The following is a 57,671-nucleotide window of genomic DNA, read 5'->3' on the forward strand; positions in this document are numbered from 1 at the left end:
ATAGCACTTCTGGAGGGGAATCGAACCATGCTCAAGCTTCCCCCTTATTAAGGGGACGGGAGGGGATCCCATTGCAGCACTAAAGTTGAACAGGTCGCCCGTACCCAGATTATTGAGAATTGGGTATCTCAGGATAAGCCAGAGCACTTGAAGACCATACGCGATCGCATTCTCAGAAATGAGCAACGGGCCAGTAGGCTGTTAGGATTGTATCAGCAGGTATTAGATCAGGGTAGTCTTGCCGCTGATGGCAGTGAAGAACAGACGGAATTAAGGCTATCGGGGTTGGTAGTGGAGCGGGATGGGTATTTAAAAGTTAACAACCGGATTTATGGCAGTGTTTTCGATAGCGATTGGGTTAAGCAGGAATTGGCTAGACTGCGTCCATACTCTGAAGCCTTTACCGCTTGGGTTGAGTCTGGGTGTAAAGATGAAGCTCGTTTGTTGCGGGGGGTGGCGTTAGAGAATGCTCAAGCTTGGGCTAGGGGTAAAAGTTTGAGCGATTTGGATTATCAGTTTTTAGCTGCTGGTCAGGAATTAGACCGCAGGGTACTGGCAGAAGAAAGTCGAATATTAGCTAAGGCCAATGATACCTTAACTGAAGCTCAACAGAAAGCCAAGAGAACTATACTCATAGGGGGTATTAGTCTAGGTTTGTTCTCAGTGGTAGCAATAATTATTGCTATGATAACTGCTGAAAAAATACAAGAAGCTAAAACAGGTGCGCGACTAGAACAACAAGGGGTTAATATTTTACGACGGTTACCAGGGGATAATGGTTACTATGGCAATCGAGAGCTTTTATACTCAGCCATGGAGACTGGGCAACAGCTCTTTAATATCGTCAAAGATGGTCGCCCTTTGGATAACTATCCTGCCATCAGTCCTATCTATGCTCTACAGCAGAGTCTTAGTAAATTCAGAGAAAAGAGAATATTTCGAGGACATCAAGACTGGGTAAGGAGTGTAAGTTTTAGTCCCGATGGTAAAACCCTCGCTACGGCATCAGCGGACAATACGGTCAGAGTTTGGGATTTACAGGGCAATCAATTAGCTCTGTTGAAAGGACATCAAGGCTCGGTAAGGAGTGTAAGTTTTAGCCCCGATGGTAAGATGCTAGCTACGGCATCAGATAGTACGATGCTGACTGAGGATAAAACAGAGGACACAACTGTTAGAGTCTGGGATTTACAGGGCAATCCATTAGCTGTGTTAAGAGGACATGAAGGCTGGGTAAGAAGTGTAAGTTTTAGCCCCGATGGTAAAACTCTGGCTACCGCATCAGACAAAACTGTCAGAGTTTGGGATTTAGAAGGAAATCAATTAGCACTGTTGAAAGGACATCGATTCTGGGTAAATAGTGTAAGTTTTAGCCGAGATGGTAAAACTCTGGCTACCGCATCATTCGACAATACTATCATACTCTGGGATTTACAGGGCAATCCATTAGTAATGTTGAGAGGACATCAAGACTCGGTAAATAGTTTAAGTTTTAACCGAAATGGTAAAAGGCTAGCTACGGCATCATCTGACAGTACTATCAGACTTTGGGATTTACAGGGCAATCCACTAGCTGTGTTGAGAGGACATCAAGGCTCGGTAAATAGTTTAAGTTTCAGCCCTGATGGTAAAACCCTGGCTACAGCATCATCTGACCGTACTGTCAGACTCTGGAATTCAAAGGGCAATCAATTAGCTCTGTTTCAAGGATATCGACGCTCGGTAAATAGTGTAAGTTTTAGTCCTGATGGTAAAGCCCTGGCTATGGCATTATCGGACGGAACTGTCAGATTCTGGGATTTACAGGGCAATCGATTAGGTCTGTCTCAAGGATATCAAGACCGGGTAAATCGACGCTCGGTAATAAGTATAAGTTTTAGCTCCGATGCTAAAATGCTGGCGACAGAATCAGATGACCATACTGTTAGACTCTGGGATTTACAGGGCAATCGATTAGTTCTTTTGAAAGGATATCGACGCTCGGTAAATAGTGTAAGTTTTAGCCGAGATGGTAAAACCCTCGCTACGGTATCATATGACAAAACGGTCAGACTCTGGGATTTACAAGGAAAGCAATTAGCACTGTTGAAAGGACATCAAGGCTCGATAGAAAGTGTAAGTTTTAGCCGAGATGGTAAAACTCTGGCTACGGCATCAGAGGACAAAACGGTCAGACTCTGGGATTTACAGGGCAATCCATTAGCTGTGTTGAGAGGACATCAAAACTCGGTAATAAGTGTAAGGTTTAGCCGAGATGGTCAGATGCTGGCTACGGCATCAGAGGACAAAACGGTCAGACTCTGGGATTTACAGGGCAATCCATTAGCTGTGTTGAGAGGACATCAACCCTCGGTAAAAAGTATAAGCTTTAGCCGAGATGGTAAAACCCTGGCTACGGCATCATACGACAAAACAGTCAGACTCTGGGATTTACAAGGAAATCAATTAGCACTGTTGAAAGGACATGAAGGATCGGTAAATAGTGTAAGTTTTAGCCGAGATGGTAAAACTCTGGCTACGGCATCAGAGGACAAAACGGTCAGACTCTGGGATTTACAGGGCAATCCATTAGCTGTGTTGAGAGGACATCAAAACTCGGTAATAAGTGTAAGGTTTAGCCGAGATGGTCAGATGCTGGCTACGGCATCAGAGGACAAAACGGTCAGACTCTGGGATTTACAGGGCAATCCATTAGCTGTGTTGAGAGGACATCAACCCTCGGTAAAGAGTGTAAGTTTTAGCCCCGATGGTAAGATGCTGGCTACGACATCAGGGCGCACTGTCAGACTCAGGCAAGTTGAAGATTTAGGTGAGATGCTGGCTCGGGGCTGTAAGTTGCTTGAAGATTACTTTGTGGAGAATTTTGAAGCTTTAGAAACTTTAACCACATGCCAAGATTTAGTTGACAAAGTAGCAGTATCTCCCGGTCTTGTCAAACAAGGTGAGACGTTAGCAAAAGAGGGGGATGTCGATGGTGCTATTGCTAAGTTTCAAAAAGCCAAAGAATGGAATCCGGAGCTAGAATTAAACCCAGAGATAAAAGCTAAACAGCTAGCAGCACCCGGTAAAGTTAAACAAGGTGATAATTTAGCCAAACAAGGAAAAATAGCCCAAGCAATATCTACTTATAAAGAAGCACAACAACTAGACCCAAACTTAGAAATTTCTTCTCAATCTTGGAATTATATCTGTTACTTTGGTAGTCTCCATGGATATGCTACTAATGTGATGGATATCTGTGAAAAAGCAGTAGCTAAAGAGCCTGAAAATGGACTATTGAAGGAGGGTCGTGGATTGGCTAGGGCTCTGACTGGAGATACAGCAGGAGCGATATCAGACTTTCAGGCATTTTTAGAGTGGATTGACCAGAGGTATTCATCGATGGGCAATCATGGACGTATACCAGGATTACAAAGTTACAAAAAACAACAGCAACAATGGATAGATGAACTCCGCGCTGGGAAGAATCCTTTTACGGAAGAGGTGTTGAAGAGTTTACGGGTCTTCGGGACTTTTGATACTAGAGCTCAAACATTTATAAGACGCTCGAGCATAAATTTTCGCGGCTCTATCGGCGTTCCTGAGCAGCGAAATGAGCGAAATGATTTAACCATAAAGGGAGATGTTTTTATATTTTAAATAATAAACAATAAATCTACTTTATAATTCTCAAATTGCTTAGGACATATTTCTTTTATCTGCTCCCGACTCCCGACTCCTGATTCCCGATTCCCGACTCCCGATTCCCGATTCCCTCAAGACTTTGTTACAAAATTTTTCAAAATATGTTATAATAAAATATTTTTGTGTTATAGTAGAAGAGTGGGCGCTGAGACGCCCAGAGTCAAGAGCTAGCCCGGGGACACTGGAACATCAACGGGCTAGCTCTGGCTCCCCTATCAAAGGAGATAGTTTAATTATGAGTTATTCTGAACGGCTTCACCCGTGGGTGGTAATTAGGCTGCTACCACAAATGCAGCGAGTTGTTGTTGCTCGCTTTCGCAATCGGTCGGATGCCGAGGGACATTTGTGGGCCCTGAAACGATTAATGCCTGATGCGGAATTTATAATTATTTTTGATGTCGGGAATAATCCGATAAATCCTAGGGAATAGGGAATAGGGAATAGGGAACAGGCTGACTGCCGGACACAAGTGCCTCAAAGCCTGATTATGCCTAGGTGATGGGATGCAGGTTTTGAGCGGACGGTCCGAGACAACTGGTAGAAAAGAGCGATTGACCTTTGGTCACCCTACGGGAAGGTTGGCTATAGAGGATCAGACATGGTGCGATCGCTATCCTAAACCTTAACCATGATATCGGTCATCAGTCATCAGTCCTTACTCATCAGTCATTTCTCACAGAAAGCTACCATTAACATAGTTATCATGAAATTACAATGTAGCTGAGGTTTATTATGTCAGAAACAATGGCACTCACTCCAGAAAATGTTGAAACAGTCCTGGATGAGATGCGTCCTTACCTGATGGCTGACGGTGGGAATGTGGAGCTAGTTGAGTTAGATGGTCCGACTGTTAAATTAAGACTTCAGGGAGCCTGCGGGTCTTGCCCTAGCTCTACCATGACCCTGAGAATGGGGATTGAGCGCCGCTTAAAGGAATTTATCCCTGAAATCCTTGAAGTGGAGCAAGTAATCTAAGCTGAATACTCAGTTAATGAGTGGGGAGTGCTGAGTGTTCAGCCGATTATAGCTGTTCTCATCTTGGATCGGAGAAAGTAGGGGCACGATCAGATCGTGTTCCTACAAAACAACTGTCTTCTAAACCATTGCTAATGGCTATAGCACTTACATTTTAGTTGTTAACATAATCCCTGAGGGAAAAGCTTCCAGGCAAAAGGCAAGAGGCCAAATAAATATAATAAAGTATATAGGGATTTTGGGTAATTTCAAAAAACTGTAACTATTTTTTACAATGAATTGTCAAATCTGATCAGATGTCTTAATAATGACTAACTAATAAAATAATTAAATAATTAAATTAATAAACCAATAAATTATCCCAGAGAAGAGAGTGAAAGCCTTTTACCAGTACTAAGCCATTCTGTGAAGGTTGGAGCCGATAATGGAGGACTGAAGCAATAACCCTGAATTTCATCACACTTATGACCACACAGGAACGCCAGTTGGCTAGCTGTCTCCACCCCTTCCGCTACCACCTTCAAGTTGAGACTGTGAGCCATTTGCAAAATCGCAGTCGTAATGGCTTCGTTTTTTACATCCTCTGTAAGTTGGCAAACGAAAGAACGGTCAATTTTTAACACATCAAAGGGAAATAGTCTCAGATAGCTCAGAGAACAGTAACCGGTTCCAAAATCATCAATCGAGATCTGAATACCAAAGGACTTTAACTCTTTTAAGGTAGCGATCGCATGGTTGGGATTGTCCATGAGGGTACTTTCGGTTAATTCCAATTGCAAATATCTCGGGTCAAGTTCGGTTTCTTCAAGAATTGCTAGGATTGAGTTACTGAGATTGGGTTGATTAAACTGATGTCCCGATAAATTTACAGCGATTTGTACTGGGGACAACCCTTGAGTTTGCCAGAGTTTGGCTTGGGTACAGGCTTTTCGCAGTACCCACTCTCCTAGAGGCACAATCAAACCAGTTTTCTCAGCTAGGGGAATGAATTTAGCTGGAGAGATTGCTCCCAATGCTCGATGATGCCAACGGATTAAGGCTTCTGCTCCCTCGATTTCTCCAGTTCTCAGATTTACTTTGGGCTGATAGTAAACTTGAAGTTCATCCTTTGGCAATGCTTGGCGCAATTGTAATTCTAGCCATAGGGCTTGTTGGGATTTGTCACCAATCGAAGCAATATAAAATTCGTAAGCCTTCTGTCCTTTTTGTCCAGCATTTTCTCTGGCTCCGTTGGCATGGGTGATCAGGGTATTTAGATCAAGAGCATCCCTACCAAAGCAGGCGATGCCGATTCTAGGGGTCAGGACAATCTCATATTCTCCTATAGTAAAGGGTAAGGATAAAGCATCGATCAGTGTTTCCGCCATTTGCCCTATCTCTGTCTGGTTAATTGTAGTAGCTAGCAAGATCACAAATTGATCTATCCCTAACTGAGCCACTGTATCCAAAGGTCCAACCCTACCAAGAAGTCGTTTGGCCACGGCCTGAAGTAACAAATCACCACTAACAGGGCCTAGGGTATTGTTGATCTGGTTGAGTTGGTCAAAGCTTAAAGACAGCACTGGCAGACGACGATAACGTCCCTGTCGTTGGAGCAGTAGTTGATTAAATCGCTCTTCTAGCAAGAGTCGGTTCGGCAAGTTAGTAACCTGGTCATAACGGAGTAGGTAGTTCAGTTGAGCTTGGACTTTTTTCAGTTCAAGATGATGGCGCTTGGTTTGATAAAGTCGTTTTTGTAGTCGAGTAGCGATCGCATCTAGCAATTCTTCGCGCTTAACAGGCTTGATCAGATAATCATCAGCCCCTAACCTCATCACCATACGCCAATCTGACCAGTCAGCTTTGGAGCTGAGGAAAATAAAGGGAATCGCAGCAGTGACGGGATCTTCCTGTAGAGTCTTTAAAACACCATAACCATCTAGCTGAGGTATGATTATATCACAAATAATTAAATCTGGCTGCTGGTTTTGAGCAAGCTTGACCCCACTGTTACCGTTGTCACTACTAATCGTCTCGAACCCTTCTGCTCTGAGCAGCGTGAGTAGCTTCTTCCGAATTATTGGCTCGTCTTCAATTACTAGAATCTTATTCATAGTTCTTTGGACTTAAATCAAGTGTAGTGGACATAGAAGGTGATCTTGAACAAGGTTTTGCGAAGGAACAGGGTAAAGATCTAACCAGGGATTTCAATACTGCAAGGGATCCCCCACAGTCGGATCACAGTAGCGAAACCCGATTTCCTTGGTGTAGCTGAATTTCGGTACGGGTGTCGGCTACTAACTCAGTAGTATTGGGAGGTATGTGACCTAGACTTGGTATCAGTATAGCGGTTTTTAATCTAGTAAGGTACAAGTTTTTGGGTTTTAGGGAGCAGGGACTTCGGAAGAGGGAGGGTGCATCTCATATTTGTAAAAAAGATCTCAAGTGTGGGGCCCGGGCGCGGGGCGGGGGCGCGGGGAGTGTGGGAATTTTCTCCCGAATTTTTGCCTAATTGCAAAACTGAGATGCACCCAAGAGGGAAGAGGGAAGAGGGAAGAGGAACCCACCCCTAACCCCTCCCAGGAGGGGAAGAGGGAAGAGGAACCCACCCCTAACCCCTCCCAGGAGGGGAAGAGGGAAGAGGGAAAAAAATATGTGTACCTCATGAGGATAAAAAGCGCTATGCTGAGGTCAGCAGATACTTCATCATTGTTTTCTGTTGGTAGTTGCTTTCAAATATTAACTGAGTATCTTGGTCTCTTAATTCCCTGTGAAATTTTATTTCTTAAAATCAAAAAAAAACCATGCTTGATTTTGATTAATTAGGGTAAATATAGCAGTCGCCAGGGCAGTTATAACATGACAAAAGTCTCAAACCTAAGTAAGCGCAATAGTTTGACTTCTGGCTTCTGACTTCTGACTTCTGACTTCTGACTTCTGACTTCTGCTATATAATTCCACATTTGTATAAGAGATTACACGTTTAATATTAGTCACCAAACCTTCACATTATTACGATTAAATTATTTGACCCTAATTTAATCGTAATAATTATCGTTACCATGGCATTTATTCCACCCTTTTTAAAAAGTAAATATTCTCAGTACCTTATGTCAATAAACATCTCTATACAATTTGTTAAAGCACTTGTAATTAGTTTAATAAAATTCGATTATTATTAATCAGCCGTCAAAATTTATGAGCTATCCATCCGGTTTTTTTTATCAAAACCTATTTTTGTAATAATTGGACTGTAATTTAGCGTAATTTTGCTGAATTGGGTATATAAATAAGATAATAGTCATTCAAATGGCACATTTAAATTGATACTTTTTGATGTAAAGGTTGATTAATAAGCTTTAACACTGAGCAGAGATCCATCATGATTGCCCCGCACCCAAGTTCGGGACGCGGTCAACCGTTAACCCTCAGTCAACCCTCAACATCACCCTGTAACTTTTCCTGTGCCAATTAATTAGATGGTTAACAACTTACTAAGCTTACAAGCGGGTTTATAAACGAGTTGTAAACACCCAGAAGCCCAAAAGTTATTGTATTGCCGGTCTCTTGTCCGCCTGCTCGTTCACCACCTATTTATTATTGCTATATAATTATTTAATTTTAAGTAATTTTTATCCCAATAACTCATAGAGTTAATCATTATAATTTTCCTCACATCTAAAACACTAGATCAGTTATTAATTAATCTATTGTCCCCGAAGCGGGGGATTAGCGCATCAACCGTATGACTAAATAAGTATGAGCATAATCACTTAATTTAGCTTAGATAGGTTATAGTTATTTTACTTATGCCCTTCGATCTAGCTAACATCACCGACATTGACCCTGAAGTCATACCTATAAGTCATACCTATCTGCTGCTGTAACCCCCTTTGCCTAGCTAGTTATAGCAATGACTCCAGTACTATAACCTGCTACTAGAAAAAAAAAGCAACTAAAGGAAATATTTAGTACTTATGGCTGATAGTTTACGACCTATTACGTATTTTTACATATGGACTTCAAAGTGACTACTATAGAAAATCCGTTAAATCTCCAATGCCTAAAGCACCTTAGGTGAGTTTTCCTAGATATGGAAGGCTAGCCTAGCTTGATAACAAGCTACTAGTTAACAACCAGGGTCAGTATCATCCTAGACCCCGGGAGTATTTATATATCTTTGTGTTCTCAATTAGGGAAAATCCTCCATGGCTCAACGAAAGTCAATCAAGCTTCGTCGTAGATACTTACGACCATTAGTCAGTGCTTCCCTCATTCTCGGTAGTTTGTTTCAGCTGGCAGTACCTGTATTTGCGGATGGAACTACTGCTGGTGTACAGATTATTAACCAGTCGGAAGCTACCTATGAAGACCCCAACAATCCAGAGGTTGAAATCAACGCGACCTCAAACACTGTGATCGTTAAGGTGGCTGAAGTTGCTGGTTTGCTGGTTCAACCTGATGGTGTTAATGACGTCAACCTAGGTAGTATTGCTACTGGTGATATCCTGCAATTTGACTTCGTGATTACCAACATTGGTAACGAAGAAACCAATATTGTTATCCCTGGTCTTGATAACATCGCCATCACTGGTTTAGATCCCGATCCTGCTGCTCCTACTCCTATTACAGTGACAGCTGACTTGGATGGGGATGGCACTTTCGAGACAACTATTCCAGGAACTGGTTTGACTACACCCGATCCCATTCCTGCTGATCAGAGCATTAAGGTACGGGTTGAAGGTACGGTGATTGTAGATGAAGCAGGAGCTCCGATTAATGTCCAGTTAGGTGATACCGAACCTAACGACAACAGTCCTGCTACTGATAACCAGCCGGATGCTGATGATGGTTCCAATCCTAACGAGGTTCGTACCCAAGATGCTGATCCTACCGAAGCTCCGGTCAATGGTGAGCGTGAGGGTTCTGCGTTCCAAGAGGTCTTACTCTCTACGGAGATTAAGGAACTAGCAACCATCACTGTTCTCAAGCGAATCATAGGTCCAAATAATATTGAGCTAGTTGATAAGGGTGATAACCCTGAAGATGCTAGCGATGACAAAATTACCTATCGCTTAGACTTCCGGGTTGAGTCCTCTAACCCAGCGATTAATTTCCAAGCTGCAGATCTCGAAGGAACTAGCATTACCCTTGATGGTGCGCCAGTCCAGCGTGTCTTGGTCTCTGATGTCATTCCCGAAGGTACAGTATTTGACCCTGACGCAACGGCTAATCCACCAGCAGGCTGGACAGTGGTCTACTCTGATGATGACCCAGCGGTGACTGGTCGTGACGCCCTGAGCGTAGACTGGTCTATTACCCCGCCAGCTGCTAGTGAGGTTAAGCGCATTGGTTTCATTTTTGACGGTCATATTGATGCAGGAACCTCCACTGAAGGTGATGGCAATGGCTTCACTTTTGGTGTGATTACCAGTGGCTTACCCACTGCTGGTGGTGAAGTCGCTAACATTGCTCAGGCATTTGGTGAAACTGTCGGTGACCCAACGGATGAAGTGGTCTACGATGAATCCGGTGACCAAAATCCCAACAACTACAATGATGATGGTACACCACCCGATGAGACAGGTACCGACTTCAACCCAGCTACAGACCTTGGTATTGCCAATCCCAGTGCTGATGGTGTTGATGAAGACAATAACAATACAGGTGAAGGACCTAAGGGTGAAGACACTGTAGTTACCATTACTGCAGAGATTGAGACTAAGAGTCAAATCCTCAATGGTCCGGAGGATCGACCCAACGCCATTGGTCCAACCAATGACAATGATGACTTCACTAACCAGTCCACAACTATTCCAGCTGGATTAGCTCAGGGTCAGCCCATTCCAGATCCAGGTGAGGTCATCTTCAACAATACTGTTGAGAACCCCAATACTACTAATTTGGATAACGTAACCTTGTTGCCAATTGCCCCTTCACTGGGTACTGCGGCGACTAATGACCCTCAAGTTAATCCTCAATTCACCACTCCAGTAGAGTTTGGACCAAATAACCAGATTCCTGATGGTACTACGGTCAGGATCAGGTACACCCCAGATACAGGTACGCCTCTTGAGGCGACCTACACCTACACTGAAGATGGTGGTTTTACCACTACTGATCCAGCGGTTAATGTTGGTACTCTCACACCAGGTCAGCAATTGGATTACGAGGTAATTGTTGACTTACCTGCTAATACGCCTCAAGTTCAAGGTTACGGGATTCCGATTGTTTCCTTCGTGGACAACAACCCGAACGGAGACTTTGATGTCACTCAGGAAACCGTCTTCAACATCACTGTTGACCGGGTCTACACTGGCTACATGCAGATGGTGAAAGAAGCTCGAATTCTCGATACTGATGGTGTAACAGTGATTGAGGAATTCACCACCGGAACTCCCACAGGTGATCCTGAGGAGGGTGGCCTCACTGAACGAGCTAAGCCTGGTCAGTTTATCGAGTACCGAATCACCTACACCAATATCTCTGAACCACTAGTGGGTGCTGGTAACGTAATTTTGGATGCTAACAACTTCACCATTACTGAGGATGGCGAACAAGCTCCTAACAACTGGGTTACTGTCACCACTCACGAGCAGGGAACTGAGCCATCTCAGGGTACTGTGGAGTACTTTAATAAAACCTTATCCTTTGGAAATAGTGACCCAGCTAGCGGTGAAGAGGTAACTAAGTACGTCAATGAGGTTGGTACTGTTGCTCCTGGGGACAATGGTTCCTTTGTCTTCCGTCGTAAGGTTGACTAATCCTTGATGCTCTGAAGTAGGAAGTATAGCGCTACGCGCAAGGCAAGAGGAATCCCCCCTAACTCATAAGGGTAGGTTTTTAACAAAGACGTGAGCTGTGGGGTGTGGGGTGTGGGGTGTGGGGTGTGGGGTGTGGGGTGGGGTGTGGGTTGACCGGGTGTGGGGTGTGGGGTTTGTCGTTCAAAATCATCATTTCTTCGTTGTTTTCCTTTTCCTCTCCCTCTGGGTCGCCCCATGTTTGACCCTAATGTAAAAAACCTACCCCTGTGAGCCTTAAGAAGGGGGGCAGGCAAGAGGCAAAAGTTGACTACAAAAGCGCAGGTGCGCTCTTACCATTAAGAATTAATTCGCCACGGGTCGCACCTTTTTCAGCTTTGATCAATGTCAAACACCTGAATGCTTAGTGCTATATGAAGTAGGGGCGCTGCTGAATTGAAGTATGAATGCGCGATTGTTTAGTTTTCGCCAAGCCCCTGTGGGTTCCCCGAGCGAGCAATCCCTCGCTCGGGGGACGCAAGAGAGTTTTGTTCCCCCCAAGCGAGCAATCCCTCGCTTGGGGGGCTAGGGGGGCAAAATCATACCCAGAATCAGCAACGCCGAAGTAGGAATTATGAAGTAGGAAGTATGAAGTATAGCAGTCGCCAGGGCAGTTAGGACATGACAAAAGTCTCACACCCTTTGTAAGCGATGCAGAGGTGCGACCCGTGGCGAATTTAATTCGCCAACGGAAAGCGCACCTAAGCGGTCTTGGGGGTTTCCCCCACTCGCTATTGCATCAAGAAGCGCAAGAGTTTGACTTCTGACAAATGACTTCTGACAAATGACTTCTGCTATATGAAGTAGGAATTATGACATGATACGTGTAACTCCTGGTTGTTGACCACGTTTTGAGTCAATCTTTAGTGAGCCACTAATCAAGTCATTTCAGGCTACCCTACCGGAACGCTATCCGGCCAACAGCCTTCATACTTCAGCCTTCATACTTCAGCCTCCATACTTCAGCCTTCATACTTCAGCCCCCATACTTCAGTCTTCAAGCTTCAGCGTTCTATAAAATTGTTGTAATTCTCAAGAGGTTTATTGCAAATGAAACGTTCATCAATTCTAGGTCTGGGTGCGATCGCATTCATGGTTGCTGTCCCTTTTGTAGGTAAGACTCCTGTATTAGCTGGTTTACAGGAAGCTGGGGAAGTGATTGTCCAAAACATCATGCGCCCGAAAGTGCAGTTGAAATTAGTGGCTCAGAAGAAGATAGTAGAAGTTGATAGTGAAGGTAAAGAAAATATTACTTGGCAAGCCCTAGAGAACAAAGCCGTTGTCAAACCAGGAGATACCCTTCGTTACACTGTCAAAGGTGAAAATGCTGGGGAAGTGGAAGCTGACAATCTGATGGTTACCCAACCTATTCCTCGCGCTACCATGTATATTCTTGATTCTGCTAGCAACAGCAATGGAGCAACGATAACTTACAGCATTGATAATGGAGAGACTTTTATAGAACAACCTACTATTGAAGTCACCCTTGAAGATGGCACGGTAGAAACTAGACCTGCCCCTGCTTCAGCTTACACTCACGTTCGCTTTGAGTTTCCAGAAGCTCTCGATCCCAAAGCAGTTTTAGAAGCATCTTATGATGTGAATGTTCGCTAGTAATTAGTGATTAGTGATTAGTGATTAGTGATTAGTGATTAGTGATTAGTGATTAGTTGCTAGTTAGTACTTAGAAGTCATTTGTAAATACCAATAAAATCTTGTTAATTACAAATAACTTATAAATCAGGACTCATAAATCGTCAGCATATGCGCTACAGATGGTGCTACTTGAGGTTCGGTCAGCGGTCAGCGGTCGGTGGTCAGCCGTGAGCTAAAAGCTCACGCTACTTGAGGTGCCGTCAGCTGTTGGCCACAGGCCCAAAGCTGATCGCTGATAGCTTACTAAAAATCCTAACTAATGACTAATCACTTAAGCTTATAATTTTGTTATTTTTAGAACATAATTACAGGTAATTAAATAATTTATTTAGTAGTCACTATTACTCATTCAGTTGTAACAGTTTTTATCTGGCTAAATAAAACTCCGTAGTAATAAATTCATAACCATAAATAATTTAATTATAAGTATTAGGCGTTGGGTATTAGGCGTTAAGTATTATGTAAAATTAAAGCAGTTTACAGCCTCGTTGCTGTAGCCGGTTCGCTTCATAATCAGAAGACTACAGCCTAAAACCTAAAGCCTAGAGCAGAATAATTCTATTTTTTTAAAAAAAAGCCAGCATAAGTACTGCCTAAAAAAATCAGCGCAACCCGCGCTATTTTTTGATTATTTTTGCCTGATTTTTATAATTTTGCTTAATTTTTATAAAACTTATAAAACCTAAATTTTAATTTTTATAAAAACACCCAATTTCAATCAACAAAAATATCCAGTGATTTACTATCAAAATGTGCAAATCAACCCCTGACTGGAAAAAACGTTTACCAAAGCTGCTAGCAACAGTTTTGATAGGAGGTGTCTTACCAACATCTCCACCAGTACTGTCGCAAACTCAGCCAGCAGAAATTTCAGCAACAACCGGTAAGACACCGCTACAGTGTACAGCTCCTGAAACAGTAGGAGCAACTGTGATCAATCAAGTCACTTATCGGTACCAAATGCCTCGTGGTCCAAGGGGAAGATTCTCTCGACCTAGTGAGTTATTCATTACTGGTACTTCTAGCAAAGTTAAGAGTGAAACCTCTAAACAAGGAACTCTCAATCTGGTATCTCAGGGGATTAAAGATGGGGAAGGCCAGTTGGTGTTTGGCTTAGGTGCTATGACTGATGCCCTGGAGGATGAACTAGTAACCTTGGGCTTTACTTCAGAGGAAGCTAGCAATGCCAGTATCAAAGCAGTAATGAGTTTTGCTAATTCATCCACTGACACTACCGCTGATCAAGTCATCACTGCTGCCAAAACCGCTATTGAGGAAGCAATACCGAATAAAGCTGCCGTCTTAAATGGGGAGAATAGTCAGGCCGATCAAGTCATGGCTCTAGTCTTTACTGGACTAGCTCAACAGGGCTTAGAATCCATTGGTATTGCTGAAGCCGATGCCACAACTGCCCAAAATACCGCAGCTGGTTTAATCCCAACTGACTTGAGTAGTACTACTTTTACCGATATTCGCCAGCAAGCATTTGATGAAGCGCTCAATGCTATCCCTGAACAACAACAACTCCTGATCCAAGCTAAAGACTCTCTTGAGCAAGACCTAGTAAACATTCAGTCTGGTCAAGGGTCGCGGGTGCAATCGGGAGATATTGTGAGTTTCCGTTATGCCTTGCTTAACACCGGAGATGCAGCGATTGAGATACAAACTCCCCAAGCCAGCGTTATTGCTCAAAGTGGCTTAGTCGGTTCAGCTTCGATTGGCAATGTTACTGTTGAGGGTTTGGAGGAAACCCCGGAAACACTGAAAATCGAGCCTGGGCAGGAGGTGGTGCTGAATGTGCAAGTGGCACTTAACGCTGCTGCTGAAGACAATGATCAGCAAACTATAGCCTTAGGGTTTAGCAGTAATTGTGGTCAAGACAATACCTCCCAAGAAACAGCACAACAGACCATAGCTACTATAGCTCCTACACCTGACCCCAGGTTGGAACTGATTGACCCGTTTGGAGAAATCCGGGGTTGTAACAATGAACTGTTGGATGACTATACCGGATTTAGCGTTGGCTTATTTGAACCAGACCCCAATGACCCCACAGGATTCTTGAGTGCTGTAGAACTGACCACCACTGAAGTTCCCGATGACCCCAATAACACCATTCCGGAAGGGATTGAACCTAATACTACCAATGCCAATCCCTTTTTCCTTAACAATGACGACAATGAAAACCGAGGTAGATACAGCTTTCTGTTTGATCGAGACCGAGGTCAGTTAGAGCAAGGTCGAAGCTACATTTTGGTGGTTAATCCACCCGATAATAGCAACTTCCTACAACGGCGCATTCGCTTGACCATCAATAATGTTGATGAAGCCCAAGGTATAGTTTCCTATACTGCTACGTCTTTAGATGGTCTACCGATTACTACGGATGCCAATCCCACAGAGGTACAGGGTGAATTCCTGATTCGGAATGCCAAACGGGAAGGTCTGGTTTTGGGATTGTTGAATGTAGATACGGGTATTTGTGACCTTGAATCGATTCGGATTACCAAGAGCGCAGACCGAGCTACCGCTGAACCAGGAGATACTATCATCTACCGCCTCTCTTTGCGCAATCTAGCCCGTAGTGCTGTGGTTGACATTGTAGTGACTGACGACTTACCCCTAGGATTCACATTGGTTGAAGATTCTGTCCGGGGCGAGTTACAGCAAGAATCAATGGAGATTGAAACCACACGAGATGGGGCAAGAATTACTTTCAGGGTAGCAGAGCCAATTCCAGAAGGTGGAGTATTGAACATTGCTTATGGGGTGCAAGTCACCCCAGATGGCATCCGGGGTGACGGGGAGAACTCAGCAATTGTTGCTGCGGAACGGGATGACAACGGCTGGGATATCAAAGATGGTCCAGTGGTTCATCGAGTACGAATTGATCCCGGCATTATTTCCGATTGCGGCACTTTACTAGGTCGAGTATTTGTAGACAAAAACTTTGATGGTCATCAGCAACCAGGAGAACCGGGCGTTCCTAATGCGGTGATCTTTATGGAAAACGGTAACCGAATTACCACTGATGCCAATGGTCTGTTCTCGGTTAAGAACGTTCTACCGGGATACCACACTGGAGCTTTAGACCTGACTAGCCTTCCAGGTTACACCCTAGCTCCCAATACCCATTTCAATGAGGGCAACAGCCAATCCCGACTCGTGCGTTTAGAACCTGGTGGTATGGCACGCATGAACTTTGCAGTCACTCCGACCTTCAACGAAGAGGATCAGCAATGAAATTAACTAACAATTATAACACATCTTGTAAACTACAGCTAATGGGAGCGATCGCTGGTAGCGTCACCATGGTGCTGTATCCTGCGATCGCTGAAGCTGAATCAACCCAAGCAGCAGAGGATAAATTACCAGTCATTGACCTGAAGCCAAGTCAACTACCTAGCCTTGATCTCAAACAAGAACCGATCCTCAGCTTCAATCCCGGTCTGGTTCCCTCCCTAAACCAAAATGAGCAATCAACAACAATTGCTCTGAGACAGTCTTCCAGTTTTAACATCAACGATGGACAATTTCCTAGGTTTGATGTGAGGTCAGATCAAGTCCCTAGACTGAACTTGAAACGAGAACCTATCGTTAGTTTCAACTCGACTCTGACTCCCTCACCAATCCAACAGACAGAGCCATCCTCAGACATCGCCCTTGCACCTGTAGTGGACTTGAGTACAAGTCGGCTACCTAGTTTTGACCTACTGCCTGGTCAACTACCTCAGCTAAATTCACCAAAAGCTCTACTTGCTAATCTAGACCTGAAACAACAGCAAAGGGTTAGTCTCAATCGTGTTAATACTGAAGCTAGACAAACTATACCGATCGCAGCAACTAGCTCAGATACTGAAATTACAATCGCACCTGATATCGATATCCAAGTCGGAGACTTACCTGAGTTTGCGGTTAATGGTGAATTACCTAACTTAGATTTAAGTAACGCTCAATTAGACCACCTTCAACTGCGTACGCAACAAACTGTTAGTCTCAATCCTACGGTTAATAATGAAGCTAGACAAACTATACCGATTCCAGAAACTCAGTTAGACCAAGAGATTGCTTATGCACCTGATATCGATATCCAAGTCGGAGACTTACCTGAGTTTGCGGTTAATGGTGAATTACCTAACTTAGATTTAAGTAACGCTCAATTGGACAACCTTCAACTGCGTACGCAACAAACTGTTAGTCTCAATCCTACGGTTAATAATGAAGCTAGACAAACTATACCGATTCCAGAAACTCAGTTAGACCAAGAGATTGCTTATGCACCTGGTATCGATATCCAAGTCGGAGACTTACCTGAGTTTGCGGTTAATGGTGAGCAATTACCTAACTTAGATTTAAGTAACGCTCAATTGGACAACCTTCAACTGCGTTCGCGTAGCGTGACCTACGGTCAATCGCAGCAAAGGGTTAGTCTCAATCCTACGGTTAATCCTCAAGCAGGAGAAACTATACCGAACGCGGAAAGTCAGTCACCTCAAGACATTGCTTATGCACCTGGTATCGATATCCAAGTCGGAGAATTACCTAACTTTGAGCTCAATGGTGAGCAATTCCCTAACTTAGATTTAACTAACGATAAATTGGACAACCTTCAACTGCGTACGCAGCAAAGGGTTAGTCTCAATCCTACGGTTAATCCTCAAGCAGGAGAAACTATACCGAACGCGGAAAGTCAGTCACCTCAAGACATTGCTTATGCACCTGGTATCGATATCCAAGTCGGAGAATTACCTAACTTTGAGCTCAATGGTGAGCAATTCCCTAACTTAGATTTAACTAACGCTCAATTGGACAACCTTCAACTGCGTTCGCGTAGCGTGACCTACGGTCAATCGCAGCAAAGGGTTAGTCTCAATCCTACGGTTAATCCATTAGCTAGACAAACTATACCGTACCCAGAAACTCAGTTAGACCAAGACATTGCTTATGCACCTGATATTGATATCCAAGTTGGAGACTTACCTGAGTTTACTGTTAATGGTGAGCAATTCCCTAACCTAGATTTAACTAACGATAAATTAGACAACCTTCAACTGCGTACGCAGCAAACCGTTAGTCTCAATCGTGTTAATACTGAAGCTAGACAAACTATACCGTACCCAGAAACTCAGTCAAATCAAGAGATTGCTTACGCACCTGATATCGATATCCAAGTCGGAGACTTACCTGAGTTTGCTGTTAATGGTGAGCAATTCCCTAACTTAGATTTAACTAACGATAAATTAGACAACCTTCAACTGCGTACGCAGCAAACCGTTAGTCTCAATCGTGTTAATACTGAAGCTAGACAAACTATACCGTACCCAGAAACTCAGTCAAATCAAGAGATTGCTTACGCACCTGATATTGATATCCAAGTTGGAGACTTACCTGAGTTTGCTGTTAATGGTGAGCAATTCCCTAACCTAGATTTAACTAACGATAAATTAGACAACCTTCAACTGCGTACGCAGCAAACCGTTAGTCTCAATCGTGTTAATACTGAAGCTAGACAAACTATACCGTACCCAGAAACTCAGTCAAATCAAGAGATTGCTTACGCACCTGATATTGATATCCAAGTTGGAGACTTACCTGAGTTTACTGTTAATGGTGAGCAATTCCCTAACCTAGATTTAACTAACGATAAATTAGACAATCTGGAGTTGCCATCCCAGCAAAGCATTAGTCTCAATCGTGTTAATCCTGAAGGTAGACAAACTATACCGATTCCAGAAACTCAGTCAAATCAAGAGATTGCTTACGCACCTGATATTGATATCCAAGTTGGAGACTTACCTGAGTTTGCTGTTAATGGTGAATTACCTAACCTAGATTTAAATCAAGCTCAATTAGACAAGCTGGAGGTGCGTTCGCGTAGCGTGACCTACGGTCAATCGCAACAAACCGTTAGTTTCAATCCTACTGTTAATCCTGAACCAATCCAGCAGATAGAAGCATCACCAGAAGTAATTGAACCGAGTCAAGAGCAACTAATCAGCTTTAACCTAAGACAGGAGCAACTAGCAAGCTTTGACCTAACACAGGAACAACTCTTAAGCCTGGATTTGACACAGCGGGCATCACTTAACCTTGACCTAAAACCAGTTGAACTTCCAACCATTGCTTTTGCAGAATTGGGAGAAGAGTACCAAGACACTCTCGAAATCGCCAACTACTGGATACGGCAAAGAAGACGCAACCGCCGACAAAGACGCCAACAACCCAGAAGAGAATCGACTCCATCTTCTAGCTCTAAACCCAAATCATCCTATTTAAAAGTACTTGCCCCTACTTCGGATAAGGTATTAGATATTCCAGCAACTAGTATTATTTTACAATATGCTTTGGGAGCTGAGGTGGAACTTCGGGTCAATGGCAAACTGGTAGACCCCTCCTTCATTGGACGCACAGAAACAGATACACTAACTAATCTTATAACTCGGACTTGGTATGGTATTGTCCTTAGGGAAGGGGAAAACACGATCACTGCCACTATCGATGGGTCAGATAACGTAATTTCTATACCGGTACAAGTAAGGGGAACACCCGATAAACTGGTTGTGGAAACGCGCGAGGCTCGTATCCCAGCGGATGGACGTTCTCTAGCAACGGTTCAGGGTCGGTTATTGGATAAATTCGGTAATGTCTCTCACCGCGATACCATTGTTACCTTATACGCCAGTGACGGTGAGTTCGTTGGTGTAGACCAAAACCCAGACCACCCGGGATTTCAGGTAGAAGCTCGAAAGGGGCAATTTACTACTGAACTGCGCTCAGGCTTAGACGCTAAAACCATTCGGATTAGTGCTGCTACTAGTGATTTAGAAGCCTTTACCCAAATGCAGTTTGACACTGCACTGCGCCCGAGTTTAATCACCGGTGTGATCGATATGCGTTTGGGAACTGAAGGGACAGACTTTTTCAAGAGCTTTCGGGACTTTTTACCAGAAGATGAAGATGATGACACTAAATTTGACATCCGATCCGCTGCTTTCTTCACCGGAAGCCTTGGGAATTGGTTAATCACTGGGTCATTTAATACTGACCATGCTTTGAACAAAGGCTGTGATTGTAATGACAGTAATCGGTTATTTCGCGAGTACCAATCCTCTGAACAAGACTATCCCGTTTACGGTGATAGTTCGACAGTGGATGTAACCACTCCTTCTATAGATAATCTCTATCTGAGGCTAGAACGCTCTGGTACAAAAGTAGGAATAGAAGCGGACTATTTGATGTGGGGGGATTACAACACTGACGAGTTTTCTAGACGCTCTCAGCTATTTACCTCCACGAGGCGCAAACTCCACGGCTTCAAGACTAACTACAACTTTGGTAAGTTTCAAATTACTGGATTGTTCGCCAATAACGTGGAAGGCTTCCAGCGGGATACGATTGCCCCTGATGGTACTAGTGGTTTTTACTTTCTTTCCCGGCGACTATTGGTTGCTGGTTCAGAAGAGGTTTACATCGAGTTAGAAGAACTACAGCGACCTGGTACTGTAATTAAACGAGAACGTCTCAGTCGGGTCAGTGACTATGAAATTGACTATGACCGTGGCACTTTATTGTTCAACCAACCAATGTTACGTACTGACTTGGATCAGGAAGGACGAGTCTTAGTGCGACGGATTGTTGTTACCTATCAATTTGATGGGGATAGCGAAGATACTAATATTTACGCAGGTCGGTTTCAATACAACTTTTCTCGGGAACTTAATCAAGAGAGTTGGCTCGGCGCTAGCTATCTGCGGGAAAATCAGGGAGCTAGAGACTTTGAACTTTATGGTGTGGATGCTTTGTTCTCCTTCGGGGAGGATGTTCAATTAATCACAGAATACGCTCACTCTACCAATGATTCTGACGAATTAGGCTTAGTAAGCGGTTCAGCCTACCGCGTCCAACTAGACGGTAAATTTGGTGATGGTTTCTCCGGTAAGGCTTATTTGCGCTCCACTGAAACCGGCTTTGCCAATAACGCTACCGTTAGCTTTGTTCCTGGTCAAACCCGTTATGGTGCTCAGTTTCTGGCCAAACTGACTGATACGACTAATTTTCGGGTACAGGTAGACCGGGAAACTAACCGAGGTATAGCCCCCCGAGTTGTTACTAGCTTTGGTGATTTATTCGACCCCCGTACCGAACCCCAGGCTGGTAATCGAGTGGATAATTCCCTGACTACTGTAATTGCAGGGATTAAGCAACGTATTGGTCCGGGTAGCCTCCAACTCGACTGGGTATTTCGCGATCGCGAAGACCGTAAAGATGACTCTAGAAGTCGTACATCCAATCAGTTGCGATCGCGTTTTAAAATGCCCTTAACTGATAACCTCACTTTCCAGGCTCTCAATGAACTAACTCTATCCAGCGAAACCGATTCAGTGTATTCAGACCGGACTGCGATCGGATTAGACTGGCGAGTATATCCAGGAATTACTATCAATGTGGGACAACAATGGTTTACCCGAGGGCAATTGGAGGGCAAGCAAATTACCCATCTTGGTGTTAGTGGCGATTACAATCTTGGCTCTGATACCACCATCTCTGGACGTTACTCTATTGTCGGGGGATTAGATGAGATGACCGGTCAGGGCGCTATCGGATTGAAGCACGGCTGGACGATTTTCCCTGGTATGCGACTAAACCTTGCTTATGAGCGGGTATTAGGTAACTTCCTTGGAGAAAATGCTGCTGCTGATCAGTTCAGTCAACCCTACGCTTTTGGTCAAGGAGCCTCTGCCCTTGGATTTGAGAGTGGAGAAAGCTACAGTATCGGATTTGAATACACTGACAGTCCTGATTTCAAAGCGAGCTTCAAATGGGAGCATCGTTCTTCTAATCGTGGCAACAACACTGTAATCACTGGTGCCGCCTCTGGGAAATTGTCTCCTGCGATAACTGCTTTGTTTAGTTATCGGCAGGCGAATGGTGCTAATCAAAGGCTTAGGAGCCGATTAGGAAATTCGATCAATCTCAGGGTAGGTGTTGCTTACCGCAATCCCGAGAGCGATAACTTTAACGCTTTAATGCGCTATGAATTTCGCCAGAATCCCGCTACTATTCCCGACACGATTTTATTGGGCAGTGGTAGTGGTTATAACGAACATCTATTTTCCGGCGAAATGATATATGCTCCCAACTGGCGATGGGAATTCTACGGTAAATATGCTTTGCGTTATAGTAAATCCTATTTATCCAATGATTTAATCGGAGATAGCACCATTCATCTCGGTCAACTCAGAGCATCCTATCGTTTAGGCTACAACTGGGATATAGTCGGTGAAGGTCGCTTTATCTCTCAACCTTCAGCAGACTACTTTGAAAATGGCTTCCTGATTGAAACTGGCTACTACCTGAGTCCGAGTCTGCGCCTTGCGGCTGGATACGCTTTTGGTAATATTGACGACTACGACTTCCGTGGCTCTCGTTCCGCCAGTGGTCCGTATTTAGGACTTACTGTCAAACTTGATGGGCTGATTGGTAATCTATTTGGCGGCTTTGGCAATCAAAAGGTAGCACCACCCCAGCAGCAGGAATCTCAAACTGAATCCATTGTTGAAGATAACCAAAACCAAGACAATCCCAAGAAAACTAACCAACCTGTGGTTGAAGAAGGGCTAGAAGACAACAGCAAACCCCTTTCTAACGACAAATCCGAAGACGACAACACACAAGCAATAAGAATAGAAAAAAATAGTGTGTTCCGGTAATTGATGATTGGTGATTTGAGTATAACAACCAATTAATGAGTTTTTTACTATTATTAATTACCAGAAATATCTAGTTTATCTTTAACTATAAATGGTGTCAGACCATAAACCAGTAAAAAATTACTATTTATCAGTATATTCATCTTTAAAAGGAAGCAGCTATGACTCCAAATATAATTACTTCGGATTTAAAGTCAGAAGTCTACCTCAAACTCTCAAAAAAAAATCCTTACTATTCTAGTTTAATTTCAGGTTGTATTAATAAAAAAGAAAACCCTAGACTTATCAAAACAAACCAGTATATACCTAGTTTATTATCAACCCTAGACTCAAAAGAGTTCATCCATACTGTTACCGTTTGCCTTTTGCCTTTTGCCTTTTGCCTTTTGCCTTTTGCCTTGATTAAGCCAGCCCTAGCCCAACCAAAACCATCACCCCTAAAAGTAGTCGTCAATAGCAACCAAGATGGTTCAGTAAAACCAGACAATAACTTAACCCTGAGGGAAGCTATTAACCTGATCAACGGCACATTAACCCTAGACCAACTTAGTCCCACAGAAAAAGCTCAAGTAGAATCCCTAAGTTCCCCAGCACGGTCAAAAATAGAGTTTAATTTACCTGGCCAGCAAACCACTATTCGTTTGGTAGAACACTTGCCGCCCATCGCGACTGCTGGAGTAATCGTAGATGGCACTACCCAACCTGGCTATAACCGAGATCAATCAGCTACTGCTGAGATTGAAATCCCGATTCCATTGGTGGCAATTACTCCAGCGGAAACAGTAGAAATTTTTCAAGGTTTGACAATTATTAATGATGATGTTATTATAAAAGGTTTAAGTATATATGGATTTAACGGTGAGCACCAAGCAACTGTCATCTCAACACCAGCAGACATATTGATTTCCCATCGGCTGCCACCCGACTACGACAGTAAATTTTACAAGAGTCAGTTTGCTGCCGACAAACCTCCCCAATCGGTGATTATAGAAAACACTTGGCTAGGTATACCCCCCGATGAGAGTATGCCATCAACCATGTCAGCTTTTGGGGTATGGGTGTTTAACGGGACAGGAGTTACGATCCGGCGTAATCGAATTGCTTATCACGACGGTAGCGGGATTATTACCTCCAAGCAGGCGAGGGATCTAACGATTACCGAGAATATCATCGTTGGTAACGGGATGGCTGGGATGCCAGATGCTATTCGTCTAGATGGTACTATCGACAACACCACTATTGACTCTAACTTAATTTGCGGCAACGACGGCAGCGCTGTGTACCTATTTAAACCTATGGGTGCTGTCAGCATTCGGAATAACCAAATTAAGTATAATGGACACCGTTTACGTCGGGCTGCCATATATTTGATGGGAGATGACCATCAAGTCATTGGTAACCAAATCACTCACCAAGCAGGACCAGGAGTGGTGGTTGCTGCTTATCCAGAAAGCGATCGCAATATCATCCAAGATAATCAATTTGCGGCTCTAGAAGGGCTGAGCATTGACCTAGTAACTAGAAACCACACCGGAGCAAGGCATTATCAAGTGGGTGATGGACCAAACCCCAAGCGAGACTCTCCTAACCGTAGGCGAGACACTGGCAATAATGCTGTGAATACACCTCGGTGGTTAGCGGTAGAGTTTTTTCAACGGGATGGTCAGGTGAGTTTGGATGGGTTAGCTGACCCTGGTTCTGAGGTAGATATCTATCTTGTCGAGCAGGTTTCTCCAAAAACCCCTGGTTATGGTGCCTTGAGTAGGAAGATTGCTAGCACTGAAGCAGATCAAGATGGGAAGTTTGGGATTAGTCTTAGTAATGTCCAGCCTGGGGATTACCTGAGTGCGATCGCAACTCACCCAGACTACGGTACCTCGGAACCAGCTGTGACTGTGGTAGTGCGTTCTCTTGATGATCCAGGGAATAGTATCGAGACCCGGTCAGCAACAACTCTACCGAACACAGCAAAGCCCCAGTGTACCAGCCGTCCAGTGGCCAGGGTTCCGGTACAACCACAGTCCCCACAAATACCTGAACCGATACTTTTTAGCTACCAAAGTCTACCAAGATAGACCAAGGCTCGCCAATGCAAGATGCAATAGCATCCAGGGGGTATCTCCCAAAGCTCTCGGGAATATCCCGCGAGCGCCATAAAAATGTCAAAAAAGTTTAACACCGGGATGTAACCGCAACTATTAAAGCCTTGGTTTTCGGCTTTAATTTAAGTTACATAATAATCCCTGTCGGTGTTACCCTAATTTAAGTCTAACAAATAATAAGAGTTTTTGGTAGACTCTGCGACATTTTATCTAGCTGTTTACTAACCCTGAATATCAATGGTCATGAAGGTTTGGACGTTATCTTGATAGAACAGGAGGAAGACTTACAAGTAGAGTAGGATACGGATTTCTATGGATAATCCCCGATCGGAATAGTTTTTGGGAATAGCCTCAAACCCTTGTTCTACAACACTTCAAGTTTGTCTCGCCCTTTGTTATAGTAAACAACTACCTATAAATACACCAGGGGTATCTTGAGTAAAATGGTGTACACCCTCTCAATTAATTAACTAACATACAATCAAGATATACAACCAATGGACTACGTAATTACAAGCAACACCTAACGATCATATACCTTATTGGAAAAACCTTGTGTGAATATTGCTACTTCATCAGTAGACCTTGACCCGAACAACCTATTTCCCTTTGAACTCGATGAGTTCCAAAAACAGGCAATTGAGGCTCTCAATCATAGTCAGTCAGTAGTTGTCTGTGCTCCGACTGGTTCTGGGAAAACCCTGATTGGAGAATATACCATTTATCGTGCTTTGTCTCAAGGGGGACGTGTTTTCTACACCACCCCCCTCAAAGCGCTCTCCAACCAGAAACTAAGGGATTTTCGGGCAAAATTTGGCGCAGACAAAGTCGGTCTAGTTACCGGTGATTCCTCGGTCAACCGGGAAGCTTCTGTCTTAGTGATGACTACGGAAATCTTCCGTAATATGCTCTATGGTACCCCAATTGGTCAAGTGGGAGCCTCTATGCTAGGGGTTGAGGCGGTCATCCTAGACGAATGTCACTACATGAATGACCGACAACGAGGCACGGTTTGGGAAGAATCAATTATCTATTGTCCGCCAGATATCCAAATTGTTGCCCTCTCTGCCACTGTTGCCAATTCTGACCAGCTGACCGACTGGCTCAATCAAGTTCATGGCTCCACTCAGCTAATTTACTCTGACTTCCGACCTGTTCCCCTAGAGTTTTACTTTGCCCATCCCAAGGGAATTGTCTCCCTGCTGAATGACGACCAAACCAAGATTAACAACTCCCTCAAAACCAGGCGTCCTAAAAGCAAGGACAAACATGGACGTCCGGAGGGCCCCAGCATTAGCTCTGTGGTGAGCAAACTAAAAAAACGGGAGATGTTACCAGCTATTTACTTTATCTTTAGCCGCCGAGGCTGTGATAAGGCAGTAGATGAGATGGGTCCAATATCCCTGGTCAATGAACAAGAAGCAGCTCGACTCAAGAAACGGATTGATGAATTTATCACTAAGAATCCAGAAGCAGCTCGAACCAAACAAATTGACCCCCTCTACCGAGGTATAGCTGCCCATCATGCTGGAATTTTACCTGCTTGGAAAGGTCTAGTAGAAGAACTATTCCAACAAGGACTAGTGAAGGTGGTATTTGCGACAGAAACCCTAGCAGCAGGAATTAATATGCCTGCTCGTACCACGGTTATTTCCAGTCTATCTAAGCGTACTGACCGAGGACACCGGCTACTCACTGCCTCTGAATTTTTGCAGATGGCTGGACGAGCAGGACGGCGAGGGATGGATACCAATGGCTATGTGGTGACCGTGCAAACCCCCTTTGAAGGGGCTAAGGAGGCGGCTTATCTAGCAACTGCTGGTGCTGATCCCCTAGTTAGTCAGTTTACCCCTACCTATGGTATGGTACTGAATTTGTTGCAAACTCACTCTCTGCCTCAAGCCAAGGAGTTAGTTGAACGCAGCTTTGCTCAGTACCTAGCTACTTTGTACCTAAAACCTCAACAACAGGCAATTACTGAACTGACTGCGGAACTGACCAGAATTGATTTTCAACTGGCACCGGTAGATGTGGCAGTAATGGAAGGCTATCAAAAACTGAAGGAACACCTGAAAGTAGAGCGCCGCATTCTTAAAGACCTGCAACACCAAGCAGAGGTATCTGTTTCTAAAGCCGTATCCCAAGTGTTACAACAGGTGGAATCGGGAGCCATTCTCTATCTCAAGGGCAAGCATGTGCCAGTGTCTTCTCCTGTTCCAGCTGTTTTAGTGTCTAAACAAAAGGGTTCCGGTCAATTCCCCTATCTGGTGTGCTTAAGTGCTGCTAACCGATGGTATGTGGCAACAACTGCTGATGTGATGGGGTTAGATGGCTTTCCTGAAGTGGCCGATGACCAAGTATCCAATGGCTCTACGGAAGATTACTCAACCGGCTCAACTCAAGGTGAATCCTCTGACATTATCACTCTTCGATACCTTGATATTGGAACTCTCCAGCCTCTAGAGGGACTTGAGATTAAGCCAGGTCAAGTCAAAGGCGGAAATGAAGATACTGAAGCCTTGGCTAACCAAGTCCCCACTATTGCTCAACTCTGGGTTGCTCCAGAAGTGAGGGAGCAACAAGGTGTTGTTGCTGATCTAGAGGGTCAAATGGAAACCCATGCTCTTCGTCAGTGGGGTAATCCCTCTCAACTGATCAAACGCCACAAAAAACGGTTGTTTTTGCAGGAGCAAATTAACCAACGTCAAACTAAATTCCGAGAATACCAGGCTCAGCATTGGCACGAATTTCTGAACCTGATTGAAATTTTAAAGGAATCTGGCTCTTTGGAGGACTTAACTCCCACTGTTCTGGGGCAAGTGGCTGCTTCGGTTCGGGGAGAAAATGAGTTGTGGCTAGCTTTAGCCATGCTGTCGGGAGAATTAGATGACTTAGACCCCCACCAACTGGCAGCAGCTTGCTCTGCTATAGTTACCGAAACCCCTAGACCGGATAGTTGGACAAACTATAAACCAAGTGAGGAAGTGCTAGAAGCATTGGGAAACCTCAGGAGGATTCGGCGTCAAGTATTTCAGCTACAGCGTCGATATCATGTCGCCTTACCGGTTTGGTCAGAGGATAGGTTAATTGGTCTAATAGAACAGTGGTCATTAGGCAAATCCTGGCGGGAGCTATGCGGAAATAGCAGTTTAGATGAAGGGGATGTGGTGCGAATCTTACGTCGAACCTTAGATATATTATCCCAAATTCCCCATGTGTTGCCTCTACCAGAGTCTTTAAAAGCTAATGCGATTCGTGCTGCTCAGTTACTTGACCGCTTTCCGGTTAATGAGCGAGTCAATTGACACTCCCCGCGCCTATTGAAGCGGGGATTCTTCGCTCAACGATTCGACTTGCTGAACCTGGCCGGAACCAAGAACAGTAGAGGTTAAATCTCCCGAAGTGTTCGGATCGATGATCCAGGTTCCGGTGTGCCCCACCGTACCCAAGGCTTTTTTCAGGATGTTGACTGCGGCGTTGTGGTCTCGGTCTAATTTACAACCACATTTGCAGACGTGAGTCCTAGTTGATAGCGACTTCTTGACTACCTCGCCGCATTCTGAGCAATTTTGACTCGTATAGGCAGGATTCACTGCAACCGTGACTCTACCAAACTTCTTGCCAAAATGCTCTAACCATTTCCTAAACTGATACCAACCTGCATCGTTAATAGCTGAGGGGGCGACGAAATAAGCTAAAACGCAGACTCTATAAGTAATCTAGCCCTTAGACCTCGTTGATAATACTTTCGCTTATTAGGATTTAATTTCATTAATTCGGTTACTAATTCTAGACAAACATCCTTGATTGCTGATTCTCGACTACGATCTCCAAGATAAAATCCAACAATTTCTTTAGTTTCTTGTTCGCGTAGCGTGGCCAACGGCCATCGTTCGCGTAGCGTGGCCAACGGCCAATGGCCAACCAAATCCATTGTTTATTATCTTTTTTTGTCTTGATGCAGTCGCTCATGGTTTGAAGTTACCGTAAGACAGGCTCGCCTTAATCAATGGAGGCGCGCTTTCCGCTTGAAGAATTAAATTACGGGGTCGCGCCTCAAGTTTTAACCCTTTTTTGCATAACCTACCAACCATAAAGGCTCAACGTAATCAGGTTTCGTCTCCGGGGGAACCCCCAAGACCGCGCTGCATCGCTTTAACAAAAGACCACATTTCATCACATTCAGCGGTGCGACCCCGGTCGGGAAACCCGACCTAGGGAACGCGCACCAAGAGAATGGACATCTTACATGCACGGTTTTTCTGAAACCTTTATTTTTCGGGGGGTTTCCGCATATTTCTTATTAACATAATTCTGGAGCCATGTTTTTGAAACTCCAACTGTTCGAGCAATACCGGCTTGCATATATTTTCTCAAGTAATAGGTAATCGATTCTCTTTTTGATCGACAAGGATATCGTTTTTTTTGTCGGATTTTTTACAAACTGTCTCTTACAGTTTTTGCGGTGCGACCCCGGTCGGGTTCCCCGAAAAGCGTGAATGCGCACCAAGAGAAACAGAGATATTTTTGCTTTTTATTATGAGTGCTTCCATGTCTTGATGCAGTCGCTCATGGGGGAAACCACGCCAGTTGCTCATGGGGGGAACCCCCAAGACCGCACTGGCTCCCCAAGACCGTAATGGTGCGTTTGACCCGTAATTAAATTCGCCACGGGTCGCACCTCTGCATCGCTTTTTCACTGTTCGCTCACAATTGCAGTAAGGGCAATTGGGTCGCGTTATTAAATCTGAGACTGTATTCATTCTTACGATGGTGTATTGATAACTTGATAACGTTTTTTATAACAAAAGTTTAGCAGTTTTTTAAAGATTTTTTAATTAAGATTTATTATTTAAACAATAAAAGCTACTAATTAATGATATCAAAATTACTATTTTTACATAAAAAAATGCATTATTTAAGGTCAATATAATATTCTATCACTACTTATTTATCACTACCGGACTGCTTACCACAATAAGTGCATTATCTCCCCCATTTTTCAAGTAAGTACTCCCTAACTTCATAACCAGCTAGTTCCCCTTGCTGGTACTCAGTGCCATTGATTTCAGGATTTTGCATCTTTTGGGTGTCAAACTTGACTTTTTCGACCCAAATCTCATTGACAGGACAAAATTTAATTAGTCGTTTTACCCAAGTTTCAATAGTCAACACCCTGTGCTCTAGGCTAGGTGAAAGCCATCCCTCTGGACATCTACGGTTAAGAAATCGTGGCTTTATGTATCGGGTATGACGGTTACGTCTTCCACGTCTTGCAGCTCTTCTAGACTCTAGTTTTTTCTTGATTAATCCTCCTCTGTGTTCTAATTCCATACCCTAAATAACTTGGTTGTTTTGAACTAGGGCAAATCCAGTTACCTTACTACCAGGGTCAATCTTTATTTGACAAGATGAGATAACTGGATTATCGTTCGCGCAGCGTCGGCTTTGCCGAATCGCAGTCTTTAAGATGATCGTGAAAGGATACATCCTGAAAACCGCAGCTTTACCTTTGTCTAACAACCGGCGTGCTTTCTTCGGGTAAATTGGGTTTAGTGGTTGTTTGTTTGTGTCAATAACAAATACATAATTTGGCATTTTTAGTGCATCTCAATTTGGTAATGTGTTCCGGACTTCGTCCCGCTACGCGAACGACAATGTTATAATGGCTTGTTAGGCTAACCACACATTTTGCCTTTCCTTAGTAGCTAGCGATAGAGCCGGGAGCTGGAGGTCACCCCCGGGGATCCTGACCAAACCAACGTAGGAAATCAATCCTGAGTCTGCATCTTCGCGGTTGTAATCCGGGAAATTGCCGGGAATTACCAGGCTTTAACGAAGAGGCACCTTGATTTAACCGACTAACTAATATACTATAATTTGTGGCTGTCGTGCCCGATAAATTGGGATGCCATTAGGCTGACTGGTTTAATCTTCAAGATTAATGAGGCTGGTTATGTCAACGAAAATTTCAGCAGTCCAAAAAACAACTATATCCAAGCCGTGAAGCTATCTATCTACCACACCCCGGAAGAAACTCCCACAGACACCTTGCCAGACTGTGCGATCGCAATTGATGTCCTGCGAGCCACGACTACCATGGCTACAGCTTTGAATGCTGGTGCTGAAGCCGTTCAAGTGTTCAGTGATATTGACCAGTTAATGGAAATCAGTGAACAATGGCCCACTGACAAACGGCTAAGAGCTGGGGAAAGGGGTGGTAAAATGGTAGAGGGCTGTGATCTGGGTAACTCGCCCTTGATTTGCACACCTGAGCGAGTACAGGGCAGGAGACTATTCATCAGTACCACCAACGGTACCCGTGCCTTACAGCGTGTCCAAAATTCCCCGGTAGTCCTAGCCGCCGCCTTAGTGAATCGTGTGGCAGCGGTGGAGTATTTACTGACCCACAAACCAGATAGTATTTGGCTAGTGGGGTCAGGTTGGGAAGGAGCCTACTCCCTAGAAGACACGGTTTGTGCTGGGGCGATTAGTCAAAGACTTATGGAAGAAACCGGAGACTCAGTGGATGACATTGCTGGTAATGATGAAGTAATTGGTGCGATCGCACTTTACTCCCAGTGGCAAGATAAATTACTAGAGATGTTCTATCACGCTAGTCACGGAAAACGCCTGCTGCGGCTGAATGGTCATGAAGATTTAAAGTATTGCGCTCAAACTGATGTATTAGACGCTTTACCGATTCAGAAAGAACCAGGAGTTTTGGTTAAAAACCCAGTTAACAGGTAAAATCTAGCAGATAACGAGAGCTTTTTTCTGTTTTAATTTGGGTACGGCATTATTTTTGATTTTTCAGCTAACCTCTAATGTGTTGGAATTTAATGTTTTGGCATGAGCTCACCAGAATTTAATTCTCTTAGCGAATTTTTTCAAGGACTAAGTGAACAAGACTTAGCTCAACGATTAGGAGTAGCACCAGCAACACTCCAAGAATTAAGAGATCAACCTGATTTTAAGCAGTGGAGTCAGGATAAAGACCCAGAATCAGTTTCGTGGCGATATCAGAAGGATAAGCAACGCTATATAGCAAACTTATCCTTTGGATAATTTTGGTTTACTTTGTCATGGTTTGTTTTGATTAATAATTTATAGTTTCGTCGAATCTACCAGTAACGCTAATCAACACTAAAACTGCTTCAAAAAGCGCAGATCACTGTTGTACAAGCGACGAATATCATCAATCTGGTGCAGGACCATGGCAAAACGTTCTACTCCAAAACCAGCAGCAAAACCTGTATAAATTTCAGGATCATAGCCTACAGCCTTGAGTACATTGGGGTCAACCATCCCGCAACCCATCACTTCTAACCATTTCCCCTTCCACTGCACATCCACCTCTGCTGAAGGTTCAGTGAAAGGAAAATAACTGGCACGGAAACGCACTTCTAACTCTTCCCCAAACATTGCCTCCAAAAATTCCCTAAGGGTACCTTTGAGGTCGGTAAAGGTTATCCCTTCATCCACTGCCAACAGTTCTATCTGATGGAACACTGCCGAGTGGGTAGCATCTACCGTATCCCGTCGATAAACTCGACCAGGTGCCACAATCCGAATCGGTGGCTCATGGTTTTCCATGTAGCGAATCTGTACCGAAGAGGTATGGGTACGCAGCAAATTACCATCCGGCAAGTAGAAGGTATCTTGCATATCCCGCGCCGGATGGTCAGGGGGAGTATTAAGGGCCTCAAAGTTATAGTAATCTGTCTCCATCTCTGGGCCAGTAGCAATGGTGTAGCCTAAACCAACAAAAATATCTAATGCCCGATCAATGGTGCTATTGAGAGGGTGAATGCGACCTTGGGGACGATATACCCCTGGCATAGTCACATCCAGGGTTTCTGAGCGCAATTTTGCCTGAATTTCAGCTGCTTTCAGGTCTTGGAGCCTCTGCTCTAGGTTATGCTGGAGGGTTTCTTTGACAACATTTGCGATCGCACCAATCTTAGGTCGGTCTGCTGGTGCTAACTTACCCATTCCCCGCAATATCTGAGACAGTTGCCCTTTCTTGCCTAGGTAATTAATGCGCAACTGTTCCAATTGTTCCAAGGTATCAGTAGAAGCGATCGCAATGGTTGCTTCTTCTTTGAGTGTAGCTAGTTGGGTCTCAATCTCGTTGAGGCTTGTCATCAGTAATTTTAGGTTAGTAAGAGAAGAACCGGAAACCCCTGTCATTTATGCAGGACTGTTTCATTTTACTGAAAAAATGGTCAGGTGAGTGGGGTAGATGGTCTTAGAATATATCAATTTCAGATTAGAATCGAACAGCGACTTTTATCTTTAGCTGTAGCCTCATATCCTATGAAATTGCTGATCAGCAACGATGATGGTATCTTCGCCCTTGGTGTACGTACCCTTGCCAACACCCTCGCTGAAGCGGGGCACAATGTTACCGTAGTATGTCCTGACCGAGAGCGCTCAGCAACTGGTCACGGTTTGACCCTTCATGAGCCCATCCGTGCTGAAGTTATAGATAACATCTTCCATCCCAAGGTTACTGCTTGGTCTTGTTCTGGAACCCCTTCAGACTGTGTAAAGCTGGCTTTGTGGGCATTAATGGATAGCGCACCAGATTTAGTGCTTTCTGGGATTAACCATGGTTCTAACCTGGGTACTGATGTCCTCTACTCTGGCACTGTCTCAGCCGCTATGGAAGGGTTAATCGGAGGGATTCCCAGCATTGCCTTCAGTCTAGCCACCTACACCTCAAAGGAGTTTCAAGTAGCGGCTTCATTTGCGAAAACTCTCCTAAATCAGCTGTCAGAGCAACCTTTACCAAAAACAACATTGCTCAATGTCAACGTGCCACCTGTTAAGGTCTCAGACATAGCTGGTATTGCTATAACCCGTCAAGGGGTTCGTCGTTATATCGAGAATTTTGAGAAACGAGTTGATCCCCGAGGTAAAATCTATTACTGGTTAGCTGGTGAAGTTATTGAGGATATTGAACAACCCGATCATATTCACTTACCTCAAGATATCCCTACTGATGTTCAGGCAATTCGCGACAACTACATTAGCATCACCCCTTTGCAATATAACCTCACTGATACTGCTAGGGTGTATCACTTGCAGCAGTTGAAACTGGGTCAAGATGAAGGATGTTCACCCTAGGCTTTCCTTGTAGGGTTTTATCAAGGATAAAAGATGAAGGATTAAGGATAAAGTTTTGGAAAATTTACCTTAATTTATATTGAAAAATGAGTAAATTTACTGCTTTTATACATAAATACAAGTGACCGTTTAATCCTCAAAAATAAGGTAAAAATTACCCATACTGCTACAACTTTAGTCAGCGGATTTCTATAACCATTAAAGCAGGTATTGATGAGATGCTTGGGTTTTTGTAAGACCCGTCGGCGATAGCTGAAGAAAGAAAAAGGTGAAACTAACTAGTCAACTATTTTTTTATGCAAATTTTAACTTTTGAACTTCAATGTTAAGCCTTCAGTCTTTCAACTTCAAGTTTTAGCCTTCAACCACCGCCTCGATAGTACAGTTCAAGAAAACGAAAAAACTTTTCACAGAGTTCTGGATCTCTTGCACCAACTTTTATTTCTTTAGTAATTTCTGCTACAGCCTGTTTCCAGTAGGGACGAATACCTGGGGGGTCACTACGGTTACGATATAGGCGCTTGCTGATGATAGCATCTGCCGCATTCACCAGCTGAAAGACCTGAACAATGTAAGGAATTTTCTCACCACGCAACCCATCCGGATAACCAGTGCCATTCAGCCTCTCTTGGTGGGTACGCACTAAGAATGCAAACTCCTTCAGGAGCGGATACTGGTTACAAATCAGTTCTGAAACTTCAGGATACTCCTTAACTTTTGTCCACTCCTTTTCTGTCAGCGGTCCTGTTTTGAACAGGATATGATCGGGAATGCTAATTTTACCTAAACCGTGGCAATAGCACAAAAAAACCAGCTGACGCATTGCTTCTGGCTCTAAGTTTAACCAGCGTCCAAAATGCATACACATAGTTCGCAGACGATAGCACCTTAAGCCAATGGGTACGTTGCGAGCCAACTGGATTTGTTCAAGGAAATTTAGGATATCGGCGTCCCCAGAACGAAGCATCAAACTTTGAAGTTGGTTTTGGTTTTAACAATTAAATTATCCCTATCTATTAGCTTACAGATGTGAATTTTTTATGAAGCTAATCCATTTGATTAAGTCTTTGTCCCATAGTGGTACTCTTTTAGAAGTAGTTAGAGACGTTAGTAAAATCCACTCCTATAGCAATCCTAAATCATTTGTAAAATCAGCAAAATCTGGGATTATTGCTGGGCAAGGGTTTTAGCGATTCGGCGAGGCCGACGCTATCGCGAACACTTTGGCCAATATATTTCACGAATCATATAGGACTGCTATAGCAAGAAATAAAACTGCAATAATACTACTTATTTAAAAGTAGCTAAATCCCGATTTTGGTTAGTTTTTCATGACCCTGAGTCAGTTTATTGAGTTGCGATCGCATAGTGAACTAACTCAACTAGTTTCTGACGCAATGTCTCTAGTCCAAGACGTTTACTAGCAGAAATAAAAACTCCTTGAGGAAATTCTTCTTTCGCTAACGCTAGGGTATCACTATCTACTTGGTCGATTTTATTAAAAACTACTAAAATCGGTCCTGGTGTAATAGGCATATCCCTCAGAATGCCCATTACAGAACGAATATGACTAGCCCAAGCTGAATGGGATAAATCCACTAAATGCAGCAAAGCATCTGCTTCTGTTACTTCTTCGAGGGTAGCCCGAAATGAATCTACTAAGGGTGGGGGTAACTCGTGAATAAACCCTACTGTATCGATCAATAGCATAGCGCTAGATTTACCCGTTACTGAGTCAATAATAGGTAAGCGTCGGGTAGTGGGATCAAGGGTAGCAAATAACTGGTCAGCGGTATAAACCTCAGCATTGGTTAGGGTATTCAACAGGGTAGATTTGCCGGCATTTGTATAACCAACGACCGCCACTGTCGGAACGTCCTGTTGCTGACGCCGCTGCCTTAACCTTGACCGATGAGCCTGTAATTGGTTTACTTCTTGTTGAAGTCGGGTAATTCGACGCTGAATGGAGCGGCGTTCGGTTTCCAGTTTGGTTTCACCCGGACCACGAGTACCAATACCACCCCCTAACCGGGACATCGCCTGACCCCGACCAGTAAGGCGAGGCAACATATATTCTAGTTGTGCCAGTTCCACCTGCAATTTACCAGCACGGGATTGAGCTCGTTGGGCGAAAATATCGAGAATCACTTCAGTACGGTCTACAACCCGAACACCAATTTGGGATTCTAGGTTGCGAGCTTGTGCTGGTGATAGGTCGCGGTCAAATACTACCAGATTAGCGGCTAGAGTTTGGGTAGTCAGGGCAATTTCCTCTACCTTACCGCTACCAACTACTGTTTGGGGATGGGGATGCGATCGCTTTTGCTGGATTACCCCTAATACTTCTCCACCAGCGGTTTCCACCAACCGCCCAATTTCTGCTAAGCCATCTTCAAATCGCTCTGGGCTGATTTTTTCAGTCATTAATCCTATAATCAGCACCCTATCTTGGTCAACATCGACTTGCTGAGCCACAAATTGCCTTCGAAACTCAGCTTCTAGCTCTTCGACCAATTCCTGGAAATCCTGCTTGGTCAGAATATCCAGACTCATGGGTGATGATACACTCCAATTTAGGAGTTGAGAGTCTACCTGATTGTTTCCTTCTGAGTTACTAGGAGGGAGTAAATGTGCGAGATAGGTTTCTTTGATATAACCTGTTGCTCCACCACCCCGCCTTATCATACCTGAGCCAGTAATCGTAAGTACCACCAATGCATCCAATCGCTGAATTGCCATAGCCGTGAGGGTAGATTCTCTGGGGATTTCTGATTTGAGCTGAGTGGCGATACAGCGAATCCCGCACAATCGTTCAGCACCGTAACGGGGCAATTCCAGGGGAGGAATTTTGGTCTGAGTAGGGGTACCTACAGCCACACGAATCACTTGTCCCCGGCGATTGATGTAGGTGCATAGGGGCTGTTGAATGTCTGTGCTAATGGCTGCAACACGTTGAGCAAACTCCGGCGTAGTCAAGTTATCGCTGGGTAAGCGTTGGTGATACAGCCGTTTTAGTTGCTTGAGCTGGCTAGGCTTAAGACCTTGAAGATTACCGTAGATAGTATCGATAGGCGCTACTGACCAGTAACCTGGTTTCCAAGACTACTTTATCTATTTTAAGACTTACCCAGTGAAACCAAAAATCCGGCTTTTGCCATGGTATAGGGTTATGGGGTGGGTGACCGGTTAACCGGGTGTGGCGAGCAAGGGGTGACAACAAAGCGTTAGGCAACATCAATTACCCACCAAGACCCTTAAAACCCGGTTTCTGGTGATAAATCAAAGCTCCTTGCTTGCATGGCTTTTACCTTTTAGATCAAATCGGGATAATTGCCCACATTTACGATATCCAGAACATTATCTTTCTTCCCCTGCACCCGAAGCTCCCCTGCACCCGAAGCTCCCCTCACCAGGAAGTAGGTTATTCAACCGGATTTGATATTATTGTGCCCTAGCCTACCTGTAAAACTAATACCGATTCACCAGCCCGAATCAAGGTTTTACCGATTGGCACCACCGCTAGACCATTGGTATAAGCAAGATTAATCAAATTACCAGAACTATGACTACCGCTGGCCAGATGAAATTCGTGGTTACCAGCTGCATCTAAACACAGTTGTCCCCACAGATAAGTTTCCCGGCCTCCACCGGCATGTAAGTCATTACATGCGATCGCTTTGACAAAAACTGGTTTGGAGACTTCCTCCGGTAAACCAGATAGTTTTAACAGTGCTGGTTTAACAAACCGCCAACAACTGACTAGTGCTGAAACGGGATTCCCAGGTAGACCAAAGTACAGTACTGGACGTTTTAAACACGAGGGAGTACTAGAAAGGTCACTGTCTTCTGGGGAATTAGGCAAGGGGGAGGTAAAAGTAGCAACAGTTAGGGGTTTACCGGGTTTAACCGCAACGGAGTGGATGTGAATCTCTGCTCCGAGCTGGGCTAAGATTTTGTCTACATAGTCATAATCCCCCACTGATACACCGCCAGTAGATAGAACCATATCTGCTTCGGATATAGCGTTTGCGATCGCATTTTTTAGATCGTCTGGCTGATCGCGCACAATCCCCATAGGTATGGGTACTCCCCCCAAGAGGGAGACAAAGGTACCCAAGGCATACTGATTAGAATCCACAATTTGACCAGGTTTTAGGGGTTGGTCAGGGGTTACTAGCTCGTTGCCAGTGGAAAAAATTGCCACCCGAGGACGCCGATACACTGTCAGTTGGTTACACTGAGCTGCAGCTAAGACGGCAATTTCTGGAGCACCAAGCCTAATTCCTGGTTTCATAAGACTGGTTTGGGCTTGGTAAAAAGATGCCCGATGACGGACAAAGGCTTGGGGTTGGGGAGCCTCCAAAATCATCACCTGATTGTCCTGGAGCTTGGTGTTTTCTTGCATCACCACCGTATCAGCTCCTTTTGGCATACAACCTCCAGTAAAAATCCGTGACGCTTGTCCCGGTTTGACTTCACATTGGGGTTGATATCCAGCAGGGATTTCTTCGACAATAGTTAAAACTACTGGTTGTTCGCGATTGCAGGATTGGACATCGCTATAACGCACGGCATACCCATCCATGGCTGAATTATCCCAGTGCGGAAAATCTAAGTTACTGGTCACTGTTGCTGCCAGAATTCTATTAGTAGCAGCGGATAGCTCTACCACCTGTGTTTCCAGCCGTGGGTCAAAGGGTTGAACCAAATTGAGAATGATTGACTCTGCTTCTTGAACTGGTAGCATTGCCTATTAAGTATCAAAGATGAACGATGTAGCACTATTGTATGAAGGACAAAGTGAAGGACTTGCGCTGTGGTGGGCGTGAAATCTTCCCTAATTATCCTCTTAATCAATGGTAGGTTTTAGCTTTCATCGGAAATTTCGATTCTGATTCGTTCATCTTCTGTTCCGACTCTTTCATCCACGAACAACTTTTAGCTTTCATCCCGTGACTAGATCAATTATCGATAGATTACGATTAGGGTTATCCGTAGGCATTGCCAAAACCGTCACCGCTCTGGTTCGGTTATTAAACCTAGGGGCAGCAAGTGTTCTGCCTGGAGCAATTGCCCGTCGTCTCCAGCCTCAAGTCCTGCCGTTACTATTAGCTCAGGTCAGACAAGGTGTCATTCTAATTGTTGGTACTAACGGTAAAACTACCACCTCTTTACTCCTGTGCACTATCCTTGAGAGCCAAGGTTGGCGAGTGGCTCACAATGGCACTGGGGCAAATTTGATTAATGGCTTAGTGACAGCACTCCTAGTTCATACCAATGGCATTGGTCAGTTGGATGCTGATTACGCCCTTTTGGAAGTGGATGAAAATGTGCTGCCCTTGGTATTGCTTGATTGTCAGCCTAAGTTCATTTTGGGCTTAAACCTGTTTCGTGACCAGCTCGATCGTTATGGGGAAGTGGATACGATTAGCCGTCGCTGGCAAAATGCGATCGCTCCGTTACCTCAGGAAACCGTTGTGGTTTTAAACGGGGATGACCCTACCCTGTCTTACCTAGGTCAACAGTTACCCCAGAGAGTCTTTTTCTTTGGGTTAAGTGAGCCAGATCTCTATCTTGATGAAATTCCCCATGCGGTTGACTCAATTTACTGCCCCAGTTGTGGACATCCCCTGGACTATGAGGGTGTTTATCTGTCCCATCTAGGAGACTATCACTGTCCTCAATGTGGCTTTAGTAAACCTCAACTCGCAGTCAATAGTAGCCAGTGGCCACAAATATTAATTGGTATCTATAACAAATACAATACATTGGCAGCGGGATTACTAGCCATAGAGATGGGAATTGACCGGGATACCATCTACAACAGTATTAAAACCTTCCGCGCTGCCTTTGGACGAGCAGAAGAATTAGTTGTGGATGGGAAGCAGGTTCGGATTCTGTTATCCAAAAATCCAGTAGGGATGAATGAAACGATTCGAGCTGTTAATGACTTGCAAAAACAAGGTGGAGCATCCACTAAGCTAGTGGTACTCAATGACCGAACCCCTGATGGCACAGATGTGTCTTGGATTTGGGATGTGGATACAGAAAAATTAGTGAACTCAGGGGGAACTGTGGTAGTCAGTGGCGATCGCGTTTATGATATGGCACTCCGTCTAGAATACAGCCAGAATCAAGACCAGAGTCAAGACCAGAATCAAGACCAGAATCAAGACCAGAATCAAGACCAGACTAATTGCGAATTGATTATTAAAGAAGATTTAGCAGAAGCGATCGCTACCGCTTTGGAACAAACTCCAGATCATGAAACCCTTCATATTTTGCCTACTTATTCTGCCATGTTGGAAGTGCGGGGACTTTTGACTGGGCGCAAAATTTTGTAGGTATTTTTAAGGGAGATAATTGGAAAGTTTATTAAGTCCTGACTCATTAAAAATTCTGCCAAAATAAATCTATACCCCCAGTAGGAGCCGATGAAGAAACCATGACTCAAAGTATTGACCCGGTTGTTTTACCTCCTCCTTTCCCAGATCACACCCAACTACCAGAATCAGATGGAAGTTTTGCCAAAAATTTTCATAAACATCCCCAAAGCATCTTACTTACAGATTCCATTGGACCAGTTTTACAGCAAATTCATCCCGATGGACACTATGCCATTGGACAAGACTGTGGTATCTATTGGCGAGAAACTGACCCACCCGAAAAAGGAGCAGAAGCTCCTGACTGGTTTTATGTTCCCAACGTTCCGCCTAAGTTAGATGGTGAAATTCGCCGTTCCTACGTTATATGGCGAGAATATATCGCTCCTTTAATTGCTCTTGAATTTGCCAGTGGGAACGGGGAAGAAGAACGAGACCAAACTCCTCTATCCCGAAGTGAGCAAGGAAAAGTCACTAAACCAGGCAAATTTTGGGTTTATGAGCAGATTATACGCATTGCCTATTACGGCATCTATGAAATCAAAACCGGTAACTTGGAGGTCTATGAATTCCTTAAAGGTTTCTATCACAAAATGAAGCCCAACGAGCGAGGTCATTATCCCATTGAACCATTAGGAATCGAATTGGGATTGTGGCAGGAAACCTATCAAAATCAAAACCAACTCTGGTTAAGGTGGTGGGATAACCAAGGTAATCTATTGCTGATTGGTAATGAGCGGGCTGAAGTGGAACATGCACGAGCTCAAAAAGCTGAACAGGCAATCTTCGAGGCTGTGCCCCGTTTCCTGAAGATGGGACTAACAGTGGAACAGGTGGCAGAAGCCCTTAGCTTGAGTGTAGAACAGGTACGAGAACAAGTTGAGGGTTGAATAACTGTAAAAAGTCATGAGCATTATTAAACAAACCACCGAATGGTTAGAAACCAACTGGGTTAATCCCGCCTATGGAGGTTTGCTTTTAGCAGGTATTGCCATCTGTTTCTTTGGCGCTGCCACCAATACAATGGCAGGATGGCTCTATGTGATCAGTGCGATTATTTTTGCCCTACTGGTAATTGCCGTTATCTTGCCAGTGCGATCGCTTAACCATCTATCAGTACGCCGACGTCCGATCTCACCGGTCAGTGTGGGAGACCAGTTAACCATTGAACTAGAAATCGAAAACCCCACCCTCGGACCTCAAAGCCTATTACAAATTCAGGATATGCTCCCACCAGAACTCGGAGCAATGACCAAAACACCAGTAGCTAGCATTCCAGCCCAAAGTGTCCATCGCTGGGTTTATTACCATCCCACCGCCAAACGAGGAGTCTATCGGTGGCACCAGGTACAATTGAGAACTGCCACACCCTTGGGATTATTTTGGTGCCGTCGCCGTCGATATGTTAGCGCTAGGGCAGTAGTTTATCCCACTGTACTTCCCCTTACTCGCTGTCCCCTAGTGGATGAAATTGGTAAAGAGGACAGTATGCAAGTCCAAAGCGATCGCAAATCTCAATCACTTAGCCAAGACCTTACCAAAGCACTACGACCTTACCGAGTTGGTGACCCTACCCGTCTGATTCACTGGCGCACCAGTGCTCGTTACGGTGAATTACTGGTACGGGAGTTAGAAGTATTGACTGGTTCTCAAGAAATTATCATCTGCCTCGATAGCTCCAGTCAATGGCATCCGGAAGACTTTGAACAAGCCGTTATTGCTGCTGCTTCTATTTACTCCTATGCTTGTCGGACTCAGCCAAATGTCAAATTATGGACACCGAGAACAGGGTTATTGCACGGTAACTCAGTAGTGTTAGAAGCCCTTGCTGCCACCCAAGCCGGAGTTGATGGGAAAGCTGAAGAGCAACCCTATTTACCTCCTTATCTACCCTTGATCTGGCTGACTCAAAATCCTGTTAGTCTTAACTCCCTACCCCCTGGAAGTCGTTGCTTACTTTGGCCAAAAGATGTATCCGTGGTAAACCCAGTCCCACAACTCAAACGCAATAGTGTGGGAATTGTAATTAATACGACTGAGCCCCTAAAACCCCAGTTACAGCAACCGATCCCATAGCCAATAAGCTGTGGAACGCAACGAATTATGAACGTATTAATGGTCGTGTTGTTTGCAGTCTGGTCTTCTGATTTAGGGTAAACGATAGGGTTTTGGTATTTATTAGCACCAATTCAACCGATCGAACAATTATCCTAAACATATGTATCGCTATCCCAACGATCAACAAATATCCGATTTACCTGTAAGACAGTACGATACAATTCTAAGAACTCTTTCACAACTCAATTTTACTAAATGACTACATCACCAATAGCTAATCAAGCCAGTGATAGTAAACTGGAGGCGATGCAAAACTTTGCTCAGACTTATGCTCAGCGCACTGACACTTACTTCTGTGTTGACCCAAGCGTAACTGCTGTGGTGATTGAGGGACTTGCCAAACACAAAGAAGAACTCGGTGCTCCCTTATGCCCTTGCCGCCATTATGAAGACAAAGAAGCAGAGGTGAAAGCTACCTTCTGGAATTGCCCTTGTGTGCCCATGCGGGAACGCAAGGAGTGCCACTGTATGTTATTTTTGACTCCGGATAACGATTTTGCCGGTGATAAGCAAGAAATTTCCCTAGACGAAATTAAAGCTGCGCGAGATAGCATGGCATGACAGCCATAGTACTACCTGAAGAATTTTGGCAGGGTGTCGATCAATTTAATCAGCAAGAGTTTTACGCTTGTCACGACACCCTTGAAGCTTTATGGATAGAAGCAGTTGAGCCGCAAAAGCGATTTTATCAAGGTATTTTACAAATATCTGTTGCCTGCTACCACCTAGGTAATCTAAACTGGCGTGGTGCAGTGGTTTTACTCGGTGAAGGGATCGGACGTCTCAGTAACTATCAACCAGACTATGGGGGGATTGATGTCACTGAGCTACTATCTCAAAGTGTTAATCTCCTACAGGCATTGCAAAACTTTGGCTCAGAGCAAGTTGCTGATTTTGTTAGACAGTTAGAGGCGGCTGACAGCAATGATGTTGTAGTTAGTGGTGAAGGGGTTAGGGGTTTTCCAAAACTCAAGGGAGTTGATGGTTAACAACTAATGGTTAACCATTAACTTGTTAACCATTAGTTGTTAGCACATGCTTTGAAAGGATGAGAAACTTTGTTGGTGGCTAGTCGTCAAAACTAAAACACGTGCCTTAGAGCAAAAAGCCCATTTTCATTCCCAAGCTATGGCTGGATTTGCTTAAACTAGTAGGCAGAACAGCTTATTGGTATTCGAGATCAGTCATCACACACAACAGCATGAAGTCCGACCTTAAATATACTAACCGATTAAGGCATAATCTAGGTCTAAGATTATTCTTGCCAGTTACCTTGGTAGGTGCGATCGCATTACCAACTTTCCTGAACAGCCCCCAAGCAAAAGCCCAAAATAAACCATCAGCAGCTGATGGAAGTGCCTTGACGGTTCGCTCTGATGTCCAGGAAGCTAACTCCAAAACTGGCGTAGTCACAGCCCGTGGCAATGTCCAAATTAACTATCCCGCTCGCCAAATACAAGCAACTGCAGCCCAAGCCCAATACTTCAGCCGTGAGCGCCGTCTGGTTCTCAATGGTAATGTTTTTGTGTTGCAGGAGGGCAATAGTATTCAGGGTGAAACCATTACCTATTTGATTGATGAAGGACGCTTTGTAGCCCTGCCTCAACAGAACCAACAGGTAGAATCAATTTACATCGTTACTGACTCAGACAGCACCACATCACCTGCTCCAGGGCTTCCCTAACTACATAAAACACTACCATCAGCCATTATGGCTTAAAAACTAGATCTTAATTGATAGAATAGCCTGCAACCACTTCTGGTCATTTACTGGTCATTGGTCAATTACTAAGGATATAAGGATTATGGACTATTGACTAATGACTGATTCAAGGTGCTATCCGTGAAAATACTATTAGATAATATCCATAAGTCCTATGGCAGGCGCAGTGTTGTCAGTCGCGTTAATCTTTCCGTTGCCCAAGGGGAAGTTGTAGGGTTGCTTGGTCCTAATGGTGCTGGTAAAACTACAACCTTTTACATTGCCACTGGTCTAGAAAAACCCAATCTGGGTACAGTTTGGCTAGATGATCAAGATATCACTGGCATGCCGATCAATCGGCGAGCGCAGCTAGGTATTGGTTATCTGGCTCAGGAAGCGAGTATCTTCCGCCACCTTAGTGTTCGGGACAATATTCAATTAGTCTTAGAACAAACTGGTGTGCCTCGTGGTGAGTGGGGATTAAGAATGCATTACTTACTCCAAGAGTTTCGTTTGGAAAAAGTCGCCAATACCTTGGGTAATCAAGTGTCTGGAGGAGAGAGACGTCGAACAGAACTGGCAAGAGCCTTAGCTGTTGGTTCACTTGGACCGAAGTTCTTATTCTTGGATGAGCCATTTGCTGGTGTCGATCCCATTGCTGTGTCAGAGATTCAAAAAATTATGGCTCGATTACGCGATCGCCAAATGGGAATTCTGGTGACTGACCACAATGTAAGAGAAACCCTAGCGATTACTGACCGCGCCTACATTATGCGAGAAGGACAAATCCTGGCTGCCGGGAGTGCTGAAGAACTTTATGATAATCCTTTAGTACGTAAGTATTACTTAGGGACAGGGTTTCAACGATAAAAGAAGCTATTAAAAATTAATTTAGTGATTAGCACATCATGAAATTTGGTAAATCCAAGTCCATCATTGCACTAATGCCTGGCTTATCAGTGATGGATCGGTACATCGTATTTGAGCTAATCCCACCACTGCTGTTTGGTATAGGTGCTTTTTCATCACTTGGTGTAGCTATTGGAACCCTATTTGAGTTGGTTCGCAAAGTTACTGAAGCAGGATTACCACTGGGAATTGCACTTCAAGTGCTACTGTTGCAGATACCCCAGTTTATTTCCTATGCTTTACCAATGTCGATGCTCCTAGCTGCTCTGATGGCATACTCTCGCCTCAGTAGCGATAGTGAGTTGATTGCCATGCGTAGCTTTGGGGTAAGCATCTACCGACTCGTAATACCTGCTGTAGTGGTGAGTTTGCTCGTTACAAGTCTGACATTTGTATTTAATGAATTAGTGGTTCCTGCGGCTAACTACCAGTCCAAAATCACCTTAGATAAAGCGCTCAAAAAAGAAAGACCATCTTTTCAGGAAAGGAACATATTTTATCCCGAATATCAAAAAGTAAAGCTACCCAATGGCAAAAAAGTAAACAAAATTAAGCGTTGGTTCTACGCCGAGCAATTTGATGGTAAGCAGATGAGAGGCTTGACAATTTTAGACTTTTCTCAGACCGGTCTAGAACAAATTGTTACCTCTGAGTCTGCCGTTTGGAACCCCACTGAAAATTTATGGGATTTTTTAGATGGAACCATCTATATTATATCTCCCGATGCTTCTTACCGCAATATCCTCAGATTTCAAAAACAAAAGCTACAACTTCCTAGAACACCTTTGGATTTGGCAAAAAAAAATCGTGACTATGGTGAAATGAACATTGCTCAGTCTCTAGAGCGTTTGGAGGTATTACGCCATAGTGGTAATGCTAAAAAAATCCGTAAACTTAGGATCAGAATTCAACAAAAAATATCTTTTCCCTTTGTTTGTCTAGTTTTTGGTTTAGTGGGAGCCTCCTTGGGAACTCGTCCTCAACGTACAGGTAAAGCAACCAGTTTCGGCATTAGTGTTTTAGTGATTTTTTCTTACTACTTATTAGGATTTATAACGAATGCCCTAGGTCTAGTTAACATTTTCTCTCCTTTGATGGCAGCCTGGTTGCCTAATTTATTTGGACTAGGTGCGGGAGGATTGTTGTTATATAGGGCTGCCCGATAGGTAGGCTCGATAGCTAGGTAGTTATTGTTGCTAATTGTAAATTGCTAATTGTAAACCTGAATCCGTTGATTAGAGGCTAGCATCAAGTTACAGCGAAGCTGAAATATTTAACATCGTTGAAACCTGCCATGTCTTATCGTCATCAACCTCCTGCCTACCTCCGCTATTGGAAAGCTCAACTACAACCTTTGGGACGACCAGCATTTTGGGGAGCAGCTGTCTTGTTATCCCTAATGTTGTGGTTTGTCCGGGAATACTGGAACCGTCCAGAATTGTTAAGGGCAATTGGGATCAATCAAGTGGCTGACACTGATACTCCCACCGTTGAACCAACCCTGTCTTCTGAAGATGATGAACTAGCAGCAACGTTGGCTGATATTGATAATTCTGCCGTGCTATTAGCAGAGCTCGAAGCGCTAAGTGCTATATCAGTACCACCACAGCAAACCAATAAAGCCAGAAAGTCTAAAACCAAAAATTCGGAAGGGTTATTTACTCAAGTTATTCAGCAGACAAAAGCTAACTCCCAAGCAACATCACCTTTACTAACGCCAAACGTCCAACCTCAGCAGTCCTCAAAAGCCAGAAATCCGTTTGTTACATCTACAAACGATTTGTTTAATATCCCTCCTGTTCCTGGGACTGGCTTACTGACCAATCCTAACTCTGTTAATCAGAGATCTTTATCCTCAAGCACACTGAACCAGACTAATTCTGTATTGGGGTTGGGTTCCTTCAATTCCCCCTACACTAATCCAGCCGAGTTACCAGTCAGCCCTTTACAGGAAGCCTTGAATAGGCTTAATGCTGCTAAGTCTAATACCGGTAATAGCAAAGCTCAACTACCCGCTAACATATTGCCTTCAAACATCTCCTATGGAAACAGGGGAGTTCTCGAACAACGGAACTCAGGAACTCAGGAAATTAAAGCTAGGGGGGGAATACCGTTGAGTGCAACTGGCAATCAAGCATTACCGACTCCCTCCTATCCAGGACAAATTACCTATCCTGGGGTAACAACACCAGGTTTAACCGGCAACAGGAATTTCTCGACCACACCCACAACAGCTCCTTATCCAGGACAAATTAATTATCCTGGAGTCAATCTACCTCGAACAAGGAACGATAGAACTTTTCCGACAACACCTACAGTACCTACAGTTCCTCTCAATTCCAACACCTACTCTAGTCCATTCCGGCAAGCTACCGGTGTACCAACGGCAGCACCGCTTACACCAGTAGCACCGCAAGGAACTAGTAAATTGGGGCAATTTTCTACCCAGTCTACTAGTCAAAATCAGTTTTTCAATCAGCCTCAGTTAAAGTCTAAGCTTGAACCAAGTCAGCTGAGGCGACCTAAAATTATCATTTCCAATCCTTGACATTCCCCGGTATCCCATACGCGGAGATTCTCCCTTAATAAATTTTGGTTAATCGACTCGCCCTAACCTGACAGCTTGACAGCAACCAAGGGCTTAGGGCAAATCTTCCCAAGGATTGCCCTTAAATGTAGACTTGCACGTTCGGTTCATCGACCCAGTTTCTGGCATGGCCTGTCGTAAAAAGTTTGCTCAAAACCTCTGTTGATCGGGTTACCAACTTAAAAGACTCAAGTGTCAACTAAAATATTTAATGATTGCCTCAGCAAACTCAGAACACTTCAGGGGAGGTTCTACGGGTGGAGTCATCATCCGGGCTAGGTCATAAGTAACTTCCCGGTTAGCGATCGCATCTGATATCCCCTTCTTAATCAAATCAGCAGCTTCTTGCCAACCCATATACTCTAGCATCATCACTCCTGATAAAATCACAGAGCCTGGATTGACCCGGTCTAGACCCGCATGTTTGGGAGCTGTGCCATGGGTGGCTTCAAAAATCGCACACGTGTCACCAATATTAGCTCCTGGACCCATACCTAATCCACCAACCATAGCAGCAGCAGCATCGGATAGGTAATCACCATTGAGATTCATCGTGGCCAGAATAGAGTATTCCGCTGGTCGAGTCTGGATTTGTTGGAAAATGCTGTCCGCAATCCGGTCATTGACCATCACCTTATCTTGCCATTGACCTTGCCCATGGGTGTCCCATATGGAATTAAGGACATTTTCCACTTCCTGGATCACTTTCGCCTGTTTTTCTGGGGTCAAGGCATCATAACCGGGTTCAATCGCGCGAGCATTATCTTCCAGGGTAATGTCAGGATTTTGCTCTTTGTTGCTGAGAATCCAAGATTCCCGTTCAGTTATACATTCTGCTCGAAACTCTGTGGTTGTTAGTTCATAACCCCAGTCCCGGAACGCGCCTTCGGTATACTTCATAATATTCCCCTTATGTACCAAAGTCACCATCTGCTTAGGCTTAGGTAGCCTGAGGGCATGTTGGATGGCGCGGCGCACTAAACGCTGGGAGCCAGTTTTACTGATGGGTTTAATGCCAATACCAGCATCTAAGGGAATCTGTTTTTTGCCATGTTCTGGAGTCGCTGGGATTAGATCCTGATTGAGTAAAGTAATCAATTTTTCACCAACTTCGCTTCCTTTGGGCCATTCAATACCCAAGTAGATATCTTCTGTATTTTCCCGATAGACAATTACATCCAGTTTCTCTGGAGTTTTGTGGGGAGAGGGGGTTCCTGGGTAGTACTTACAGGGACGCACACAGGCGTAGAGGTCATTAATTTGCCGCAGGGCAACATTGAGAGAGCGCATACCACCACCCACAGGAGTTGTCAAGGGTCCTTTGATAGCAATGCCGTATTCTTTGATGGCATTTAGGGTGTCTTGGGGTAAATACTGATAAGTACCGTACTTTTCGCAAGCTTCGTCACCCGCATAGATTTTAAACCAGCTGATGCTGCGATCGGCACCATAGGCGCATTCGACCGCTGCATCAATTACCTTCTGGGCAGCTGGCCAGATATCGACGCCAGTACCATCTCCGCGAATAAACGGAATAATTGGGTTGTCAGGAACAATGGGTTGACCATCCTTGTAGGTAATGGCAGAACCAGTCTGGCAAGGGGAGATTTTCTCGTACATAAAGTAGTTTTAATGAATTTCAGATGGAAGTTGGCAATAGACCTATAGTCAGAAAACTACCAGATCTCCTGCATTGGGCTTGAGACATTAAGCTTTTTTGCTGATCAACCCCAGGTAGATGGTAGTTGAGGTAAAGTCTATCTATAGGGGGATGGCAAAAAATATACCCTAGTTAATCTTCTCATTAAGATGATTACTAATTGACAGGGCAAGAGTGACAGAAAGAGCAGGTAGTTGTTGAGCTTTCTTCCCGAAAATTCCCATTTCTGGGTATTAGCATAAGTGAACGTAGTTCAAGTTCAAAGCTTTGATGAAGTTATTACACCATGGCTCAACTGTTTGAAATCAGCCTTTATGCTGAAATAGGGGTTCTATAGCTTAAGTTCTCCTGTAATAGGAAGGTGTTCAACTGTTTTACAACAGTCAGCCAAGGCTGCTTTGTGCAGCGCCATCGCTCCTAAAAAATTGCTTGGGTGATGTGTCAATAGTTAGGGCTTCAACACCGAAACTTACAGTGTTATTAGCATAGATTCTGCCTATGGTCAATCGAATTACGATCAAAAGATATGGTGTATTGTTTGTCTGAGTGGGCCTTTCACAGACTTCCAGCCAGATGGCAGCAGCATCAATTCATGACCAATTGGCAGGAGTGTTTGTAGAAAAGGTGGCTCCAGAAAGAATATGAAAAAGATTTTAGTTGTTGACGATGATAAAACCCTGCTAACTCTTTTGAAGCGCTACCTGGAACATCGAGGATACCAGGTAGAACAAGTGTGTTCGGGAACTGAAGCCTTAGAAGCTTGTGTCAAAAATCCACCGGATTTGGTAGTTTCTGATGTGCTGATGCCGGAGATGGATGGTCTAGAGTTTTGCCGTCGTCTGAGAAACATTCCCAATGGTAGGCTGATGCCATTTATTTTTTTGTCTAGCAAAGCAGAATTAGAAGACCGTATTAATGGTCATTCTATGGGAGCAGATGATTATTTAACTAAACCAGTTGCTCCGAGAGAATTAGAGGCAAAAATAGAAGCACTGCTAGAGCGCTCGCACCGTATCCATGCTGAAATTGTCCGGTTGATGCAGCAAGCTACTGCTATAGCTCCTGGCCATTTAGCTAACCAATTATCAACCTCAGCATCTGCTGAGAATTCTAAAACTTTGGCTCAGGTAGGGGCAAAACCTAAACCTCTACCCTTGACACCAGCAGAAGAACGAGTATTTTGGCAAGTTATTCAGGGGTTAACCAACAAAGAAATAAGCGATCGCCTATTTATCAGCCCTCGTACTGTGCAGACTCACCTCAGTAGCATACTCCATAAGTTGAAACTACATAATCGTAGCCAATTGGTGCGCTTTGCCTATGAGCAGGGATACAAACGTCCCAAGGAGTAGACATGAAAGGAATTTTCCCTCAAACGGCGAAATCGGGTTTATTGGTCAATCTTCAATTGTGACGGAGCTGCCTTGTATTTATACTTCCCACAGAAATCAACTGAGCTTTTATTTAACTATCAGCTATCACCCATCTGCCAATTTCCTAACTGCTGACCTAGACAAGCTAACCCCTCACAGTTTAACTGATCAGCTTTCAACTTCTTCCGCAACCAGTGTCCGGTCTACCGGACGGTCGGTGGTGAGAGGTCAGATGAACTGAAGTAAAATCGCCGCCAAAATGGGTTATCGATTTTGAGCAAAAGTTTGAGCCTATGTGTACTAGGACTGCCCTTTTCCATGAACGGAAGATTCAACGAATTGCGGACAGGGTTTTCCGGAACTTCAGATAAGTCTTTTTTAGTATATAACTGGAACCGAAATCAGCTAAGGCACTTTTGCTTCGCTCAAACCGTTGACCCAGTAGGCAGTGTTAGCTAGCAATCGGAACATCGAAGCACTGGGGATCTCAGAGAATCCCCTCGGTTATAGAAAAAATATTCTGGTGTGGTGGAATCGTTAACTCGAATCGCGCTTGCTCCCCTTTTTCAAAGAAGTAAGGAGAGGATGTAAGCGGCGAACGAAGAATGAGTGAGCAATTTTTTGGATATGTTTTCAGAATCCGATTTACATCGCCTGTATAATAGTATTGGTTCCTGAACTGGCCTACTAACTAAAAGCCAACAGTTACCATATATCAGAGCTTGGTAAATCTGTCAAACCCCCTGACCCTCTTGGTAAAAAATCCAATCAACATCGTAGACGGCAAATTAGAAATCAGCTCCTTCGGGGCGAGGGAGCTAGCCTTGGTAGTAGAGAAACCTACTACCGAAGTAAGTCCTTTTAACTCAGAACTCTCTGGCTGACTCACTCAGAACTATTTTCAAGTTAGATGACTGGAATTTACACTGCAGATGAATTACAACAGCTGATCACCCAGGAGTCAGAGCGATGGCGACCACTGGTATTTACTAATGGGTGTTTTGATCTACTACACATTGGTCATGTCCGTTACTTAAAGATTGCCAAATCCTTGGGTTCGTCTCTAGTGGTCGGGCTAAATAGTGATCAATCAGTAAACCGCATTAAACCATCACAGCCAGGATATCCTTCCCGACCACTGGTTCCTGAAATACAGAGGGCAGAAATTCTGGCAACTCTCAAACCCGTAGATGGGGTAGTGATTTTTGCTGAAACCACAGCTAATCGTTTAATTGAAGCACTGCAACCAGAGGTGTACGTTAAAGGGGGTGACTACACTTTATCCACTTTACCAGAAGCCAAAATTGTTCAATCCTACGGGGGGCGGATTGAGTTAGTCCAGGTTGAATTTCCTACCTCCACTACTCAAATCATTAACCGCATTCTTCAGGCTCGATAAGCAGGTGAGAATAGAGAATGGTTGAAATTTGGTAAGTTGTTGTGCTTGTAAATTGATTATTTGTCAATTTTGGAAAAAACTTTTTATACCCTCGGATGTTGTCTCTCCCTCACCGGTATCTCCCTATCTACTTCAGTATAGGCTGGCTTACATTAGGCATGATAGCACGCTTACATTAGGTACTAAGCACGCTTAAACACTTACACGCTTAACTATTAACCATTAACCAAAGCCAACACCTAACCCATAACCCCTAACAATTAACCTGCAAGTTAATTGTTCCACCAGGTTATGAGTGAAGCACCGCTACAGACAATTGACGGACTAGGCTCGGTGAAATTTTGGCACAAGTTCTTGATCGTAAAAGGTTTAAGCTTAGACAATTATAAGCTTTAAGGTTGTATACAAGCGGTTCCTTGCCGTAGTCTAGGTTAAAAGCATCAACTTGCTTGACTCTCGACTTTAAAAGCTATCACATTCAACCTTCTTGAGTGCAACCTCAAACCCTACCCTTCATGAGCGATCAAACGGCCCGGTTCCCAGCAGAAGTCTCTAACACAGTTGCCGAACTCCAGCGCCAGCTAAAGTCTAGTTCTGAAAAAAAACAACAGGCTTTGATTCAGGAACTTGCCAGCACTGGCACTGCCGGGTTAGACGTGTTAATGGAATTTTTACAGGAGCAACATGCCAACCCGACTATCCTCAGTGCTGGTTTTGCCTATCAAGCCCTCCATCAAGCCAATATGCCCAAAACCAATGAATTTCTGCAAACTTATTTTCCTACTGGGGTTGTACCCCTACGTTCTGAAGCAGGCATTGATTACACACCCGTGCAACAGCTGCTAGTTAAACAAGACTTTCTCGCAGCTGACCGTCTTACTCTCGAAAAACTCTGTGAGTTAGCAGGAGCTGCTGCTGTACAGAGAAGATGGCTGTATTTTTCGGAAGTAGACAATTTCCCGATTACGGATTTGCAAACTATTGATATCTTGTGGGTTATTCACTCTCAAGGCAAATTTGGATTTTCTGTGCAGCGGGAGCTTTGGTTGTCTTTAGGCAAGAACTGGGAAAAACTTTGGCCAAAAATTGGTTGGAAAACTGGCAATCGCTGGACCCGATATCCCCATGAGTTTATCTGGGATCTCAGTGCACCAAAAGGTCATTTGCCTCTTTCGAATCAGCTCAGAGGTGTTCGGGTATTTTCCTCTTTGCTTTCTCATCCAGCTTGGTCTACTCAGACATCACTCCCATAAGCGGTCAGGAACGAAACAACCGCAAAAATGCTTCTGATACCAAAAAAAATGGCATTATTTAAGCATTTATTTTCCTGAGAATTTGTTTACTTCACTACTCTATCTGGGAACCTTAAGTGTTGTGGGTAGCACTACAGTAGCCAGTGGACTGTGGTGCTACCAAAGGTAACCATGGGGAATGGGTTGGTTATGGCAAAAGAAAATCAAATTTTTTGTACTTTGGATGGTTTGACTGCTAAAGAACGGAAAAAAAAACGACTGAAAACTCTTCGGGATTTAGGTCTACTCGAAGCAGAAACAGTACCAGTTTTCGACGAGGCAACTCAGACTACTGCCAGATTTTTAGATGTGCCTATCTGCATTTTGGGCTTTATGGTACAAACGCAACAGCACATCAAATCAGCTGTGGGATTATCTAGAATCGGGCTAATGAATCGAGTGGCACAGTCCCGTCAGTTGCCCCGTAGTGAATGCTTTTGTAGCTATGTAGTAGATAGTCATCAAATGTTGGCGATTAATGATACAGTCGCCAACCCTGTCTTTGCTAGTAGTGTACTGGTTCACCACTACGGTATCCGTTCTTACTTAGGTGCACCACTGTTAACTGCTGACGGAGAGTGTTTAGGTACCCTAGCAGTTATGGATTTAGTACCTCGCAATTTTACCACCAAAGATTATGAGTTTTTGGCAATTACCGCTCGCTGGAGTCTCAGTGAATTTGAGCGGAATCATTTTTTGAAAAAAGAGCGTGACCGCTTTGTTAACTGGCTAACTAACTCTTCAACAGAGCCTCAGCACTCTCAGGAAGTCGAGTCTGATCGCCAAACTTCTAGCCCTAGGAATGTCTCTCTAGATGGGATAGCTGGTTTTAACTCAGTTCACACCATTAAGTACAAATTACTAACTCAGCTGACACAGGAATTGCGCACACCTCTAACATCGATTATGGGAATGGCTAGTGTATTAAGTCGCCAAGTTTATGGGTCTTTGACTGATAAACAAAAAGAATATCTAGAAATTGTTTATTGCAGTGGTCGTCAGCTGGTCTTGATGGTTGATGAAATTCTTTGCTTGGGGATTTTTGATGAAAACAGCGAACAACTAAATTTAACTGCTGTAGATATTGAAATGCTCTGTCAACAAGCAATGAACAATTTAGCACAGATAGCCCAGCAACATCGACAAAAGTTGCATCTATCTGTAGAGCCAGGTAATCGCATCTGGTTTCTGGATAAAGAAAAGGTACGACAAATGCTATATTACCTCATATTCAGTGTGATTTACTCGGCTGAGGCAGGGGGTGAAGTACGCATCCATGTCTCTCGAAAAACTGATTTGGAGAGGGCTAATGTCGTGTCTTTGAAAATCGCGGTTTGGGTTTCTCACCCCTGGCTCGGAGATGGTCTACCTCAGATGTACGGACAAATTTATGAGTTACCGTTACAATCCCCCTCAGCAGCAGCAGCGGTTGCTAATGCTTTAGAAACCCCATTCATCACTGAAGCACTGGGAATAAGTGAACTACCTTCGAGTTCAAACTTCCTCTGTGACAATCAGTTTTTATCCAGTTCTTTTGATCCAGAAACTACTAGTTGGGGTTCTGAATCGGAAAAAAGACCTCAGAATAGTGAATCTCGTGAAAGTTTAGGGCTATTACTAAGCTGCCATTTAGCTAAACGCCATAGAGGAAAAATTTCTGTTCAAGGTTTGCCAGAGTTAGGGTATCGGTACGTGATTACTTTACCGCAATTAGAGTCTCCTGATCAAAACTGTTAAACCACTGTTCCGATTCATTGACTCATATGTTAAACTAATCTAGGCAACGGTACTGTCAAGGTGATCTAGCCATCAGACCTAGACCGTATTTATCAAAAAAACTCATAAATAGAAGACTAACGGCTGATAAAGGTTGCTCAGTTAATAAATTATTTAATTTTGCTTAGTCTTTCTGAAGTGGTCGATAGCAAAAGTGCTAAAGACCCCCTGAGAACGCCAGCTTTTCGGGAAGCGTCGAAAAGTTTTTTAGTATTTGGTGAAGGAATCCTGATATAAAATCAAAGATTATAGATGAGGTGGGTTCAAATAAAAAATAGACAATGAATTCAGCATGGGCTAAGTTTACTCTTTCAAATTTACAGCTGTATCGGTGGCGAGGCACTAGCTATTTGTATCGCCTGGTAGGACTCCTAGATGCTTGGCGTCAGAGTAGCTTGCTCCTACAGTGGTCTGACCCAATAGGAGCGATGATAGTTGCTCTGGTGTTAAGTTTAGCTCCTTTTGTTTCCAATGCTCTAGTAGGCATCTTGTTAATTGCAAGTGCAGGGTTATGGGTATTGCTAACCTTATCCGATGATATAGGAAAGCCGAAGGTAAGCCCCATTCATCTGTTAGTTTTTTTGTACTGGAGTGTTGCCACTATAGCCACCGCACTCTCTCCGGTGAAAGGGGCTGCCTCTAGTGGTTTGGTAAAATTAACCCTTTATTTGTTCTTTTTTGCCCTGATGGCAAGGGTATTACGTTCTCGTCCCCTTCGTAGCTGGATTATTACCCTCTTTCTCCATATCTCACTAATTGTCAGTATTTACGGCTTGCGGCAGTGGTTTTTTGGGGCTGAAGCATTAGCTACCTGGGTAGACCCCACTTCAGCAGCAGCAAAACTGACGCGGGTTTATAGTTATCTGGGCAACCCGAATTTACTAGCTGGTTATCTGATCCCAGCAGTAGCATTGAGTTTGGCAGCAGTATTTGTCTGGCAGGGTTTGCTCCCCAAAGCCTTAGCACTGACGATGGTAGTCGTGAATTCAATTTGTCTAGTGCTAACCTTTAGTCGGGGTGGATGGATTGGTTTTGTTGTTTGTATTTTCGTCTTCTTGATCCTGCTGGTGTATTGGTACAGTGTGCAGTTGCCCCCTAAATTACGCCCTTGGGCAATGCCAGCACTATTAAGCAGTTGTGCTGGGGTGATGCTTCTCGCCGTCATGTTTGTTCCAGCTATACGCGATCGCATTGCTAGTATTTTTGTTGGTCGGGAAGATAGTAGTAACAACTTCCGCATGAATGTTTGGTCTGCGGTGATGGACATGATTCGTGACCGACCCATCATTGGCATTGGTCCAGGTAACAACGCCTTCAACAAAATCTATCCCCTTTTCCAACGCCCCAAATATACCGCCCTCAGTGCCTATTCCATTTTCCTAGAAACTGCCGTAGAAATGGGTTTGATCGGGATGTTATGTTTCCTTTGGTTGCTGATAGTCACCTTCAACCAAGGCATGCAACAACTGAGTCGTCTGAGAAATTTAGCGAACCGTCAGGGATTTTGGCTGATGGGAGCCATTGCCACCATGTCAGGAATGCTCGCCCATGGTCTGGTAGATACCGTTTGGTACCGTCCTCAAGTGCAGACCCTATGGTGGCTAGTCGTCGCCATTATTGCCAGTTTCTATGTCAATCCAAATTCTGACCCGTCAAAAGTTTAAAGTTTGCAGGTTGCTTTGCAGGTTGCAGGTTACAAGTTACCAAGTTACAGGTTGCTAGTTTTGTGCTGACCAAACAACCTTCAACCTACCCTACGGGAACGCCAAGAGCGAACAACCTTCAACCTTCAACCTACCAACCTTCAACCTTCAACCTTCAACCTTCAACCTTCAACCTACCAACCAACTAACCAACCTTGGCCTTTCGGCCACGCGATCGCGTTCAACCTTCAATAACGTTTAATAGCCCTTGCCATATCTCGCTGATCCTGACGCCTCTTGATCGTCTCCCGCTTATCATGGAGCTTTTTCCCTCTGCCCAAACCAATGCTGACTTTAACCAAGCCGCGCTTCAAATAAATCTTTAAGGGGACAAGGGTTAAACCTTGCTGTTCTAATTTACCGGTGAGCTTATTGATTTCCTTACGGTGCAGCAGTAGTTTTCGGCTGCGACGGGGGTCATGATTAAAATATTCGTTGATATTTTGGTACGGAGAGATATGGACATTGAGCAGCCAGGCTTCCCCACCACGAATCAACCCATAGCCATCCCGCAAGTTGACCTTGCCAACTCGGATAGACTTCACCTCCGTTCCCTTTAACTCAATCCCAGCCTCGTAAGTCTCTAAAATTTCGTAGCGGAAACGAGCTTGTCGATTATCACTAATAACTTTATAACTTTCACCTTTATCACTCATAGTGTTGCCACTCCCACAGGCTTGCAGTTATCTAACTCTAGCGCCTGAGGTTAGAACTGGCGACAACGCGAAACT

At 44.1% G+C, this 57,671-nt stretch carries 37 protein-coding genes and 3 pseudogenes; 28 read left to right on the forward strand and 12 right to left on the reverse strand.

The features are described from left to right. Positions 1-147: 147 nt before the first annotated feature. From LYNGBM3L_RS10975 to LYNGBM3L_RS10985, 3 genes are all read left to right on the forward strand, one after another. Positions 148-3,639, forward strand: a complete 3,492-nt coding sequence (locus LYNGBM3L_RS10975) for a PD40 domain-containing protein (protein ID WP_052308426.1) — start codon at positions 148-150, stop codon at positions 3,637-3,639. A 280-nt stretch (positions 3,640-3,919) separates the two neighbouring features. Next, the gene (locus LYNGBM3L_RS10980) at positions 3,920-4,114 is read left to right on the forward strand and encodes a hypothetical protein (protein ID WP_044492654.1); all 195 of its coding nucleotides are present in this window, start codon (positions 3,920-3,922) and stop codon (positions 4,112-4,114) included. 302 nt (positions 4,115-4,416) lie between these two features. After that, positions 4,417-4,659 carry a NifU family protein gene (locus LYNGBM3L_RS10985; RefSeq protein WP_008182435.1) on the forward strand — a complete coding sequence of 81 codons (243 nt, stop codon included), beginning with the start codon at positions 4,417-4,419 and terminating at the stop codon, positions 4,657-4,659. 356 nt (positions 4,660-5,015) lie between these two features. Here LYNGBM3L_RS10985 and LYNGBM3L_RS10990 read toward each other — a convergent pair whose 3' ends face one another. Next, positions 5,016-6,752, reverse strand: a complete 1,737-nt coding sequence (locus LYNGBM3L_RS10990; protein ID WP_008182437.1) for an EAL domain-containing response regulator — start codon at positions 6,750-6,752, stop codon at positions 5,016-5,018. A gap of 2,094 nt (positions 6,753-8,846) precedes the next feature. On the opposite strand from LYNGBM3L_RS10990, the gene LYNGBM3L_RS11000 reads away from it, so the two are divergent. Next, positions 8,847-11,402 carry a DUF7925 domain-containing protein gene (locus LYNGBM3L_RS11000; RefSeq protein WP_008182442.1) on the forward strand — a complete coding sequence of 852 codons (2,556 nt, stop codon included), beginning with the start codon at positions 8,847-8,849 and terminating at the stop codon, positions 11,400-11,402. Here the strand turns inward: LYNGBM3L_RS11000 and LYNGBM3L_RS45635 are convergent. Continuing rightward, complete coding sequence (locus LYNGBM3L_RS45635; protein WP_071986856.1) at positions 11,399-11,638, reverse strand: hypothetical protein; 240 nt, start codon at positions 11,636-11,638, stop codon at positions 11,399-11,401. The genes LYNGBM3L_RS11000 and LYNGBM3L_RS45635 overlap by 4 nt on opposite strands. 850 nt (positions 11,639-12,488) lie before the next feature. Between LYNGBM3L_RS45635 and LYNGBM3L_RS11005 the strand changes: the two genes are divergently transcribed. The 5 genes and pseudogenes from LYNGBM3L_RS11005 (at position 12,489) to LYNGBM3L_RS11025 (ending at position 28,211) form a co-directional block, all read left to right on the forward strand. Then, complete coding sequence (locus tag LYNGBM3L_RS11005; protein ID WP_044492655.1) at positions 12,489-13,052, forward strand: DUF11 domain-containing protein; 564 nt, start codon at positions 12,489-12,491, stop codon at positions 13,050-13,052. A 792-nt stretch (positions 13,053-13,844) separates the two neighbouring features. Further along, positions 13,845-16,337, forward strand: a complete 2,493-nt coding sequence (locus LYNGBM3L_RS11010; RefSeq protein ID WP_008182445.1) for a DUF11 domain-containing protein — start codon at positions 13,845-13,847, stop codon at positions 16,335-16,337. A gap of 3,005 nt (positions 16,338-19,342) precedes the next feature. After that, positions 19,343-22,804, forward strand: a pseudogene (locus tag LYNGBM3L_RS50235) (TonB-dependent receptor); the annotation flags it as partial. A 161-nt stretch (positions 22,805-22,965) separates the two neighbouring features. Next, on the forward strand, positions 22,966-24,879 hold the full coding sequence (locus LYNGBM3L_RS11020) for a right-handed parallel beta-helix repeat-containing protein (protein WP_008182449.1): 1,914 nt from the start codon (positions 22,966-22,968) through the stop codon (positions 24,877-24,879). Between the two features lie 584 nt (positions 24,880-25,463). Beyond that, entirely contained in the window at positions 25,464-28,211 is a 2,748-nt protein-coding gene (locus LYNGBM3L_RS11025) for a DEAD/DEAH box helicase (protein ID WP_044492656.1), read from the forward strand. A 12-nt stretch (positions 28,212-28,223) separates the two neighbouring features. On the opposite strand, the pseudogene LYNGBM3L_RS36275 reads toward LYNGBM3L_RS11025, so the two are convergent. The 4 genes and pseudogenes from LYNGBM3L_RS36275 to iscB form a co-directional block, all read right to left on the reverse strand. Continuing rightward, positions 28,224-28,580 (reverse strand): annotated as a pseudogene (locus LYNGBM3L_RS36275) (RNA-guided endonuclease InsQ/TnpB family protein); the annotation flags it as partial. Between the two features lie 115 nt (positions 28,581-28,695). Continuing rightward, a complete protein-coding gene (locus tag LYNGBM3L_RS43270) occupies positions 28,696-28,878 on the reverse strand; it encodes a hypothetical protein (protein ID WP_008182453.1) in 183 nt (60 codons plus the stop codon). 479 nt (positions 28,879-29,357) lie between these two features. Continuing rightward, positions 29,358-29,606, reverse strand: coding sequence for a hypothetical protein (locus LYNGBM3L_RS43275; protein WP_154659749.1), 249 nt, complete (start codon positions 29,604-29,606; stop codon positions 29,358-29,360). A gap of 289 nt (positions 29,607-29,895) precedes the next feature. Beyond that, a pseudogene (gene iscB, locus LYNGBM3L_RS40365) lies at positions 29,896-30,504 on the reverse strand (RNA-guided endonuclease IscB); the annotation flags it as partial. A 405-nt stretch (positions 30,505-30,909) separates the two neighbouring features. Here iscB and LYNGBM3L_RS11040 point away from each other — a divergent pair. Then, the gene (locus tag LYNGBM3L_RS11040) at positions 30,910-31,656 is read left to right on the forward strand and encodes a 2-phosphosulfolactate phosphatase family protein (RefSeq protein ID WP_044492687.1); all 747 of its coding nucleotides are present in this window, start codon (positions 30,910-30,912) and stop codon (positions 31,654-31,656) included. A 102-nt stretch (positions 31,657-31,758) separates the two neighbouring features. Then, positions 31,759-31,974 (forward strand): hypothetical protein, encoded by a 216-nt coding sequence (locus LYNGBM3L_RS11045; protein ID WP_008182463.1) that lies wholly within the window; start codon positions 31,759-31,761, stop codon positions 31,972-31,974. Between the two features lie 78 nt (positions 31,975-32,052). Here LYNGBM3L_RS11045 and pheS read toward each other — a convergent pair whose 3' ends face one another. Then, positions 32,053-33,054, reverse strand: coding sequence for a phenylalanine--tRNA ligase subunit alpha (gene pheS, locus LYNGBM3L_RS11050; RefSeq protein ID WP_324293468.1), 1,002 nt, complete (start codon positions 33,052-33,054; stop codon positions 32,053-32,055). Positions 33,055-33,225: 171 nt separating this feature from the next. On the opposite strand from pheS, the gene surE reads away from it, so the two are divergent. Further along, on the forward strand, positions 33,226-34,038 hold the full coding sequence (gene surE, locus LYNGBM3L_RS11055; protein WP_044492659.1) for a 5'/3'-nucleotidase SurE: 813 nt from the start codon (positions 33,226-33,228) through the stop codon (positions 34,036-34,038). A 361-nt stretch (positions 34,039-34,399) separates the two neighbouring features. Here surE and LYNGBM3L_RS11060 read toward each other — a convergent pair whose 3' ends face one another. The 3 genes from LYNGBM3L_RS11060 to LYNGBM3L_RS11070 all read right to left on the reverse strand — a co-directional run bounded on the left by LYNGBM3L_RS11060 (position 34,400) and on the right by LYNGBM3L_RS11070 (position 38,785). Next, on the reverse strand, positions 34,400-35,005 hold the full coding sequence (locus tag LYNGBM3L_RS11060; RefSeq protein WP_008182469.1) for an HD-GYP domain-containing protein: 606 nt from the start codon (positions 35,003-35,005) through the stop codon (positions 34,400-34,402). A 380-nt stretch (positions 35,006-35,385) separates the two neighbouring features. After that, positions 35,386-37,107 (reverse strand): GTPase HflX, encoded by a 1,722-nt coding sequence (gene hflX / locus LYNGBM3L_RS11065; protein ID WP_044492662.1) that lies wholly within the window; start codon positions 37,105-37,107, stop codon positions 35,386-35,388. 382 nt (positions 37,108-37,489) lie between these two features. Continuing rightward, positions 37,490-38,785 (reverse strand): molybdopterin molybdotransferase MoeA, encoded by a 1,296-nt coding sequence (locus LYNGBM3L_RS11070; RefSeq protein WP_008182472.1) that lies wholly within the window; start codon positions 38,783-38,785, stop codon positions 37,490-37,492. Positions 38,786-38,990: 205 nt separating this feature from the next. Between LYNGBM3L_RS11070 and LYNGBM3L_RS11075 the strand changes: the two genes are divergently transcribed. The 9 genes from LYNGBM3L_RS11075 (at position 38,991) to LYNGBM3L_RS11115 (ending at position 47,698) form a co-directional block, all read left to right on the forward strand. After that, entirely contained in the window at positions 38,991-40,382 is a 1,392-nt protein-coding gene (locus LYNGBM3L_RS11075; RefSeq protein ID WP_008182474.1) for a Mur ligase family protein, read from the forward strand. Positions 40,383-40,483: 101 nt separating this feature from the next. Next, complete coding sequence (locus LYNGBM3L_RS11080) at positions 40,484-41,311, forward strand: Uma2 family endonuclease (protein WP_008182476.1); 828 nt, start codon at positions 40,484-40,486, stop codon at positions 41,309-41,311. Positions 41,312-41,327: 16 nt separating this feature from the next. After that, positions 41,328-42,497, forward strand: coding sequence for a DUF58 domain-containing protein (locus tag LYNGBM3L_RS11085; RefSeq protein ID WP_008182478.1), 1,170 nt, complete (start codon positions 41,328-41,330; stop codon positions 42,495-42,497). Between the two features lie 237 nt (positions 42,498-42,734). Then, a complete protein-coding gene (locus tag LYNGBM3L_RS11090) occupies positions 42,735-43,100 on the forward strand; it encodes a ferredoxin-thioredoxin reductase catalytic domain-containing protein (RefSeq protein ID WP_008182480.1) in 366 nt (121 codons plus the stop codon). After that, entirely contained in the window at positions 43,097-43,528 is a 432-nt protein-coding gene (locus LYNGBM3L_RS11095) for a DUF309 domain-containing protein (protein WP_008182483.1), read from the forward strand. The genes LYNGBM3L_RS11090 and LYNGBM3L_RS11095 overlap by 4 nt, the downstream gene beginning before the upstream one ends. 212 nt (positions 43,529-43,740) lie before the next feature. Then, positions 43,741-44,223, forward strand: coding sequence for an LptA/OstA family protein (locus LYNGBM3L_RS11100; protein ID WP_044492664.1), 483 nt, complete (start codon positions 43,741-43,743; stop codon positions 44,221-44,223). Between the two features lie 159 nt (positions 44,224-44,382). Further along, entirely contained in the window at positions 44,383-45,111 is a 729-nt protein-coding gene (lptB, locus tag LYNGBM3L_RS11105) for an LPS export ABC transporter ATP-binding protein (protein ID WP_008182487.1), read from the forward strand. Between the two features lie 38 nt (positions 45,112-45,149). Further along, on the forward strand, positions 45,150-46,316 hold the full coding sequence (locus tag LYNGBM3L_RS11110) for an LptF/LptG family permease (RefSeq protein ID WP_008182489.1): 1,167 nt from the start codon (positions 45,150-45,152) through the stop codon (positions 46,314-46,316). 128 nt (positions 46,317-46,444) lie between these two features. Continuing rightward, complete coding sequence (locus LYNGBM3L_RS11115) at positions 46,445-47,698, forward strand: hypothetical protein (protein ID WP_044492666.1); 1,254 nt, start codon at positions 46,445-46,447, stop codon at positions 47,696-47,698. Positions 47,699-47,932: 234 nt separating this feature from the next. Here the strand turns inward: LYNGBM3L_RS11115 and LYNGBM3L_RS11120 are convergent, their stop codons facing one another. Next, positions 47,933-49,357: an NADP-dependent isocitrate dehydrogenase gene (locus tag LYNGBM3L_RS11120; protein WP_008182493.1), complete on the reverse strand. Its 1,425-nt coding sequence runs from the start codon at positions 49,355-49,357 to the stop codon at positions 47,933-47,935. 681 nt (positions 49,358-50,038) lie between these two features. Here LYNGBM3L_RS11120 and LYNGBM3L_RS11125 point away from each other — a divergent pair. From LYNGBM3L_RS11125 to LYNGBM3L_RS48580, 7 genes are all read left to right on the forward strand, one after another. Further along, complete coding sequence (locus LYNGBM3L_RS11125; RefSeq protein WP_008182494.1) at positions 50,039-50,749, forward strand: response regulator transcription factor; 711 nt, start codon at positions 50,039-50,041, stop codon at positions 50,747-50,749. Positions 50,750-51,522: 773 nt separating this feature from the next. Beyond that, positions 51,523-51,654 carry a hypothetical protein gene (locus tag LYNGBM3L_RS48575; RefSeq protein WP_267872017.1) on the forward strand — a complete coding sequence of 44 codons (132 nt, stop codon included), beginning with the start codon at positions 51,523-51,525 and terminating at the stop codon, positions 51,652-51,654. 26 nt (positions 51,655-51,680) lie between these two features. After that, positions 51,681-52,169 (forward strand): adenylyltransferase/cytidyltransferase family protein, encoded by a 489-nt coding sequence (locus LYNGBM3L_RS11130; protein ID WP_008182497.1) that lies wholly within the window; start codon positions 51,681-51,683, stop codon positions 52,167-52,169. A 515-nt stretch (positions 52,170-52,684) separates the two neighbouring features. Then, positions 52,685-53,422: a GUN4 domain-containing protein gene (locus LYNGBM3L_RS11135; protein ID WP_044492691.1), complete on the forward strand. Its 738-nt coding sequence runs from the start codon at positions 52,685-52,687 to the stop codon at positions 53,420-53,422. Between the two features lie 189 nt (positions 53,423-53,611). Continuing rightward, on the forward strand, positions 53,612-55,198 hold the full coding sequence (locus LYNGBM3L_RS11140) for a GAF domain-containing sensor histidine kinase (protein WP_131827202.1): 1,587 nt from the start codon (positions 53,612-53,614) through the stop codon (positions 55,196-55,198). A gap of 320 nt (positions 55,199-55,518) precedes the next feature. Next, positions 55,519-56,901, forward strand: coding sequence for an IctB family putative bicarbonate transporter (locus tag LYNGBM3L_RS11145; protein WP_008182505.1), 1,383 nt, complete (start codon positions 55,519-55,521; stop codon positions 56,899-56,901). A gap of 62 nt (positions 56,902-56,963) precedes the next feature. Further along, the gene (locus LYNGBM3L_RS48580; protein ID WP_267872018.1) at positions 56,964-57,089 is read left to right on the forward strand and encodes a hypothetical protein; all 126 of its coding nucleotides are present in this window, start codon (positions 56,964-56,966) and stop codon (positions 57,087-57,089) included. 39 nt (positions 57,090-57,128) lie between these two features. On the opposite strand, the gene smpB is transcribed toward LYNGBM3L_RS48580, so the two are convergent. Beyond that, positions 57,129-57,596: an SsrA-binding protein SmpB gene (gene smpB / locus LYNGBM3L_RS11150; protein ID WP_008182507.1), complete on the reverse strand. Its 468-nt coding sequence runs from the start codon at positions 57,594-57,596 to the stop codon at positions 57,129-57,131. Positions 57,597-57,671: the final 75 nt, after the last annotated feature.

Origin of the sequence: Moorena producens 3L (genome assembly GCF_000211815.1) — a bacterium.
Taxonomy (GTDB): domain Bacteria; phylum Cyanobacteriota; class Cyanobacteriia; order Cyanobacteriales; family Coleofasciculaceae; genus Moorena; species Moorena producens.

What these genes read in the sequence shown, in the direction of transcription:
- LYNGBM3L_RS10980 (WP_044492654.1), top strand. Translation starts at nt 3,920, where the DNA reads ATGAGTTATTCTGAACGGCTTCACCCGTGGGTGGTAATTAGGCTGCTA.
- LYNGBM3L_RS10985 (WP_008182435.1), top strand. Translation starts at nt 4,417, where the DNA reads ATGTCAGAAACAATGGCACTCACTCCAGAAAATGTTGAAACAGTCCTG.
- LYNGBM3L_RS10990 (WP_008182437.1), bottom strand. Translation starts at nt 6,752, where the DNA reads ATGAATAAGATTCTAGTAATTGAAGACGAGCCAATAATTCGGAAGAAG.
- LYNGBM3L_RS11000 (WP_008182442.1), top strand. Translation starts at nt 8,847, where the DNA reads ATGGCTCAACGAAAGTCAATCAAGCTTCGTCGTAGATACTTACGACCA.
- LYNGBM3L_RS45635 (WP_071986856.1), bottom strand. Translation starts at nt 11,638, where the DNA reads ATGGGGCGACCCAGAGGGAGAGGAAAAGGAAAACAACGAAGAAATGAT.
- LYNGBM3L_RS11005 (WP_044492655.1), top strand. Translation starts at nt 12,489, where the DNA reads ATGAAACGTTCATCAATTCTAGGTCTGGGTGCGATCGCATTCATGGTT.
- LYNGBM3L_RS11010 (WP_008182445.1), top strand. Translation starts at nt 13,845, where the DNA reads ATGTGCAAATCAACCCCTGACTGGAAAAAACGTTTACCAAAGCTGCTA.
- LYNGBM3L_RS11020 (WP_008182449.1), top strand. Translation starts at nt 22,966, where the DNA reads ATGACTCCAAATATAATTACTTCGGATTTAAAGTCAGAAGTCTACCTC.
- LYNGBM3L_RS43270 (WP_008182453.1), bottom strand. Translation starts at nt 28,878, where the DNA reads ATGAGCGACTGCATCAAGACAAAAAAAGATAATAAACAATGGATTTGG.
- LYNGBM3L_RS11045 (WP_008182463.1), top strand. Translation starts at nt 31,759, where the DNA reads ATGAGCTCACCAGAATTTAATTCTCTTAGCGAATTTTTTCAAGGACTA.
- pheS (WP_324293468.1), bottom strand. Translation starts at nt 33,054, where the DNA reads ATGACAAGCCTCAACGAGATTGAGACCCAACTAGCTACACTCAAAGAA.
- surE (WP_044492659.1), top strand. Translation starts at nt 33,226, where the DNA reads ATGAAATTGCTGATCAGCAACGATGATGGTATCTTCGCCCTTGGTGTA.
- LYNGBM3L_RS11060 (WP_008182469.1), bottom strand. Translation starts at nt 35,005, where the DNA reads ATGCTTCGTTCTGGGGACGCCGATATCCTAAATTTCCTTGAACAAATC.
- LYNGBM3L_RS11070 (WP_008182472.1), bottom strand. Translation starts at nt 38,785, where the DNA reads ATGCTACCAGTTCAAGAAGCAGAGTCAATCATTCTCAATTTGGTTCAA.
- LYNGBM3L_RS11080 (WP_008182476.1), top strand. Translation starts at nt 40,484, where the DNA reads ATGACTCAAAGTATTGACCCGGTTGTTTTACCTCCTCCTTTCCCAGAT.
- LYNGBM3L_RS11085 (WP_008182478.1), top strand. Translation starts at nt 41,328, where the DNA reads ATGAGCATTATTAAACAAACCACCGAATGGTTAGAAACCAACTGGGTT.
- LYNGBM3L_RS11090 (WP_008182480.1), top strand. Translation starts at nt 42,735, where the DNA reads ATGACTACATCACCAATAGCTAATCAAGCCAGTGATAGTAAACTGGAG.
- LYNGBM3L_RS11095 (WP_008182483.1), top strand. Translation starts at nt 43,097, where the DNA reads ATGACAGCCATAGTACTACCTGAAGAATTTTGGCAGGGTGTCGATCAA.
- LYNGBM3L_RS11100 (WP_044492664.1), top strand. Translation starts at nt 43,741, where the DNA reads ATGAAGTCCGACCTTAAATATACTAACCGATTAAGGCATAATCTAGGT.
- LYNGBM3L_RS11110 (WP_008182489.1), top strand. Translation starts at nt 45,150, where the DNA reads ATGAAATTTGGTAAATCCAAGTCCATCATTGCACTAATGCCTGGCTTA.
- LYNGBM3L_RS11115 (WP_044492666.1), top strand. Translation starts at nt 46,445, where the DNA reads ATGTCTTATCGTCATCAACCTCCTGCCTACCTCCGCTATTGGAAAGCT.
- LYNGBM3L_RS11120 (WP_008182493.1), bottom strand. Translation starts at nt 49,357, where the DNA reads ATGTACGAGAAAATCTCCCCTTGCCAGACTGGTTCTGCCATTACCTAC.
- LYNGBM3L_RS11125 (WP_008182494.1), top strand. Translation starts at nt 50,039, where the DNA reads ATGAAAAAGATTTTAGTTGTTGACGATGATAAAACCCTGCTAACTCTT.
- LYNGBM3L_RS11130 (WP_008182497.1), top strand. Translation starts at nt 51,681, where the DNA reads ATGACTGGAATTTACACTGCAGATGAATTACAACAGCTGATCACCCAG.
- LYNGBM3L_RS11135 (WP_044492691.1), top strand. Translation starts at nt 52,685, where the DNA reads ATGAGCGATCAAACGGCCCGGTTCCCAGCAGAAGTCTCTAACACAGTT.
- LYNGBM3L_RS11140 (WP_131827202.1), top strand. Translation starts at nt 53,612, where the DNA reads ATGGCAAAAGAAAATCAAATTTTTTGTACTTTGGATGGTTTGACTGCT.
- LYNGBM3L_RS11145 (WP_008182505.1), top strand. Translation starts at nt 55,519, where the DNA reads ATGAATTCAGCATGGGCTAAGTTTACTCTTTCAAATTTACAGCTGTAT.
- smpB (WP_008182507.1), bottom strand. Translation starts at nt 57,596, where the DNA reads ATGAGTGATAAAGGTGAAAGTTATAAAGTTATTAGTGATAATCGACAA.